Here is a 56,222-nt window from a genome sequence, read left to right on the forward strand (position 1 = left end):
CGGCGCTCGAGTACCTGTTCATGACGGGCGAGGTCGCCGCGAGCCGCGCGGACCACTTCCGGCGCACCTACGACGCCCCCGAGCGCGCCTGGGGGCATGTGGGCGCGCACGACGGCGACGCGTGGGCCATGGACCCGGACGCCGCGCAGCAGGCGCTGTTCGACCGCGCCCTCGCCGCGACCGGCGTCGGCACGGTGCGCGACCTCGCGGACCACTTCCGGCTCACGTCGCCCGCGACGTCCGGCTCCGGACCGCGCGGCGCCGCATGGGCGACGTCTGCGGTCGAGCGCGGGCTGGCCTCCTGGGTCGACGTGGACGGCTGGCGCGAGCCGGCGCTGCTGGCGACAGGAGCGGAGGATCCCGGCCGCGCGACCGCGAGCGCGCTGCTGAGCCCGTTCGACCCGGTGTGCTGGTTCCGGCCGCGGCTGCTGCGGATGTTCGGCGTCGACTACCGCATCGAGATCTACACCCCGGCGGACAAGCGGGAGTTCGGCTACTACTGCCTCCTGTTCCTCCTGGGCGACCGCTTCGAGGCCCGCGTCGACCTCAAGGCGCGACGCAGGGACGGCGTGCTCGGCGTCGAGGCCGCGTGGCGCGAGCCGGGCCGCGCGCCGGGAGCGCGCAGGCGGGACGATGCGGAGGTCGCCGCGGCGTTGGCGTCCGAGCTCCGGCTGATGTCCGGGTGGCTCGGCCTGCCCGACATCGAGGTGGCGCCGCGCGGCACGCTCGCGTCAGCGCTCGACCGCGCCGTCGAGGCAGGCTGACCCGATCCGGACAGACCGTGCCACGCGGCCCGAATCCCCGTCAGGCCGTCGCTTGCCCCCGGACACGCGGCCGCGCGAGCATGGAGCGCATGGATCACGCACGTCTTCAGCAGTCCGCCAAGGACCACCTCTGGATGCACTTCACGCAGCATGCGCGCTACGCGGACGCCGAGGTGCCGATCGTGGTCAGGGGCGAGGGCGCGTACCTCTACGACCAGCACGGCAAGCGCTACCTCGACGGGCTCGCCGGCCTGTTCGTGAACCAGCTCGGCCACGGTCGCACCGAGCTCGCCGACGCGGCGGCCGCGCAGGCCCGCGAGCTCGCGTTCCACCCGCTGTGGTCGTACGCCAACGTCCCGGCGATCGAGCTCGCGGAGAAGCTGGCCGGGTACGCGCCGGGGGATCTCGACCGCGTGTTCTTCACGTCGGGCGGAGGCGAGGCCGTCGAGTCGGCGTGGAAGCTCGCGAAGAACTACTTCAAGCTCACGGGCCGACCGATGAAGCACAAGGTCATCAGCCGCGCCGTCGCCTACCACGGCACCACCCAGGGCGCCCTGTCCATCACCGGCCTGCCCGGCCTCAAGCAGCAGTTCGAGCCGCTCGTGCCGTCCACCTTCCGGGTGCCGAACACGAACCTCTACCGCGCATCGGAGATCACCAGCGGCTACCTCGACGGCTCCGACCCGGAGGCCTTCGGCATCTGGGCGGCCGACCAGATCGCGATCGCGATCGAGAACGAGGGTCCGGACACCGTCGCCGCGGTCTTCCTCGAGCCCGTCCAGAACGCGGGCGGGTGCTTCCCGCCACCGCCCGGCTACTGGCAGCGGGTCCGGGAGATCTGCGACCGGTACGACGTGCTGCTGGTGTCGGACGAGGTGATCTGCGCCTACGGCCGCCTGGGTGAGATGTACGGCTCGACGCGCTTCGGCTACCAGCCCGACATCATCACGTCGGCGAAGGGGCTCACGTCGGGCTACGCCCCCATGGGCGCGATGATCGCGTCCGCACGGCTGATGGAGCCGTTCCAGGAGCCGGGCGCGATGTTCGCGCACGGGTACACCTGGGGCGGCCACCCGATGGGCGCCGCCGTCGCGCTCAAGAACCTCGAGCTGTTCGAGACCGAGGGGGTGCTGGAGCACGTGCGCGACAACCGGGACGCGTTCCGCGCGACGCTCGAGCGCCTGCTCGACATCCCGATCGTGGGCGATGTGCGCGGCGACGGCTACTTCTACGGGATCGAGCTGGTGACGGACCAGGCGACGCGGGCCACCCTCACCGACGAGCAGTGCGAGCGCATCCTCTACGGCTTCCTCTCCCCCGCGCTGTGGGAGGCCGGCCTCTACTGCCGCGCCGACGACCGTGGGGACCCGGTCATCCAGCTCTCCCCGCCGCTGATCATCGGCCAGGCGGAGTTCGACGAGATGGAGTCGATCCTGCGCGACGTCCTGACGCGCGCATCCGCGATGCTCTGACCTCCCACGGCACGGGGGAGACGCGGACGAGGGACGATGCGGTGGTCACCGCATCGTCCCCCGTCGTCGTGCGCCTCGCTCAGGACGCGGCGCGCACCCGGCCCCGTGCCCGGCGGCGCGACATGACCTCGCCGCCGATGACGGCGCCGAGCGCCACCAGGAACATGAGCGTGCCGATCACGTTGACCTGCATCGGGACGCCGCGCTGCGCGGCTCCCCACACGAACATCGGGAACGTCACCGTCTGGCCCGACGTGAAGTTCGTGATGATGAAGTCGTCGAAGGACAGCGAGAACGCCAGCAGCGCCGCCGCCAGGATTCCCGGGAAGACCAGCGGGAACGTGATGCGCCAGAAGGTCTGCCACTCGTCCGCGTAGAGGTCCATGGCGGCCTTCTCGAGGTTCGAGTCCAGACCGCCGAGGCGCGACCGGACGGTCACCACCACGAACGAGATGCAGAACATGATGTGCGCGATGAGGATGGTCCAGAAGCCCAGCTGGCCGCCGAAGCCCGCCGCGACGAACAGCGCGAGCAGCGACGAGCCCATCACGATCTCAGGGGTCGCCATCGGCAGGAACAGCACCAGGTTCATGGTCGACCGGCCCTCGAAGCGATGCCGGACGAGGGCGAACGCCGCGAGCGTGCCGATGATGGTGGAGACCAGCGTGGCCGCGAGGCCGATGCTGATCGACACGCGCAGCGACTCGCACATGCCGAGCGGGTCGCACGGGTTCAGCCAGTTGTCCCAGGTGAACCCCTGGAACTGGTACAGGTTCCGCGACTGCGACGCGTCGTTGAACGACATGAGCGCGACGATGAAGTTGGGGATGTACATGTACAGCAGGACCAGCAGGCCCAGCGTGATCATCAGGTGCTTGCCGACCCAGCGGCCGAGGCGCGTCATCACAGCAGGTCCTCCGTTCCGGCCTTCCGCACGTAGTACAGGACCATCGCCACGATCATCACCATGAGGATCACCGACAGCGCCGAGGCGTGCGGGTAGTCGCTCGCCGTGGTGAACAGCGCCTGGATCTTGTTGCCGACCATCTGCGTGTTCGGGCTGCCCAGCAGCTCCGCGTTGATGTAGTCGCCGGTCGCCGGGATGAACGTGAGCAGCGTGCCGCCGACGACTCCCGGCAGCGACAGCGGCCAGATCACCTTGGCGAAGCGCTGGAACGGGCTGGCGTACAGGTCCGCCGCCGCCTCGTTGAGCTTCGGGTCGATCTTCTCGAGGCTCGTGTACAGCGGCAGGATCATGAACGGCAGGAAGTTGTACGTCAGACCCGCGACCACCGCGATCGGCGTCGCGAGCAGGCGACCGTCCTCGGGCAGGATCCACAGCGCCTTGAGCGTCTCCACCAGCCAGCCGTTGTCCGCGAGGATCAGCTTCCACGACAGGGTCCGGACCAGGAACGAGGTGAAGAACGGCGCGATCACCAGCACCAGCATGACGGTCTTCCACCTCCCCGCCTTGAACGCGATCGCGTAGGCCAGGACGTAGCCGAGCACCAGGCACAGCACGGTGGCGATGCCCGCGTAGAGCAGCGACCGCAGCAGGTAGGGCCAGTAGTCGCCCAGCGCCTCGAGGTAGTTCTGGATCCGCCAGGTCAGGTCGTAGCCGGTGATCGGGTTGCCCGCGGGGTCCGACAGCGACGTGGTGAGCAGCGACAGCATCGGGAACAGGAAGAACAGCGCGAGCCAGATGGCCGCGGGCCCGATGAGCAGGTAGGCGGCGTTCTTGCCGAACACCCGTTGCAGCGAGGCCACGTCAGTCCTCCTCGAGCCCGGCCTCGGCATCCTGCGAGGAGTCCAGGAGGAACGCGAACTCGGGCCGCCAGGAGACGTCGACCTGCGTGCCGACCGGCACCAGGCCGCCGCGGCGGCCGGTGTTCTGCTCGAAGCAGATCAGCTCCTGGCCCCAGGGCATCCGCAGCCGGTACTCGGTCGAGGTGCCCATGTAGCTCGCCTCGGTGACCACCGCGCCGGCGAAGTACCCGCCCGGCGCGTCGACGGGCGTGCCCGCCGGCTGGATCAGGACCTTCTCGGGACGGATGCCGATCCACCCCTCGGACGAGTCCGTGTGGACCCGGCCGGCCTTGATCGACACCACCGTGCCGTGCATGTCGACCTTCACCACCTCGTCGTCCCCCGAGCCCTCACGGCCCAGGACGGTGCCCTTGACCAGGTTCGAGCGCCCGAGGAAGTTCGCGACGAACGTCGTGCGCGGGTTCGTGTACAGGTCGTAGGGGGTGCCGAGCTGCTCGATCCGACCCTCGTTCATGACCGCGACCGTGTCGGCCATGGTCATGGCCTCCTCCTGGTCGTGGGTGACGTGGACGAACGTGAGCCCGACCTCCTCCTGGATGCGCTTGAGCTCCATCTGCATGGCGCGGCGCAGCTTGAGGTCGAGCGCGCCGAGCGGCTCGTCGAGCAGGAGCACCTCGGGCCGGTTGATCAGCGCACGAGCGAGGGCGACACGCTGCTGCTGGCCGCCCGAGAGCTGCGCCGGCTTCTTGGCCGCCTGCTCGGTGAGCTCGGTGAGCTCGAGGATCTCCTTGACCTGAGACCGCGTGTCCTTGACGCCCCGACGCTTGGGCCCGAACTCGACGTTCTCCGCGATCGTGAGGTGCGGGAACAGCGCGTAGTTCTGGAACACCGTGTTCACGGGACGCTTGTACGGCTTCTCGTGGGTGATGTCGTTGGCGCCGATCTCGATGGTGCCCGCGGTGGGCGTCTCGAGGCCGGCGACCATGCGCAGGGTGGTGGTCTTGCCGCACCCCGAGGGACCGAGCAAGGCGAAGAAGGAGCCCTGGGGGATGACCAGGTCGAGCGACTTCACCGCGGTGAAGCCGTTCGGGTACCGCTTGTGCAGACCCGACAGCTTCAGATCGCCGTGAGCCTGCTCAGCCGGTGACATCCGCGAAGTCCTTCTCGTACTGCGAGGCCTTCGCCTCGTCCAGCGCCATGAAGCCGTGCGTCTGGGCGAGGTAGTCCGCAGTCGGGAAGATGAGCGGGTTGTCGACGAGCGACGGATCGATCTTCTCCATCTCCTCGCGGGCGCCCTCGACGGGGCAGACGTACCACACGTAGGCGGCGAGCTTCGCGGCGACCGCGGGGTCGTAGTAGTAGTCGATCCACTTCTCCGCGTTGGCCTTGTGGGTGCCCTGGACCGGCACGAGCATGTTGTCGGACCAGATCATCAGGCCCTCCTCCGGCGGCAGGAAGACGAGGTTCTCGTCCTCCGCGGCGGCGACGTCGCCCGACCACGCGACGCACGCGGCGATGTTGCCCGCCGCGAGGTCGTTGATGTACTCGTTGCCGGTGAAGGCACGGATCTGACCGTCGGTGCGCGCCTTCGCGAGCTTGTCGAGGGCGTTCCCCCACTGGTCGTCGGTGAAGTTCGACGGGTCGGCGCCCTCGGCCAGCAGGAGCAGGCCCATGGTGTCGCGCATCTCGGTGAGCATGGTCACCTTGCCCTTGAGGTCCGACCGCGTGAGCAGCTCGCTGACCGAGCCGACCTCGCCGACGAGCGACTTGTTGTAGGCGATGCCGGTGAAGCCGGACTGCCACGGCGCCGAGTAGTCGCGGTTGGGGTCCCAGCCGGGACCCTGCAGGGAGGAGATGAGGTTCTTGTCGAGGTTCGGCACGTTGGCCTTGTCCAGCTGCTGGATCCAGTCGGCGTCGATCATGCGCGCGGCCATCCAGTCGGTGAGCACGAACAGGTCGCGCCCGGTCGGCTGGCACGCGCCCAGCTGGTTGCGCACCTTGGCGAAGAACTCGACGTTGTCGTTCACGTCGGGCGTGTACGCCACCTCGATGCCCGAGGTCTGCTGGAACTCGGTGAGAGTCGAGAGGTAGTCGCCGTCGTCCTCGTCGATGTACTCCGGCCAGTTCGAGACGTTCAGCTTCGCCTCGGTGTCGGAGAGGTCGGTCGTGATGCAGTCCGTGGCGCTGCTGCCACCGCCGCCTCCACGACCCATGAAGTAGACCGCCGCGATGCCCGCTGCGCCGGCGGCGCCGCCGATCATCAGACCTCGGCGGGAGATGCCCTTCTTGTTGCCTTCCTCCGGCGGCGTGACCTCAGACACGTCGACCTCCTTCACTCCGGGCGCACCCGGTCGACCAACAGGGAGTGAGCAGATGGTTGCATCACGCCACGTGCCCGCACAACGAAACTCGTATGCCCCCGGGCGTTCTGCCCGGCTGTGCGCGGCGCACGAAACGAGATGTCCGGACAATATCCCCGCAATATTGCCGCCCGATTTCGAGGAACCGAGACTGTTTCGGTGACGCCCTCGAACGCCGCGGGTACGCTCGCGCCCTCGCACCCTCGCCGCTCGCTCTGGCTGGCCACGCTCGACGAGCCCCTCGCTCCCTCGGATCCGCTGACGGGGGACACCGAGGCCGACGTCGCGATCGTCGGGGCGGGCTTCACCGGGCTGTGGACCGCCTTGTACCTGGCCCGCGCACGACCCGACCTGCGCATCGTCGTGCTCGAGCGCTACCACGCCGGATTCGGAGCCTCGGGACGCAACGGCGGCTGGGCGTCCGCCCTGTTCCCGAGCTCCTTCTCGACGCTGGCGCGGGAGCACGGGCCCGAGGCCGCGATGCGCCAGCACGCCGCCATGCGCGCCTCCGTCGACGAGCTCCTCCGCGTCGCCGCCGAGGAGGGCATCGACGCGGGCGCCGCCAAGGGCGGCACCATCGTCCTGGCGCGTACGCCCGTGCAGCTCGCGCGGGCACGCGCGGAGGTCGAGGAGGCGCGGCGGTGGGGCCGAGCCGAGGACGACCTCGTCCTGCTGGGCGAGGACGATGCGCGGGCCCGGCTGGACGGCGCCGGCACGCTCGGCGCGACGTACACGCCGGACTGCGCCGCCATCCACCCCGGCCGCCTGGTGCGCGGCCTCCTCGCCGCGGTGCGTCGCCGCGGGGTCCGGGTTCACGAGGCGACCGCGGTCACCGCGATCGCCCCGCGCCGCGTGACGACCCCGCGTGGGACGGTCCGCGCGCGGCACATCGTCCGCGCGACCGAGGGCTACACGCCGGGCCTGCCGGGCTCGCGTCGCGCGGTGATCCCCGTGCAGTCGCTGGTGCTCGCCACCGAGCCGCTCCCCGCGGAGGTGTGGGAGCGCATCGGCCTCGCCGGACGCGAGACCTTCTCCGACCATCGCCACCTCATCGTCTACGGGCAGCGCACCGCCGACGACCGCCTGGTCTTCGGCGGCCGGGGCGCCCCGTACCGCTGGGGCTCGTCGACGGCGCTCCGGCAGCGCGCGGCCGACCGCGTGCACGCGGCGCTGCGCGCGACGGTCGCCGAGATGCTGCCGGCCCTCGAGGGGGTGCCGTTCCCGTACGCGTGGGGCGGCGCGCTGGGGATCGCCCGCGACTGGCATGCGTCGGTCGGGTTCGACGCTCGGACCGGGATCGGCTGGGCCGGCGGGTACGTCGGCGACGGCGTCACCACCACGAACCTGGCCGGACGCACCCTCAGGGACCTCATCCTGGGCGAGGACACCGCGCTCACGACGCTGCCGTGGGTGGGGCACCGGTCGCGTCGCTGGGAGCCGGAGCCGCTGCGCTGGGCGGGGGCCAACGCGGGGCTCCGGGCCATGGCGATCGCCGACCGTGAGGAGCGGATCACGGGCCGCGAGAGCCTTGTCGCACGAGCGATGTCACCGCTGATGGGCGGGCACTGAGCGCCGCCGGGCGGATCGGCCCCTCAGGGGCTAGCGTCGGACCCAGGGGCACCATCGGGGTGCGAACGGAGGCGACGCCGTGACGGACCAGCACAAGCCGCGACTGCACGGGCGCGTCGTGGCGATCAGCATCGGAGCCGCGCTCGGCGGCTTCCTGTTCGGCTTCGACTCGTCGGTCATCAACGGCGCCGTGGACTCCATCCAGGGGCAGTTCGAGCTCACCGAGACCTTCACCGGCTTCGCCGTCGCCTCGGCGCTGCTGGGCTGCGCGGTGGGAGCGTGGTTCGCGGGCTCGCTCGGCAACCGCTACGGGCGGATCCGCGTGATGGTCATCTCGGCGATCGTGTTCCTCGCCTCCGCGATCGGCTCGGGCTTCGCCTTCGGCATCTGGGACCTCATCGGCTGGCGGGTCGCGGGCGGCCTCGCGATCGGCGCGGCCTCCGTGATCGCGCCCGCGTACATCGCCGAGGTCGCGCCCGCGACGTTCCGAGGACGGCTCGGTTCGCTCCAGCAGATGGCGATCGTGCTCGGAATCTTCGCGGCGCTGCTCAGCGATCAGGTGCTCGCCACGTCCGCCGGCGGCGCGGATCAGGAGCTGTGGTTCGGCCTCGAGGCCTGGCGCTGGATGTTCCTGATGGCGATCATCCCGGCGCTCGTCTACGGCATCGCCGCGCTGCGGCTGCCGGAGTCGCCGCGGTTCCTGGTGGCGCAGCACCGTGACGACGAGGCCTCACGGGTCCTGGTCGACTTCACCGGCGAGGAGGAGCCCGCGCACAAGGTCGCCCAGATCCGGTTCTCGCTCGGCAAGGACGACAAGAGGTCGCTGCGCGACCTCAAGGGGCGGGCGTTCGGTCTCCATCCGATCGTGTGGACCGGCATCCTGCTCTCGGTGTTCCAGCAGTTCGTCGGCATCAACGTGATCTTCTACTACTCGACCACCTTGTGGAAGTCCGTCGGGTTCACCGAGGACGACGCCTTCCTCACCTCGACCATCACCTCCGTCACCAACATCGTCGTCACCATCATCGCGATCGCGCTCGTGGACAAGATCGGGCGCCGGCTGCTGCTGCTCATCGGCTCCGCGGGCATGACCGTGTCGCTCGGGATCATGGCGGTCGCGTTCTCCACCGCGACGGTCGACGCGGGCGGGGACGCGTCCCTGACGGGCGGCTGGGCGATGGCGGCGCTGATCGCGGCGAACGCGTTCGTGGTCTTCTTCGGCGCCTCGTGGGGACCCGTGGTCTGGGTCCTCCTGGGAGAGATGTTCCCCAACCGCTTCCGCGCGACCGCGCTCGCGGTCGCCGCCGCTGCGCAGTGGATCGCGAACTTCCTCATCACCGTGACGTTCCCGTCGCTCGCGAACATGTCGCTCGCCGTCGCGTACGGCTTCTACGCGACCATGGCGCTGCTGTCCTTCTTCTTCGTCATGACCCGCGTGCCGGAGACGCGCGGCGTCGAGCTGGAGGACATGCGCGACGACGCGGACGCCCACACGAAGGAGGACGCCGCCGCGGGGATCTAAACCCGCGCATCGTCCCTCCCGCGAACGGGGAAGCGCCCCGCCTGAGATCAGGCGGGGCGCTTCCCGTGGGTGGCAGGTGAGGGATTCGAACCCCCGAAGCTTGCGCGGCTGATTTACAGTCAGCTCCCTTTGGCCGCTCGGGCAACCTGCCGGTGCGCCGTCAACCGGCGCGCATGGAAGGATAGCAAGGAATCCGCCGGGCTTGTTACTCGCATGGTCCCGGTCGGCAGGGAACGATGCGCGGGAGGCCGCGCGAGGAGGTGCCGGATGGCCGGGGACAACAGCTTCGACGTGGTGAGCAAGGTCGACCGCCAGGAGGTGGACAATGCTCTCAACCAGGCCGCGAAGGAGATCGCGCAGCGCTACGACTTCAAGGGCGTGGGCGCCTCGATCGAGTTCGCCGGCGAGGACGTCCTCATGAAGGCCAACAGCCCCGAGCGCGTCAAGGCGATCCTGGACGTGTTCATCTCGAAGCTCGCCAAGCGCCAGATCGAGATGAAGGCGCTCGAGTGGGGCGAGCCGGTGCCGTCGGGCAAGGAGTTCCGCCTGGTCGCGAAGGTCAAGGAGGGCATCGCCCAGGACGTCGCCAAGAAGTTGACGAAGCTGGTGCGCGACGAGGGTCCGAAGTCCGTCAAGGCGCTCATCCAGGGCGACGAGCTCCGCGTCACCTCGAAGTCCCGCGACGACCTGCAGGCGACCATCGCCCTGCTGAAGGGCGCGGACGTCGACGCCGCGCTGCAGTTCGTCAACTTCCGGTAGTCACCCGGTCTCACGCAGCTCCTCCGGATCCATCGTGGTCCGCTCGAGGTGACCGGGGATCGGCTCCTGTCGCGGGTCCACCGATGCGGGCGGGATGAACTGCCAGCCCGTGCCCCGGCGCCGGATCCGCCAGCGTTCGCGGTGGATCATGTGGTGATGGCGGACGCACAGCATGATGCCGTCATCGACATCGGTCCTGCCCCCGTGCTGCCATTCGCGCACGTGGTGGGTGTCGCAGTACGCGGGCGGGAGCCCGCACTTCGCGCAGCCTCGGTCGCGCTCCGCGATCGCGCGGCGCTGTCCCGGGGTGAAGAACCGCTTCGCGGCACCCTGGTCGAGCACCTCGGAGCGGGTGCCCAGCACGGTCGGGATGATCTCCGCGTCGGCGGCCTGCCTCCGGAGCACGCCGATCGGGATCGGACGGTCGATCCCGTCGATCGCGCCGTGGCCCTGGCCCGACTCGAGGTCCGTGAGGCTCAACCGGACCACGACGGTGGTCTTCACCGCATCGTGCGGACGCTCGCAGCCGTTGGCATGCCGGCCGAGCCAGCCCAGCGCGTCGGCGCGCAGCTGCCCGGGGGTGCGCCCGTCCACCGCGTCATGCTCGACCGCGGCGCGGTAGGCGTGCTTCATGTACCCGTCGACCGCTGCCATCAGGGGTGCGGCGGTCAGCGGGTCGAGCAGAGCGCTGAGGCGGATCATGCCGTTCGACTCCTCGCGGATCGACGCCTGCCGCAGCGCGTGCAGCTCGTCGTACCGGTCCTCCGCCACCCGCGGCGGCGTGAGCCCCGCCTCGATCCGCCTGACCAGCGAGCGTACCGACCGCAGCGGGATGGTCACGGCCTTGTCCACGACCATCCGCTCGACCCGCTCCAGCGGCAGCGACCCCAGCGGGGTCTCCCGCACGGCCGCGTCCACCGGGAGCCCGTCCGCGTCGCGGGCGTCGGGGTGCTGCATCAGCACCCCGTGGATCAGCACGAAGGCATCGGGACTGATCCGGCCCTCGCGCGCCGTCACCGCCAGGTACGGCAGGACCGAGGCGCCCGACGGCGAGTCGTCCGCGCGTCCATCGAGGGAGGAACCGAGGATGCGCAGACGCTCAGCCTCGGCGACCGTGCCACCGGTGATCCCGGCGACGAGCTGATCGACGCCGCTGAACCCTCGCCGCCGCGCGAGCCCACCCGCTCCCGGGCCCGACCTCCGGCCGGCCTCGGCGACCGCTGCTGCCAGGATCAGGTCGGATTCGCGGCGCCTTGCCACGCTGTCCGAGATGAGCGCCACCAGATCCCAGTCCGTGAGGGCGCCGGCGGTCTCGACGCGGGCGCGCAGCGCGTCCAGCGGGTCGGGCCCTGCGGATGCGGCGGTCGAGGTCATGCCTCAAGTCAACAGGAGGGGTCCGACATCGAAACGGACAAATAGGACGCTCAGGGATCCCCGCCTCCCGTGGGCGTGTGCGGCACCGGGCACCCGCCGGGGAACGTCCCGAGCTCCTCGACGCGGAACCCGTCCGGGTAGCTCCGGATCCACGGCAGATCCTCGACCCGGGTCGGCTTGGCACGCGCAGGCAGCAGCCCCGCGATCACCCCTCGCAACCGCACCGCGACTCGCGACCCGATCACCACCACGCGCGGCGGGTGCGCGTAGCCGAGCGCGTCCAGCAGCGCATCGTCCATCAGGGCCCGGCTGACCGCCTCCATGGCGCGCTTGGGCACGTACGGGCGGAACGTCAGCAGCAGCGCGAGGGTCGCGTCCGCGACGCGACGGGCGCCCTCGTCGAACGCGAAATGCTCGGCCTCGTAGCCGTCCATGAGCTCGGCGAAGCCCTCGTAGGTCTCGGGCAGGTCCGTGATGTTCATGTGCCGCCCGAGCTCCCGGTAGTACCGCACGGAGGCGTCGAGCTCGGCGTCCGTGAGGGCACGCTTGCCGTACGCGTCGAGCCACCGCTTGGGCACGACGACGAAGGTCGACAGCACGTAGCGGAACTCGTGGTCGGGGATGTCGTAGGCACGATGCATCTGGTTGATGCGGCGGATCGCGCTGCGTGCCTCCGGCGCCGCGAAGCCGGCACGGGTGGGGACCTCGAGCAGCAGCGCCGTGTCGTCGTAGCGCTTCTGGGGGCGCGCCGTGAACTCGCCCGTGCGGTCGAGCAGCCCGCCGATCCCGGGCACCGCGTAGGTGCGGAACAGCGCGAAGCTCAGCGACTGGTTCATGTCCCACGGGAACTCGTGCATGACGACGTTGCGGTAGATCTCGACGAAGTCGCGCTCGGGGTCGAGCGCCGCGTTGACCCGCCGCCAGTGGTCGCGTCTCATGCCACGCAAACTACGCCATCCGGGCGCGGAAGTGAATGGTGGATCACTTTTCGGACGCCGTGCGGGCGAGTCTCCATGGTGCGAGACTGCACCCATGTCCCTGGTGCGCGTCCACAACCTCGCCGTCTCCCTCGACGGCTTCGCGACCGGCGTCGACCAGAGCCTCGAGTCGCCGTTCGGCCACGCCGGCATGCGCCTCATGCAGTGGTTCCACGACACCGCGACCTTCCGCCGCAACATGGGTGAGGATCCCGGCGAGCCGACCCCCGACGACGCGTTCGCCGCGCGCTGGGACCAGGGCGTCGGAGCCGAGATCATGGGGGCGGGCAAGTTCGGCCCCCCGGGCTGGGAGGACGATGCGTCGTGGCAGGGGTGGTGGGGCGAGGAGCCCCCGTTCCACTCGCCTGTGGTGGTGCTCACGCATCGCCCGCGGCCGGCGCTGACGCTCGGCGGGACCACCTTCCACTTCCTCGACACGCTCCCCCGGGACGCGCTCGAGGCCGCCCGCACGATGGCGGACGGCCTCGATGTGCGCGTCGGCGGCGGGCCGACCACGGTGCGCGCGTTCCTCGCCGCCGACCTGGTCGACCTGCTCCACGTCGCGGTGGTGCCGGTGGTGCTGGGCCGAGGGACCAGCCCGTGGACCGGACTGGACGGCATCGAGGACCGCTTCGTGAGCGAGTCCGTCACCACCCCGAGCGGTGTCACGCACGTGACGTTCACGCGGCGGCCGCGCGACTGAGGGCGGCGCCGGTTCCACGGACCTACGAGGCGAACACCGCGGCGGCCGGCACGACCGCCGCGGTGCGGCCGGGTGCCCGCTGCGACTCCCAGTAGAGGTTGGTGTGCGCGATCACGTCCGCCATGGGCGGGGCGCCGAGCTCCGTCAGGTCCTCGGTCGTGTGCGAGTCCCCGACCAGCGTGACGTCGTATCCCCGCGTGAACGCGCCGTGGATGGTCGACCGGATGCACATGTCGGTCTGCGCGCCGCAGACCACGAGGTGCCCGACCGCGGCGTTCGCCAGCTCGGCCTCCAGCCCGGTGCCCTCGAAGGCGTCCCCGTACCGCTTGTGGATCACGGGCTCGCCCGCTTTCATGGTGAGCTCGGGCACGTAGCGCCACCCCTCGGAGCCCTCCGGCATGCCCGCGTCCGAGTGCTGCACCCAGATCACGGGTGCACCCGCCTTGCGCGCGCGCTTCACCATGGCGGCGATGCGTGCGATCACACCGTCGCGGTCGTGGGCCGCGACCACGACGTCGTGCTGCATGTCGATCACCAGCAGCGCCGTAGCCGGCCGTCCCTCGAGAGTCGTCATGGGACCTCCTCCGTGTCTCCGGCCACGCTACGCGCCGGGTCCGACACTTGCGAGCCCCGAGGCTCAGCGCAGGAAGCCGCGGCCCTGCGCCATCTGCTCGAGACGCGCGATGCGCTGGTCCATCGGCGGGTGCGTCGCGAACAGGTTCGACAGGCCGGCCCCGCGGAAGGGGTTGGCGATCATCATGTGCGACACGTTCTCGAGCTTCGGGTCGTCGCGCAGGGGCCGTGCCTTCACCCCGGCCTCGAGCTTGCGCAGCGCGGACGCCAGCGCGAGCGGATCGCCCGTGAGGGCCGCACCGTCCTCGTCGGCGTCGTACTCGCGGGTGCGGGAGATCGACATGCGGATCAGGGTCGCGGCGAGCGGCGCGAGCAGCAGCATGGCAAGCATCCCGATCGCGCCGAACGGGTTGTCGCGGTTGTTGCCGCCGCCGCCGAAGAAGAACATCATCTGCGCGACCGCGGTGATCATGCCGGCGAACGCCGCCGCCACCGAGCCGATGAGGATGTCGCGGTTGTAGACGTGCATGAGCTCGTGACCGAGCACTCCGCGCAGCTCGCGCTCGTCGAGCAGCTCGAGGATCCCCTCGGTGCAGCAGACGGCCGCGTTCTGCGGGTTCCGCCCGGTGGCGAAGGCGTTGGGCGCCGCCGTGGGTGAGATGTACAGGCGCGGCATGGGCTGGGCGGCCTCGCGGCTCAGCTCGCGGACGATCCGGTACATGGCAGGCTGCTCGACCTCGGTGACGGGCCGCGCATGCATCGCGCGGATCGCCAGGGTGTCCGAGTTCCAGTAGCCGACGAACGTGCCGATCACCGAGAGCAGCGCGAACAGCCACAGGTAGCTGCCGTTGCCGACGAACACGCCGAGCGTGAGCATGACGGCCCACAGGGCCACGAACAGGCCCGTCGTCTTGAGCCCGTTGAAGTGCTTCTTTCCCACCGGTCCTCCGTAGTTCCCTCGCCAGGAAGAACGGATGTCACCCTATGCCGGTTCCCCGCGCATCGTCGCACGCCCGCGAGCACGCCCGCGACCGCGGACGCGACGGAGGCGCGAGGTCAGATCGAGTAGGCGTGCCCGTCCTCGTCGGCCGCGGAGGCGACCCGACCGAGCGCGATGTCCGTCATCTCGTCGCGGGGGACCACCTTGATGCGCTCGCGCCCCTGCGCCTCGCCGAGCGCACGCTCGTGGGCGTCGAGCACCTCCCAGTCCTTCCAGAGCACCACGGGGACCTCGCGCTCCCTGAGGAGCCGGAGGACGTTGTCGGGGCTGAGCTGCTGCGGCGTCGCCTGGGTGCCGGCGTACAGCCCATCCGCGTCCTCGACCAGGTTCGCTATGGTCTCCGAGGCGTCGGACTTGGTGTGGCCGATCAGGCCGACCGGCCCCCGCTTGATCCAACCGGTGGTGTACAGCCCGGGGACGGGCTCGCCCGACTCGTCGACCACGCGGCCGGCGACGTTGCGGATGACGCCCTTGCGGTCGTCGAACGGGACGCCCTCGATCTCGGTGCCCCAGTAGCCGACCGCGCGGTACACGGCCTGAACCGGGTAGTCGATGAACTCTCCGGTGCCCTTGACCGACCCGTCGCCCTGGAGGGCGGTGCGCTCCATCCGGATGCCGACCACCTTGCCGTCCTCGCCCAGGACCTCGTGCGGCGACTGGAGGAAGTGCAGGTGGATGCGTCGGGACGCGTTGCCGGGCTCCTTGAGCGCGTAGTCGGTGAGGGTCTTGACCACCTGCTTCTGCTGCTTGTTGTTCTCGGCCACCTCCATCGAGGCCTCGTCGAACTCGTAGTCGGTCTCCGGGTAGACGACGATGTCGACGTCGGGGACATGACCGAGCTCGCGGAGCTCGAGCGGCGAGAACTTGACCTGCGCGGGGCCGCGCCGGCCGAACACGTGCACGTCGGTGACGGGCGAGTCCTGGAGCGCCTCGACCACGTTCGCGGGCACCTCGGTCGGCATGAGGTCGGGCACGTGCTTGCTCAGCACGCGGGCGACGTCGAGCGCGACGTTGCCGACCCCCAGCACCGCGACCTCCTTGGCGTCGAGCGGCCACGTGCGGGGCACGTCCGGATGACCGTCGTACCAGGACACGAAGTCGGCCGCGCCGAAGGAGCCGTCGAGGTCGATGCCAGGGATGTCGAGGTCCGCGTCCTTGAAGGATCCGGTCGCGAAGATCACGGCGTCGTAGTGCTCGCGCAGCTCCTGCAGCGTGAGGTCGGTGCCCACGTTCACGTTCGCGAGCAGGCGGATGTCGCCGCGGCCGAGAACGTTCGCCAGCGCGACGATGATCTGCTTGATGCGCGGGTGATCGGGCGCGACGCCGTAACGGACCAGGCCGAAGGGCGCGGGCAGGCGCTCGATGATGTCGATCGACACGGACAGGTCGGACTTGGACAGGATGTCGGCGGCGTACGTGCCGGCGGGTCCGGCGCCGATGATGGCGACCCGGAGCGGGCGTTCGGTGGTCACGGTGAGTCCTCGGGGTGGGGGCTGGGCGGCGTCCGGCCCGATGCTGCGGCTGCGGACGCGCCGCACCGGGCGAATGGCACCAGAGTATAGACACGGCGAACGGGCCACCCGCCAACTCGGGGCCGTCGACACCCCGGGGGGCATCCGCCCTGGTAGATGCCCGGCGGGGTATCCGGCCGGCGGGCGGTGCGACGATGCGCGGCGCGCGTCAGCCGACCGCGTGCGCCTCCTCGGCGGCGTCCAGGTCCTCGTATCCGGCGAGGATCACCGTGTACGCGACGGTGCGCCAGGTGAGGTTCTCGCCCGCCGCGATCAGGTCGTCGACCAGGGCGCGGTACAGCGCCAGCGTGCGGTCGGAGTAGGTGCCGAGCTCGCCGCGCAGATAGGTCTCGAAGGACGTCGCCTCGAGCGTGTCCTCGGCGGTGGTGAGCACCCGCATGCCGGCGCCGAGCGCCGGGTACCCGGCGTGGAACTCGCGCGCCCAGACCACCTGGATCGCGATGATCTGCTCCTGCTCCTCGACCCGGTCGGGCGAGAGCGCGGGCAGGTGCGGCGCGAGCTCGCGGGCGTACCTCTCCGGCTCGGTGGACTCCATCATGCGCGCGTACTTCTCGGTCAGGAGGTTGCGTCCGGCCGCGTCGGCGGCGTCGAGGTCGGATGCGTAGGAGTCGAGCAGGTCCATGGGCCACGTGAGGAACTGACCCAGCCGCTGGACCTCGAACTCCTCGGGGTTGTCCTGGCAGGACGCCCGCCCGCCCTCGCCGCGCACCTGCTGGAACTGCTCCCACTCATGCGCGACGATCTCCCGCGCGCGCTCCATGCGCGCCAGCCGCTGCTCCATGGTCTCCCGCATGCCGGACCCCTCTCACAGACCCTTGAGCCAGTCGTCGCCGATGCGCGCGGCGAGCTCGCCGCGGTGATGCTCGAGGAAGCCCGCGTCAGAGCCCGAGAGCCCCTGCGCGCGCAGCTCGGCCGCCACCTGCGCGCACACGTCCTCGATCGCGGCCTCGAGGCCGGCGCGCGCGGGGCCCGCACCCTTGCCCCCCTCGCCGAAGCCCGCTCCCCCGAAGCAGGCCGCCGAGGCCAGCCTCAGCGCGTCGGACAGCCGCGGATGGACGCCCGGCAGCCGCGAGCCCATCCGATCCGCGAGCGCGCGCAGCGCTGCGAAGCGCCACTTGTAGTACGGCAGGTAGCCGGCCGAGGCGGGGCCGTTGAGCAGGAACACCGCGGAGGCCGCCGCGTTCACGAACTCGCCGACAGCCAGCCACGCCGCCTCACCGTCTCCGCGGTCGAGCATCCTCGGCACGTTGTACTGGCCCGCCTGCGCCATCATCCCGAGCCGCCGCGAGACCAGCGCCAGCCGGACGTCCTCCGGCATGCGGCGGAACCCGTTCCGCGCCGCCGAGAACGCGCCGTGCGGATCCTGGAACACCTGCCCGCCGGTCGCCGCCGCCAGCGTCGCCTCATCGAGCCCGAGCCACTCGTGGGGGCGGTCCGCTGCGGGCGCGGCGGCATACCCGGTCAGGCCCTCGAAGAAGTCGCCGATCTCGAACACGCCGACGCGCCGCGCGCCGCCGGTCGCGCGCGGGGTGGCCACGCGCGGACCGTGACCGCGATGGGTCGGCGGGAGCGCCTCGTAGTCGGCCTGGAGCGCGGCGCCGTGCGCCGCGAAATCCTCGGCGGACAGCCAGACGCAGAATCCGGGGCCGAAGTCGTGGTCGCGCGACAGCGCGTCGTCGAACCCGAGGGCGTCCGAGCCGTGCCCCACGAGGCCGACGGCCGCCCGCCGCAGCAGGTCCGCGTGACGCTCGCGCATCATCGGCCGGCCCACCTCCTCCCAGTAGGAGCGCGCCAGCGCGAGGCCGGTCAGCGGGTCCGGCGATGGCGCGGGGTCGGGGTCGGGGGACGATGCGGCGCTCTCCGCGGGCGGCGGGTCCACGGCCGGCGACCGGTCGGGAGCGGCCGCGAGCGCGGCCCGGGCGGCGCGGAGGTTCTCGGAGGTCACGGCGTGGGCGTCGGAGCCCTCGCCGTACGCCCGCGCGATGATCGCGAGCGCCCTCTCGTACCCGTCGACGGCATCCGCGAGCCGACCGAGCCGGAAGCTCGCCTCCGCATGCCCGGCGAGCGCCGCGGCGTAGTGCGCGTCCCCTTCGCTCCCCCCGCGGCGGAAGATCTCCATCGCGGCAGCAGCATGGTCCTGCGCCTGGTCCTCGCGCCCGAGCGCGAAGGACACGAGCGCGAGGTTCGTGCGGGTCGCGGCGACGTCGATGTCGGTCGCGGGGTCGGCCGAAGAGGACGCCAGGATCGCCAGCGCCTGCTCGAGGTGGGCGTGGGCGGAGGCGTGGTCGCCGCTGTCGCTGTCGAGGATCGAGAGGTTGTTGTGGAGCGCCGCGAGCCGGCGGTCGCGCGACCCGAACAGCGGCGCGGCGACGGCGAGCGCCTCCGCGTAGGCGGACCGCGCATCGTCCCTCCGCCCGGCCGCGCGCATCGCGGTCGCGGCGTTGATGAGCGTGGTCGCGTGCGCCTCGGTCCCCTCGAGCCCGAGCCGGCCGACGAGGGCGAGCGCCTCGCGCGCCTCGGACACCGCCTCCCGGTGCCTGCCGATCGACCGGTGGAGGCCCATCGCCTCGTTGAGCACCGTGAGCTCCGCCGCCAGGTCCCCCGCGGCGCGGGAGCCCTCCACGGCGTCGGCGACCAGCCGCTCCGCCGCGTCCGGACCCGCCTGCGCCGCGAAGGCGGCGTCGAGCTCGCGGAGGAAGCCCGCGACGTCGTACCGGGCGGACCCATCTGCGCCAGAGGTCATCGCGTCGCTCTCGACCCTTCGTCGGGCGGCGCGAGGACGGGGACCACGCCGCGCCTCGAGTCTAGGGCGAACGACCCGGGACCCCGCGGGAGAGACGTGGCCGTTGCTCGGAGTTTGCTGCGGATCGCGGCGACCCCCTTCCCAACCTGACATAACTCTGGAACCCTAGGGGGTATGCACCCCGTCGGTTCGTCCGCCCCCGTGCGCGCCCTGGAGCCCGCGCCGGTCGACGTCGCGCTCGCGACTCCTACGCTGCTGCCCGCGCTGGACTACCTCGCCGACCTCGTCGGCCGCGTGCACCGCGCGCGCCGTCGCGTCCGCCTCACGACCCTGACGCTCTCGGACGGCTTCCTCACGGGCGCGCTCGTCGACGCGCTCGTCGACGCCGCGCGGCGCGGTGTCGAGGTGTGCGTGCAGGCGGACACCTTCACCTTCCGCGACACCGCGGCCTCGCTGCTGCCGGGACGGGTCCCGACGCGCGCACGGAGCGACGCCCGCACCCTCGCCTGGCGCATCCGCTCCGCGGGCGGCACGTTCACCTGGCTCGGCCACGAGCGCGGCCCCCTGTTCAAGGGGCGCACGCACACCAAGCTCACCGTGGTCGACGACTCCGTCTACGCGTTCGGCGGGGTCAACCTCGACGACCGGGGCGTGACCAACGTGGACTTCATGCTGCGGTTCGACGACCCTGCCCTGGCCGACGCGCTCGCCGACGTGCACGCGGAGATCCGCACGGTGAACCGGTCGACCCGGCCCGCATCCGTCGCGCTGCCGCACGAGCACGGCGAGGTGCTGATCGACGGGGGCGGCGCCGGCGACTCGATCATCTACCGCCGGGCGCTCGAGGTGGTCGAGGACGCGGTCGAGGTGACCCTGGTCTCGCAGTACTGCCCGACGGGCGAGCTGGGGCGCGCGATCAAGGAGCGTCCCCACCGGATCTTCTTCAACCGCCCCGGTCAGGCCTCCCTGCTCAACCGGGCGCTCATCGCCTCGTCCATGCTCGCGACGCGCACCTCGACGTCGTACGCCCACCCGGACTACCTGCACGCGAAGGTGATCCTCGCGCACATGCCGGACGGGTCGCGGACCGCGATCACGGGATCGCACAACTTCGTGTGGCGCGGCGTCGAGTACGGCACGCGGGAGATCGCGCTGCTGACGCGGCACCAGGACAGCGTGGACGCGATCGCCGGCTTCATCGACACCGAGGTGCACCGGCGCGGCGACACCGCGTGACACTCTGATCGCACACCCCCGGGGGCATATGCCCTGGTAGTCGTCCTCCCAGGAACGCCCCGCATCGTCGCCCCGGGGGTTCCCAAGGGTCACGTGGATGTGTCATCATTCCCGCCATGGCCATCCCCGCGAACCTGCGTGCACACATGTGCTGCGTTCGCTGCGCCATGTGTCTGTCGGCCTGATCGCCCACGGAACCTGTCCCCCTTCCTGGGCGCTCGGCCTGACGAGCGCGATCTCGCCACGCCGCAGCTCCCCCGACACACTGGAGAACCGGTGAGCACCACCGACGACACGACCCGCACCCCGCAGGCGCTGACCGAGGCCGAGGAGCGCCGACGCCACCGCGAGGAGGCACGCCTCATCCGCACCCGCGAGGCCGCCGCCCGCAAGAACACCGCGTCCAAGGACGGCCAGTGGGCCGCCGGCGACCGCACGCCGCTCAACCCGAACGAGGAGTTCAAGGCGACCGCGGACCCGCTCGAAGTGCGCCACCGCATCGAGACCCTCTACTCGAAGTGGGGCTTCTGGTCGATCCCCCCGAGCGACCTGCGTGGGCGGTTCCGGTGGTGGGGCCTGTACACGCAGCGCCGCCCGGGGATCGACGGCGGTCGCACCGCGGTGCTCGAGCCCCATCAGCTCGACGACGAGTACTTCATGCTCCGCATCCGCTCCGACGGCGGCCAGCTGAGCGTCGCGCAGGCCCGCGAGATCGCGGCGATCTCGACGGAGATGGGCCGCGACACCGCCGACGTCTCCGATCGCCAGAACATCCAGCTCCACTGGATCCGCATCGAGGACGCACCCGAGATCTTCCGCCGCGTCGAGTCGGTCGGCCTGTTCACCACCGAGGCCTGCGGCGACTCCCCGCGCGTCATCCTCGGCTCGCCGCTCGCGGGCGTCGCCCAGGACGAGCTGATCGATCCGACGCCGCAGATCCAGGCGATCATCGAGCGCGGCATCGGCAACCCCGAGTTCTCCAACCTGCCGCGCAAGTTCAAGTCCGCGATCTCCGGCATGCGGATCCCGGACATCGTCCACGAGATCAACGACATCGCGTTCGTCGCCGTCGAGCACCCCGAGCTCGGCGTCGGCTACGACCTCTGGGTGGGCGGCGGGCTGTCCATCAACCCGCACCTGGGCGTGCGCCTGGGCGCCTTCGTGGAGCCGGACAAGGTCGCCGACGTCTGGGCCGGGGTGATCGGGATCTTCCGGGACCATGGCTACCGCCGGCTCAGGACCCGCGCCCGCCTGAAGTTCGTGGTGAAGGCGTGGGGCGCCGAGAAGTTCCGCGAGGTGCTCGAGAACGACTACCTCGGTTGGAGGCTCCCCGACGGCCCCGCGCCGCAGGAGGCGGGTCCCGGCGATCGAGGCGACCACGTCGGCATCCACCGTCAGCGGGACGGCCGCTGGTACGTCGGCGTCGCCCCGGTCGCGGGTCGCATCTCGGGCACCAAGCTGGCAGCGATCGCGGACATCGCCGAGGCGGCGGGCTCGGACCGCATCCGGCTCACGCCGCTGCAGAAGATCGTGCTGCTCGACATCCCGGAGGACCGCGTCAACGACGTGGTCAACGGCCTCCGCGCGCTCGAGCTCGAGGCCGAGCCCGGCGAGTTCCACCGCAACGTGATGGCCTGCACCGGCATCGAGTACTGCAAGCTCGCGATCGTCGAGACCAAGGCCACCGCTCGCGAGGTGGTGCTGCGGCTCGATGAGACGTTCCCGACGCTCGACACCCCGATCTCCGTGCACGTCAACGGCTGCCCGAACTCCTGCGCTCGCATCCAGGTCGCCGACATCGGCTTCAAGGGCCAGCTGGTGCTGGACGACGAGACCGGCGAGCAGGTGCCCGGCTTCCAGGTCCACCTGGGTGGCCGCCTCGGCCGGGGCGAGGACAACGACTTCGGCCGCAAGATCCGTGCCCACAAGGTGAAGGCGGACGGCATGCCCGACTACGTCGAGCGCGTGACCCGCAACTACCTGGAGACCCGCGCCGACGGCGAGCCCTTCGCGGACTGGGCCTTCCGGGTCGACGAGGAGCTGATCCGATGAACGCGCCGCCGCTCGGCGCATCGTCGCTCACGTTGCTCAACCCGAGCGAGTGGAACGCCGAGACCTGCGCGCAGGTCAACGAGCGCCTGCTGAGCGCCTCGGCCGCGCACATCGCCGACTGGGCCGCCGCCACCTTCGGGCGGCGCCTGGCCGTCGCGGCGTCCATGCAGGACACGATCCTCCCCCACCTGTTCGGGACCCGGATCCCCGGGGTGGACGTCCTCTTCCTCGAGACCGGCTACCACTTCCCCGAGACGCTGGCGACCCGGGACGCGGCCGCGGCCGCCCTCGACATCACCGTCGTCGACGTCACCCCGAAGCAGACCGTCGCCGAGCAGGACGCCGCCTACGGCAAGGACCTCTTCGCCCGCGACCCCGGGCTGTGCTGCCAGCTGCGCAAGATGGACCCGCTGCGCGACGCGCTCGCCGGATACGACGCGTGGGTGACGGGCGCCCGCCGCGTCGACGCCGTCACACGCTCGGAGCTGCCGGTGGTCAGCTGGGACGCCAAGCACGGCCTGGTGAAGATCAACCCGCTCGCGCTCTGGGACGATGCGGCGGTCGAGTCGTACCAGGACACGCACGGGCTGCCGCGCAACCCGTTGGTCGCGCAGGGCTACCCCAGCATCGGCTGCCTCCCCTGCACCCAGCGGGTGGCTCCCGGCGCCGACCCGCGCTCGGGGCGCTGGGCCGGCCTCGACAAGACGGAGTGCGGCATCCACGTCGGGTGAGCGTGCGCCGTCCAGGCCTCTGATCCCAGGGGCCAGTCGCGCGCGACTGGCCCTCACGGGCGAGGTCCGCGCGGTGCGAGAATCGAGCGGTGACCCCCTCGCTCGACCGCCGCGGACTGACGTACGGCTTCGCCGCCTACTTCATCTGGGGGCTGTTCCCCATCCTCATGGCGTGGCTCGAGCCGGCAGGAGCCCTCGAGATCGTCGCCTGGAGGTCGGTCTCGTCGCTCGCGGTGTGCCTGATGATCGTGCCGTTCATGGCGGGCGCCTGGCCGCGCATCGTCGCCGTGGCCCGGGACGGGCGGACGATGCTGCGGCTCACCGCGGCGTCGCTGCTCATCGCCGTCAACTGGGGGGTGATGGTCTACGCGGTGGTGACCGATCGGGTCGCCTCGACGTCGCTCGGCTACTACATCAACCCGCTCCTGACGGTCGCGCTCGGCGTGTTCTTCCTGCGCGAGCGCCTGCGGCCGATGCAGCTGGTCGCGATCGGGGTCGCCGCCGTGGCCGTGACGGTGGTGGCGGTCGACATGGGCGGGCTGCCGTGGATCTCTCTGGTGCTCGCCACGAGCTTCGGGCTGTACTCCTTCATCAAGAAGGACGTGGGCGCCAAGGTCGACGCGCTCACCGGGCTCACGGTGGAGACCGCGATCCAGCTGCCGCTCGCGATCGGGGTGCTGATCTGGGTGCACGCGTCCGGGACGCAGACGCTGCTGGTCCGCGGCGCGGAGGGGCTGGGCTGGGTCCATGACACGCTCCTGCTCACCACCGGCACCTGGACCGCGGGCGCGCTGCTGATCTTCGCGGCCGCCGCCCGCCGCCTGCCGCTCAACATCTCGGGCCTGCTGCAGTACATCGCCCCCACCATGACGTTCGCGCTGGCGGTCTGGTACTTCCACGAGCCGATGCCGTCCGCACGGTGGGCCGGCTTCGCCCTCGTCTGGGTGGCGCTGGTGCTCATCACCGTCGACTCGTGGCGTGCCCGCGCATCCGCGGCGGTCACCCCGCCGGGGCGGGTCACCGAGCCGGTGTAACCGTCGAAGGGCCTTGAGCTCCCCGCGGGAGACGACGATCGCGCGGTAGGGGCGGTGAGTTCCCCGCAGCGGGAGGGAGCGGGGGTGTGGTCAGGCCGCGCGGGCGACCAGGGCCTCGGCGAAGGCGCCGAGCGCGTCCTTCACGTCGCCCTCGGGGAGGCTCGCGATGGCGCCGACCGCCTGATAGGCCCAGCGGCGCGCCAGCTCCGCGGTCTCGTCGAGCACCGGGTGCACGGCGAGGCGTGCGACCACGTCGGCGAGCGCCGCGTCGTCGCTCAGGTCCCCGTCGATCGCCGCGAGCAGGGCGCGGTCCTCGTCGGTCGCCTCCGGCGACGCGACCCGCCGGCGCAGCAGGAGCACCGGCATGGTGGGCACGCCCTCGCGGAGGTCCGTGCCGGGGGTCTTGCCGGTCGTGGCGGCGTCCGAGCGGATGTCGATCACGTCGTCGGCCAGCTGGAACGCCACCCCGGCGAACTCGCCGTAGCGCGTGACCTGCTCGACCATGGAGCGCGGCGCGCCTCCGAACATCGCTCCGAACCGCGCCGACGTCGCGATCAGCGACGCCGTCTTGTCCGCGAGGACCTGGAGGTAGAAGGCCACCGGGTCGTCCGCATCGTCCGGCCCCACGGTCTCGTGGAGCTGGCCGATGCACAGCCGCTCGAAGGTCTCCGCCTGGATGCGGACGGCCGCGGGGCCCAGTCCCGCGACCACCGTCGAGGCGCGCGCGAACAGCAGATCGCCGGTGAGGATCGCGACGGAGTTGCCCCACACCTCGTGCGCCGAGGGGGCGCCGCGCCGGGTGGGCGCGGAGTCCATGACGTCGTCGTGGTACAGCGTCGCGAGGTGGGTGAGCTCCACCACCACCGCGGCGTCGAGCACCTCAGGACGCGAGCCGTCGCCGAGCTGGGCGCACAGCAGGACCAGCATGGGGCGCAGACGCTTGCCTCCCGCGTCGACCAGGTGACGGGACGATGCGTCGGCGAGCTTGTCGGACTGGGCGACCGCGTCGCGCAGCCGCTCCTCGACCAGGTCCAGCCGGGGCTGGAGCTCCGAGTCGAGGGCGGCGTTGCCGATCGTCAGCGTGGCCATGCGTCAGCCGGCGGAGCCGATGAGCAGCACGGCGGCGTTCTCGAAGGCCGAGAGCACCGGGCCCGGCACGACTCCGAGCAGCACCACCGCGGCGGCGGTGATCACGACCACGACGCGAGCGAGCGGCGAGTAGTCGACCTCGATGGCCTCCTCCTGACCGTCGGGCACGTCGGTGAAGAACATCAGCACGATCAGGCGGACGTAGAAGAACGCGGCCGCCGCGGAGGCGATCACGGCGACCAGCACGAGCGGCCAGGCGCCCTCCGAGATCGCCGCGGCGAAGGCGACGAACTTGCCGACGAAGCCCGCGGTCAGCGGGATGCCCGCGAAGGAGAGCAGGAACAGCGCCATCGCTCCTGCCAGCAGCGGCGAGCGCTTGCCGAGGCCCGCCCACTGTCCGAGGCGCGTGGCCTCGCCCAGGACCGTGCCGTCGTCGGACCTCTCGCGCACCTGGGTGATCACCGCGAACGCGCCGAGCGTGGCGAGGCCGTAGGCGAGCAGGTAGAACGGCAGCGCCGCGAGGGTCGCCTCGGGGAAGCCCGCGAAGGCGACCAGGATGAAGCCCGCGTGCGCCACCGACGAGTAGGCCAGCATGCGCTTGAGGTCGGTCTGCACCAGCGCGACCACGGTGCCGAGCAGCATGGAGGCGATCGCGACGGCCCAGAACAGCCAGGACAGCTCCCACGTCAGGCCGTAGAACGCCTCGTAGGACACGCGGATCAGCGCGGCTGTGGCGGCGGCCTTGGTGGCGGCGCCCATGAACGCGGTCACCGGGGTCGGGGCGCCCTGATAGGCGTCCGGCGTCCACGAGTGGAACGGGACGGCGCCGAGCTTGAACAGCAGGCCGACCACGACGAGCACGGCGCCGCCGAGGATCAGCGGGTCCAGGCCCGAGACCGTCGCGATGCCGTCGGCGATGCCCGTGAGGGAGGCCGACCCGGTCGCGCCGTAGAGCAGTGCCGCACCGAACAGGAACAGCGCCGACGAGAAGGCTCCGAGCAGGAAGTACTTCAGCGCGCCCTCGTGCGAGAGCATCCGACGACGGCGCGCGAGCGCCACCAGGATGTACAGCGGCAGCGAGAAGAGCTCGAGCGCGACGAAGAGGAACACCAGGTCCGTCACCGACGTGAACAGCATCATGCCGCCCACCGCGAACAGCGCGAGCGGGAACACCTCCGTCACCTGCATGCCCTTGCGGCGGGCGAGGGTCTCCTCGGTGGACCCCGGGGCGACCGAGCCGAGCGACGTGAACGCCTCCTCGCCGGCGCGGGTGCGCGCGGCGAACAGCAGCGCGCCGAGCGCGCCGAACACGAGGATCACGATCTGCCAGGCGAGCGCCTGGCGGTCGACGGTGAGCATGCCGGCGAGCACCTCGGTGCCGGCGCCCTCGAGCCCGGCCCACTGCACGACGGCCACGCCGGCCGCGCCGATCAGCGCGACGAGCGAGAGCCCCAGCTGCGCCGCGCGACGGGTCGCGGGCGTGCGGACGAAGGACTCGACGAGGATCCCGATGGCGGCCGCGCCGAGCACCACGATGATGGGCGCGAGCGGCGCCCAGGCGATCTCAGGGGTCACGAAGCTCACTCGCCTGCCTCCTCAGCGACGACGGCGGACACATAGTCGGCGGACGGCTCCCGCACCGTGTCGAGCGCGATCCCGGGCAGGAAGCCGAGGATCAGCATCAGGATCACGAGGGGCCACAGCACCACGCGCTCCCGGACGGACAGCTCGCGGGTGGCCTCGAGCCCCTCGCGCGTGGGTCCGGTGAACACCTTCTGATAGGTCAGCAGGATGTAGAGCGCGGCGAGCACGACACCGATCGACGAGACGATGACCGCCGTCTTCGCGACGGAGAACGCGCCGATCAGCACCATGATCTCGGACACGAACGGCGACAGGCCGGGCAGCGCGAGGGCGCTCAGACCGATGATCAGGAACGTGCCGGCGAACACCGGGACCACCTTCTGGAGGCCGCCGTAGTCGGACACGTTCGCGCTGCCGTAGCGCTCGATGAGGAACCCGACCGCGAAGAACAGCGCGCCCGTCGAGAGGCCGTGGTTGAACATGTACAGCGCGGCGCCCTCGATGGACGTCTGGGTGAAGGCGAAGATGCCGAGCACCATGATGCCGAAGTGGCTGACGGACGTGAACGAGACGAGCCGCAGCATGTTGGTCTGGCCGATCGCGAGGAGGGCGCCGTAGATGACGGAGATCACCGCGAAGATGATGATCGCCGGGGCCGCCCAGCGGGCGGCGTCGGGGAACAGCGCGATACCGAGCGTCAGCATGCCGAAGGTGCCGATCTTGTCGAGCACCGCGACCAGCAGGGCGGTGGTGCCCGGGCGCGCGTTCTCGGCGACCGTCGGCAGCCACGTGTGGACCGGGACCATGGGCGCCTTGATCGCGAACGCCAGGAAGAACGCGAGGAAGATCAGGCGCTCCGCCGTGGTCGACATGGTCAGCCCAGTGAGGTTGTCCGTGAGGAACGCCTGGTCGCCGCCGGGCCCCTGGAAGTACAGCGCCACGACCCCGACCAGCATGATCAGGCCGCCGGCCAGCGAGTACAGCAGGAACTTCACCGCGGCGTAGCGGCGCTGGACGCCGCCGAACGAGCCGATGAGGAAGTACAGCGGGATCAGCATCGCCTCGAACAGCACGTAGAAGAGGAAGACGTCGCGGGCGGCGAAGATGCCGACCATGAACGCCTGGCTCAGCAGGATCAGCGCGAGGTAGTGCGTGCGCCGGTCCTCCGCCTCGTCCTCCTTCCAGGCCGCGAGGATCGCGAGCGGGGTGAGGATCGCGGCGAGCACGATCATCAGCAGGCCGATGCCGTTGACGCCGAGCGCCCAGCTCGCGCCGATCTGCGGGATCCACGCGTACGTCTCGGAGAACTGGAAGGTGGCGGCGGCCGCCGTGTCGAACTGCGCGAACAGCACGATGGCGAGCACGAGCTCCACGGCCGTGACGGCGAGCGCGATCTCGCGGACGCGCGCGCGGGCGCCGGCGGGCAGGGCCCACAGCAGCGCCGCGCCCACCGCGGGGACGGCCACCATGACGGTCAGGATCGGGAACATGGCTTAGAGACCCCCCTGGACCACGACGAGGATGACGATGACAAGGCCGACCAGCATGGTCGCGGCGTACGAGCGGACCTGGCCGGTCTGGAGGCGACGCGCCACCTCACCGGTCTTGGACCACGCCTCGCCGCCGCCGTTGACGGCGCCGTCCACCACGGCGGCATCCGCGTAGACGAGCGTCCGCGTGAGGTGCGTGCCCGGCCGCTCGAAGACCGCGCGGTTGACGCTGTCCTGGAACATGTCGTTGCGGGCGGCGATGGTGGCCAGCGAGGCGGCGGGGGCCTCCTCGGGCACGTCCGCCGCTCCGTACTTGCGCCACGCGACCCACACGCCCAGCGCGACCAGGATGAGGGTCGCCGCCATCAGCACGGGCACGGGCAGCACCGGCTCGTGGTGCTCGGCGTGCCCTGTGACGGGCTCGAGCCAGTGCGAGAAGCGGTCGCCGACCGCGAGGAACAGGCCCAGGAACGCCGAGCCCACCGCGAGGATGATCATCGGCACGGTCATGAGCGCGGGCGACTCGTGGGGGTGCTGGCCGTCGGTCCAGCGCGCCTTGCCATGGAAGGTCATGAAGAACAGGCGCGACATGTAGAACGCGGTGAGGCCTGCGCCGATCAGCGCGGCGCCGCCGAGGATCCACGGCTGGGCGCCCTCGCCGACGAACGCGGCCTCGATGATCTTGTCCTTCGACCAGAAGCCCGAGAACGGCGGGATGCCCAGGATCGCGAGCCAGCCCAGACCGAAGGTGACCCAGGTGGTGACCATCGCGGTGCGGAGCGCGCCGAAGCGGCGCATGTCGACCTGGTCGCCCATCCCGTGCATCACGGAGCCGGCGCCGAGGAACATGCCGGCCTTGAAGAAGCCGTGCGTGACCAGGTGGAAGATCGCGAAGGCGTAGCCGATGGGTCCGAGGCCCGCGGCGAGCATCATGTAGCCGATCTGCGACATGGTCGAGGCGGCGAGCGCCTTCTTGATGTCGTCCTTCGCCATACCGATGAGCGCGCCCAGGATGAGGGTGAACGCACCCACCGCGGCGATCGCGGTCTGGGCGCTCGGGGCGCCCTCGAGGATCGGCGCGGAGCGCACCAGCAGGTAGACGCCGGCGGTCACCATGGTCGCCGCATGGATGAGCGCGGAGACCGGCGTGGGGCCCGCCATGGCGTCGCCCAGCCAGGACTGCAGCGGGAACTGCGCCGACTTTCCGCAGGCCGCGAGCAGCAGCGTGAGGCCGATCGCGGTGAGCGTCGCGGTGGAGACGCCGTCGACGTTCGCGAAGACGGTCTCGAAGTCGACGCCGCCGAGGTAGGCGAACATGAGGCCCATCGCGAGGATGAGCCCGATGTCGCCGATGCGGTTCACCACGAAGGCCTTCTTGGCGGCCGTCGCGTACTCCGGCTTGAAGTTCCAGAAGCCGATGAGCAGGTACGACGCGAGACCCACGCCCTCCCAGCCGACGAACAGCAGCAGATAGCTGTCGGCGAGCACCAGCAGGAGCATCGCGGCCACGAAGAGGTTGAGGTACGCGAAGAAGATGCGCCGGTTCGGGTCGTGCTCCATGTACGCCACGGAGTAGACGTGGATGAGCGTGCCCACGAAGGTCACGAGCATCACGAAGGTCAGCGACAGCGGGTCCACCAGCAGGCCGGCGTCGAGGTTGAGCTCGGCGCCCGGGATCCAGCTGAACAGGTGGACCGCGTGCGAGCGCTCCTCCGCGTCGAGGCCGAGCATCTGGATGAGCGCGAGCAGGCCGACCACGAAGGCGGAGCCGGACGCGGCGACGCCGAGCCAGTGGCCCCACGAGTCGGCGCGCCTGCCCGCGAGCAGCAGCACGGCGCTGCTGGCCAGGGGCACCGCGATGAGAAGCCAGGTGAGATCAAGCATGGGGTCAGCCCTTCAGCTCGGCGGGCTCGTCGAGCGAGATGGTCTGGCGTGCACGGAAGACCGCGATGATGATCGCGAGACCGACCACGACCTCGGCGGCCGCGACCACCATGACGAAGAACGCCATGACCTGGCCGTCGATCTCCCCGTGGATGCGGGCGAAGGCGACGAGCGCGAGGTTGGCGGCGTTCAGCATGAGCTCGACTCCCATGAACGCGACGATCGCGTTGCGGCGCAGCAGCACCGCGGCGGAGCCGATCGCGAACAGGATGCTCGCGAGGATCACGAAGTTGACGGGGTCCATCAGCGGTCGTCCTCCTTCCGGCTCGGGTCCTCCAGCTGGGCGCGGAACTCGGCGCCGTCCTGCACCTGGTTGCGGATCTTGAGCACGCGCGACACCGACGCCTCGATGGGCTTGCCCTCCGGGTCGAGGGCAGGGATGTCGAGCGCGTTGTGGCGGGCGTACACGCCGGGGAAGACCTTGTTGACCGGGTCGGAGCCGGTGCGGACGCGGTCACGCTGCACCTCGACCTGGGTCCGGCGCGGCTTGAGCCGCGGCACGTGGGTGAGCACGAGCGCCCCGACCGCGGCGGTGATCAGCACGAAGCCCAGCACCTCGATCACGAGCACGTACTTCTCGAACAGGAGGATCGCGATCGGCTCCGGATCGCCCACGGCGCCCTCCTCGGCCACGGGGATGCTCACCCGGGTGATCAGCGACACCAGGAACGCGCCCAGGCCGCCGGCGGCGAAGAACGCGATCCAGCGCTGCGCGGTGATGGTCTCCTTGAGGTCCTCGCGCTGATCGACTCCGACCAGCATGAGCACGAAGAGGAACAGCATCATGACCGCGCCCGTGTAGACCACGATCTGCACGACGCCCAGGAACGGCGCGTCGAGGGCGACGTACGCGGCCGCGAGACCCACCATCACCAGCACGATCGACATCGCGATGTGCACGGCCTTGCGGGCGAACAGCAGCGACAGCGCGGGGATCACGGTGATCGCCGCGATGATCCAGAACAGGATCGGGCTAACCACGGCTGGCCTCCTTGGCGTCCCGGTTCTCCGGCAGCGTCGGCTCCTCGGGACGGTTCTCGCGCACCCACTCGATCTGGGCGTCGACCACCTGGGTCACGTCGCCGCGGTAGTAGTCGCCGTCGGTGGTGCCGGGCACCATCGGGTGCGGCGCCGCGAGCATGTCCTCGCCCATCGGGGCCAGCAGGTCCTGCTTCTCGTAGATCAGGCCCTCGCGGGTGGGCCCGGCGAGCTCGTAGTCGTTGGTCATCGTGAGCGCGCGCGTCGGGCACGCCTCGATGCACAGACCGCAGAAGATGCAACGCAGGTAGTTGATCTGGTAGACCCGGCCGTAGCGCTCGCCGGGGCTCACCTGGTGGTCGGGCGTGTTCGAGTCCGCCTCGACATAGATCGCGTCCGCGGGGCACGCCCAGGCGCACAGCTCGCAGCCGATGCACTTCTCGAGCCCGTCCGCGTAGCGGTTGAGCTGGTGGCGGCCGTGGTAGCGCGGCGCCGTCGGGTTCTTGACCTTCGGGTACTGCTCGGTCACGGTGGGCCGGAAGAAGTTGCGCAGCGAGACGCCGAAGCCGGCGACCGGGGCGAAGGCCTCGCCGATCGGGCCCTTCTTCTTGAAGTTCGACTCGAAGGTCTCGCGCTTGCCGTCGCGCTCGCGGTTGACCTTCCAGACCTCGTCGGACTCGCTCACTCGGAGTCCTCCTCTCGCTTGCCGGCATGCGCCTCGACCGTGCGGCCCGACCGCGGGGACGGCGGGAGCACCTGGTGAGGCATCGGGGGTACGGGGTAGCCGCCCGCGAACGCGTCGAGAACCTCGGGCTCGCGGTCCTCGGCGGGGGCCTCCTCCTCGGACTTCTTCGAGTCGGTGACGAAGCTCCACACCGCGATCAGCAGCAGGATGCCGATGACGGCCGCGACCGCGTCGTAGACGTTGAGGTCGCGGTCGAAGTGGTCGAACAGCTCGCGGCCGACGGCGAAGAACACCAGCCAGCCGAGGCCGACGGGGATGAGCACCTTCCAGCCGAACTTCATGAACTGGTCGTAGCGGAAACGCAGGACCGACCCGCGGATCCACACGAACACGAACATCAGCAGCCAGATCTTCACGATCAGCCAGATGGGCGGGAAGAACCCGGTGTTGAGGAACTCGGCTCCCGGCCAGGACGCGGGCCACGGAGCGCGCCAGCCGCCGAGGAACAGCGTGGTCGCGACGGCCGAGACGTTGATCATGTTCATGTACTCGGCGAGGAAGAACCACGCGAACTTCATCGAGGAGTACTCGGTCATGAAGCCGGCGACCAGCTCGCCCTCGGCCTCGGGGAGGTCGAAGGGCAGACGGTTGGTCTCGCCGACCATGGAGATGACGTAGAGCACGAAGGCGGGCAGCAGCGGCCAGATCCACCAGCGGTCGGTCTGCGCGTCGACGATCCCCTGCGTGCTCATCGTGCCCGACAGCATGAACACCGTCACGAGCGACAGGCCCATGGCCAGCTCGTAGGAGATGACCTGCGCGGTCGAGCGGATCGAGCCCATGAGCGGATACGTCGAGCCCGAGGCCCATCCGCCGAGGACGATGCCGTACACGCCCAGGGCGGCGCACGCGAGGATGAAGAGCACCGCCACCGGGAAGTCGGTCAGCTGCAGCGGTGTGACCTCCTCGGTGCCGATGATCCGGGTCGCGGGACCGAACGGGATCACGGAGAAGATCAGGATCGCGCAGAACACCGAGATCATCGGCGCGACGATGTACAGCGCCTTCTCGGACTTGCGGACGGTGATGTCCTCCTTGAACAGGAGCTTCATCGCGTCGGCCACGGACTGCAGCAGTCCGAACGGTCCCAGGCGGTTCGGTCCGGGGCGCTCCTGGAGGCGGCCGATCACGCGGCGCTCGAACCACACCGCGAAGAGCACGCTGGTGAGGAGGAACGCGACGATCAGCACCGCCTTGATGATGACGATCCAGATCGAGTCGCCGGCGAGCGTGCTCGACACGTCGGCGTCCTCGGACACCGGCTGGACGGCGGTCGCGAGACCCGCGGCGAATGCGGAGAGCGCCATCACTCTGCCCCCTTCACGGACACGGTGGCCCCGGCGGACGCGCCCAGGTCGCGGGCGACCCAGGAGCCGGGAGACTTCAGCGGCAGCCAGATCACGCCGTCGACCATGTCGGTGACCACGGCGGGCAGCTCGATCGCGCCGCGCTCGCTCGCCACCGTCACGGTGCGGGCGACGCCGAGCGCGTCGGCGGTCGCCTGCGACAGGCGGGCCACGGCGACGCGGCCGGTGCCGGCCAGGTAGGGCTCGCCCGCCTGGAGCGCACCCTCGTCGACCAGCTGGTGCCAGGTCGCCAGCGCGGCCTGGCCCTTCGCCGGCTTCGCGGGCTTGGCCGCCTTCGCCTTCGGCGCGGCCGCACGCTCCCCGGTTCCGGCGGCGCCCAGCGCGGCCAACTCCGAGTTGACGGCCTCGACGGTGCCGGTGCCGAGGGCGGCACCGAGCTCCCTGGCCAGCAGGTCGAGCACCCGGTGATCGGACATGGCGTCCGTGCGGATGGCGGTCGCGAACGAGCGCAGGCGACCCTCCCAGTTCACGAAGGTGCCGGACTTCTCCGACGGCGGCGCGACCGGCAGCACCACGTCCGCGCGGGACGCGATGTCGCTGCGGCGCACCTCGAGGGAGACGACGAAGTCCACCGCGTCGAGCGCGGCGGGGACGTCCGCGGCGAGGTCGGAGGCGCTGACGCCACCGACCACCAGGGCACCGATCTCGCCTGCCGCCGCGGCGGCCAGGATGCCGGCCGTGTCACGGCCCGGCTTCTCCGGGAGCGAGTCGACGCCCCACGCCTCGGCGACGGCCGCGCGGGCGGCCTTCGACGATGCGGCGCGGCCGCCGGGGAGCAGGCCGGGAAGCGCGCCCGCCTCGACGGCGCCGCGCTCACCCGCACGGCGCGGGATCCACGCGAGCCGTGCTCCGGTCGCCGCGGCAAGCTCCTGTGCGGCGGTGAAGCCGCCGGCGGACTCGGCCACGCGCTCGCCCAGCACGATCACGGCGCCCGGCTGCGACAGGGCCTCGCGCGCATCGTCCGCCAGTCCGCTCAGCGCGGCGGCCTCCTGGCCGGGCGCCGTCGGGACGAGCGTGGCGGCGAGCTTCTCGGCGCCACGGGACAGGAACGGGGCGACGGTCAGGACCTGCTGACGACCCAGCGACTTGCGCAGGCGCAGGAACACCACGCCGCCCTCGTCCTCGGGCTCGAACCCGACCATCAGGACGGTCGGCGCCTTCTCGAGGTCTCCGAAGGTCACGCCCATGCCGGTGCCGGCGACGGCGGAGCCGAGGAACGCCTGCTCCTCGTCGCTCGCCGCGCGGGCGCGGGAGTCCACGTCGTTGGTGCCGAGCACCGTGCGCGCGAGCTTGGCGTAGGCGTAGGCGTCCTCGAGGGTGACGCGGCCGCCGACCAGCACGCCCGCGGTCCGCGCGTCGCCCTCCTCGGGCTCGGCGGTCGCGGCGCGGATGCCCGCCGCCGCGGCGGCGAGAGCCTCGGGCCACGAGACCTCGACCAGCTCGCCGTCCTTGCGGACCAGCGGGCGGGCGAGGCGGTCGTCGAGGTTCTGCCACGCGAAGGCGAAGCGGTCCTTGTCGGTGATCCAGTCCTCGTTCACCACCGGGTCGTTGTCCGCGAGGCGGCGCAGGATCTTGCCGCGCCGGTGGTCGATGCGGATCGCGGAGCCCGACGAGTCGTGCTCGGAGATCGCCGGCGAGGACACGAGGTCGAACGGGCGGGAGCGGAACCGGTACGCGGCCGAGGTGAGCGCGCCCACCGGGCAGATCTGCACCGTGTTGCCGGAGTAGTAGGAGGAGAACGCCTTGCCGGCCTCGTCCTCGGCGGCGGCACCGACGGGACGGTAGCCGTCGAAGTCGAGCACGTCCTCGTCGAACGTGCCGATCTGCTGCTGCGCGCCGCGGTTCTGGAGGTCGATGAACGCGTCGCCCGCGATCTCCTTCGAGAACCGGGTGCAGCGCTGGCACAGCACGCAGCGCTCGCGGTCGAGCAGGATCTCCGAGCTCAGCGCCAGCGGCTTCTCGAAGACGCGCTTGACGTCGACGAAGCGGCTCTCGGGGCGGCCGTGGCTCATCGCCTGGTTCTGCAGGGGGCACTCGCCGCCCTTGTCGCAGACGGGGCAGTCCAGCGGGTGGTTGATGAGCAGCAGCTCCATCACGCCCTTCTGGGCGCGGTCGGCCTCCTCGGAGGTGTGCTGCGTGTTCACCACCATGCCGTTCGTCACCGTCATGGTGCACGATGCCTGGGGCTTGGGGAACGCGCGCAGGTTGCCGTCGGGGCCCGGGCTGGCGACGTCGACCAGGCACTGGCGGCAGGCGCCGGCGGGCTTGAGCGCGGGGTGGTCGCAGAAGCGCGGGATCTCGATGCCGATCTGCTCCGCGGCGCGGATGATGAGCGTGCCCTTGGGCACGGTCACCTCGGTGCCGTCGATGGTGAGCGTGACGGTCTCGACGGCCTCGGCTGCGGGCTTGTCCGCGGTCGCGGTCATGCGTGCGCCTCCTCAGGTGCATCGGCGTACTCGAAGAGCGCCGAGGCGGCGTGGTCGAACGGGCAGCCGCCCTGCTCGACGTGGGCCTCGTACTCCTCGCGGAAGAGCTTCACGGAGCTGATGATCGACGAGGTCGCGCCGTCGCCCAGCGCGCAGAACGAGCGGCCCGCGATCGAGTCGCAGGTGTCGAGCAGCTGCTGGATGTCGGCCTGCGTGCCCTGGCCCTTCTCGATCCGCTTGAGGATCTGGGTGAGCCAGTAGGTGCCCTCGCGGCAGGGGGTGCACTTGCCGCAGGACTCGTGCTTGTAGAACTCGGTCCAGCGGGTCACGGCCCGCACCACGCAGGTCGTGTCGTCGAAGAGCTGGAGCGCGCGCGTGCCGAGCATCGAGCCCGCCGCGCCCACCGACTCGTAGTCGAGCGGCGTGTCCAGGTGGTCCTGGGTGAAGATCGGGGTGGAGGAGCCGCCCGGCGTCCAGAACTTCAGCTCGTGGCCCTCGCGGATGCCGCCGGCGAGCTCGAGGAGCTCGCGCAGCGTGATGCCGAGCGGCGCCTCGTACTGACCCGGACGGGTGACGTGCCCGGAGAGCGAGAACAGGCCCATGCCCTTCGAGCGCTCGGTGCCCATCGCCGTGAACCACTCGACGCCCTTGTCGACGATCGACGGCACGGAGGCCACCGACTCGACGTTGTTGACCACGGTCGGGCGCGCGTAGAGGCCCGCGACCGCCGGGAACGGGGGCTTGAGCCGCGGCTGGCCGCGGCGCCCCTCGAGCGAGTCGAGCAGCGCGGTCTCCTCGCCGCAGATGTAGGCGCCGGCGCCGGCGTGGACGGTCACGTCGAGGTCGAAGCCGCTGCCGTGGATGTTCTTGCCCAGGTGCCCGGCCTCGTAGGCCTCGCGCACGGCCTGCAGCAGGCGGCGGTACACGTGCACCACCTCGCCGCGCAGGTAGATGAAGGCGTGGTTGCAGCCGATGGCGAAGGACGTGATGATCACGCCCTCGACCAGCGCGTGCGGCGCGGACATCATGGTCGGGATGTCCTTGCACGTGCCCGGCTCGGACTCGTCGGCGTTGACCACCAGGTAGCGGGGGCCGCCGTCGTCCGGGGGCAGGAAGCCCCACTTCATGCCGGTGGGGAAGCCCGCGCCGCCACGGCCGCGCAGACCCGAGTCCTTGACGGCCTGGATGAGGTCGCCGGGCGCCATGCCCAGGGCCTTCTTCAGCGGCGCGTAGCCGCCGGCGGCGGTGTAGGTGTCCAGGCTCCAGGACTTCTCGTCGGCCCAGGTCGCGCTCAGGACGGGAACCAGCTCGGTCACTTGGACGCCCCCTTCCAGCCCTGCTCCTTGGCGGCCTTGAGGCCCGCGAGGGTGGGAGCACCCGCGCCCTGGTCCTCGTCGGCACGCCCGTCCTCGAATCCGGCGAGCACACGCGAGACGTCCTTGAAGCACGCCACCTTGCCCGGTCCGCGCGTCGGCGCGACGTCCTTGCCAGCACGGAGGTCGTCGACGATCTGCTTGGCGGACTCGGGCGTCTGGTTGTCGAAGAACTCCCAGTTGACCATCATGACGGGCGCATAGTCGCAGGCCGCGTTGCACTCGAGCCGCTCGAGGGTGATCTGGCCGTCCTCGGTGGTCTCGTCGTGCCCGACGCCCACGTGCTCGGACAGCTCGTCCCAGATGCGGTCGCCCCCCATGACGGCGCACAGCGTGTTGGTGCAGACGCCCACCTGGTACTCGCCGTTGGGACGACGCTTGTACTGGGTGTAGAACGTCGCGACCGCGGAGACCTCGGCGGCCGTCAGGTCGAGCTGGTCCGCGCAGAACTGGATGCCGTCGGGGCTGACGTACCCGTCGACCGACTGCACCAGGTGCAGCATCGGCAGCAGCGCGGAGCGCTTGACCGGGTAGCGGCCGACGATCGCGGCGGCGTCCTCGGCCAGCTGCGTCAGGGTGGACTCGTCGTAGGTCATCGGTCGACGCCTCCCAGGACCATGTCGATGGTGGCGATGGCGACCACGACGTCGGCGACCTGGCCGCCCTCCGTCAGGATCGACAGCGCCTGCAGGTTGTTGAAGCCGGGGTCACGGAAGTGCGCGCGCCACGGCTTGGTGCCGCCGTCGGAGACCAGGTGGACGCCCAGCAGGCCCTTGGGGCCCTCCGTCGCGACGTAGACCTGGCCGGCGGGGACCTTGAATCCCTCGGTGACCAGCTTGAAGTGGTGGATGAGCGACTCCATCGACTCGCCCATGATGTGCCGGATGTGCTCCAGCGAGTTGCCCTGGCCGTCGGAGCCGACGGAGAGCTGGGCGGGCCACGCCACCTTCTTGTCCGCGACCATCACGGGCTGGCCCTCGCTCGCCTCGAGGCGCTCGACGCACTGCTCGACGATCTTGAGGGACTCGTAGCACTCCTCCAGGCGCAGCACCACGCGGGAGTACGCGTCCGCATCCGTGCTCGTCGGCACCTGGAAGTCGTAGGTCTCGTACCCGCAGTACGGCTCGGCCTTGCGCACGTCGTACGGCAGACCCGCGGACCGCAGGATCGGTCCGGTGATGCCCAGCGCCATGCAGCCGGCGAGGTCGAGCACGGCGACGTCCTGCAGCCGGCCCTTGAAGATCGGGTTCGCGAGCTGCAGGTCCACGAGCTCGTCGAGCTTCTGCTTGACCTTGGGGATCATCGCGCGGATCGCGTCGGTCGCCCCCTCGGGCGCGTCCTGCGCGACGCCGCCGGGACGGATGTAGGCGTTGTTGGTGCGGAGCCCCGAGATGAGCTCGATGACCTTGAAGGTCTCCTCACGCGCGACGAACGCGGTGGTCATCACCGTGGTCGCGCCCATCTCGTTGCCGCCGGTGCCGACCGCGACCAGGTGCGAGCCGATGCGGGTGAGCTCGGCCATCAGGACGCGCAGGACGCTCGCGCGCTCGGGCACGTCGTCGGTGATGCCGAGCAGCTTCTCCACGCCGAGGCAGTAGGCGAGCTCCTGGGCCATGGACGCGACGTAGTCCATGCGGGTGCAGAAGGTCACGCCCTGGGTCCAGGTGCGGAACTCCATGTTCTTCTCGATGCCCGTGTGGAGGTAGCCGATGCCGGCGCGGGTCTCCGTGATGGTCTCGCCCTCGATCTCGAGCATCACGCGGAGCACGCCGTGGGTCGACGGGTGCTGAGGACCCATGTTGACGACGATGCGCTGCTGGCCCAGGCGGGCGGCCTCGTCGGCGATCTCGCTCCAGTCGCCACCGTAGGCGCTGTACTCGGGGGCCTCCGGGTCCTCGGTGAAGGGCCCGGTGGCGTGCGGTGCGGTCGTCGATTCGCTCATCGGTACTGCCTCCGGGTGTCGGGCGAGGGGATCTCGGCGCCCTTGAACTCGACGTCGATGCCGCCCAGCGGGTAGTCCTTCCGCTGCGGGTGTCCCACCCAGTCGTCCGGCATCTCGATGCGCGCGAGCGAGGGGTGGCCGTCGAAGACGATCCCGAAGAAGTCCCAGGTCTCCCGCTCGTGCCAGTTGTTCATCGGGTAGACGGAGGTCACCGACGGGATGTGGGGGTCGGCGTCCGGGACGGAGACCTCGAGGCGCAGGCGGCGGTTGTGGGTGATCGACTGGATCGGGTACACCGCGTGGAGCTCGCGGCCCGCGTCCGCCGGATAGTGGACGCCGGAGACGCCGAGGCACAGCTCGAAGCGGAGGTCCTGGTCGTCGCGCAGGTGCTGGCACACCTCGACCAGGTGCTCGCGCGCGATGTGCAGCGTCAGCTCGCCGCGATCGACCACGACGCCCTCGATGGCGGCCCCCGCATCGTCCCCGAGCAGCTCCTCGAGCACGTCGACGACGCCGTCGAACCACTCCCCGTAGGGGCGCTCGGACACGCCGGGCATCTGGATCGGCTTGACCAGCAGGTCGTAGCCGGTCGTGTCACCCTGGGCGCCGAACATACCCTCGCGGACGTTGATCAGGGTCATCGGCTTCCGGTCGCCGGGCTGGGGGCCGCCCTGCGGCGCGCCCGTGCCCGTGAGGTCCTGGGAGTCGCTCAACGCAGCAGCCCCTTCATGTCGGAGGTCGGCGTCGCGGCGAGCGCGGCGGCCTCGGCGGCGGCGGCGATCTCACGACGGTTGCGGCCCATCGGCGTGTTGCGGACCTGCTCCTGCAGCTCGAGCAGCGCATAGAGCAGCATCTCGGGACGGGGCGGGCAGCCGGGGAGGTAGATGTCCACCGGCACCAAGTGGTCCACGCCGGGCACGATCGCGTAGTTGTTGAACATGCCGCCCGAGGAGGCGCACACGCCCATCGAGATCACCCACTTGGGCTCGGCCATCTGGTCGTAGACCTGGCGGACGATCGGCGCCATCTTGTTGGACACGCGGCCCGCGACGATCATCATGTCGGCCTGGCGCGGCGAGCCGCGGAAGACCTCGGAGCCCATGCGCGAGATGTCGAAGCGGGGCGTGCCCGTCGCCATCATCTCGATCGCGCAGCACGCGAGGCCGAACGTCGCCGGCCACAGCGAGCCGGCACGCATGAAGCCGACGAAGTCCTCGACGGTGCCGAGGAGGAACGGAGGTGCGCTCTCTTCAATACCCATAAGTCAGTCCCACTCGAATCCGCCGCGGCGCCACTCGTACACGAACGGGATCGTGATGAGGGCGAGGAAGGTCATGATGGCGATCAGCCCGAACCACCCGAGCGCGCCGTGCGCGACCGCCCAGGGGTACAGGAAGACCACCTCGATGTCGAACACGATGAACGTCATCGCGACCAGGTAGTACTTGATCGGGATGCGACCGCCCCCGGCGGCGCCCGCGGTCGGCTGGAGGCCCGACTCGTACTTGTCGAGCTTCGCCGCGTTGGCGCGCTTGGGGCCGAGGATGGAGCTCACCACGAGGCCGGCCACGGCCAGCAGGCCGGCGATCACCATCATCACGATGATCGGCACGTACGGATTCACTGGGGGAGGTCCTTCCGTCGTCGTCGTCGATCTGCCGGCGTCGTCATGCGGCCGGAGCCGCCTTCACGATCGCCGCCAGCAGCTTGTCCGCCCAGTTCCCACCGCGCGGCTCGTAGACATCTGCGAGCAGTCTAGACGTGAACTCCATGACCAACGGACTAGGAAGTCCGTACCGCGTGCATACCTTCATCACCTCGGGGCGCTCGACCAGCGCGGCGAAGATGCGACCCAGGTTGTAGTAGCCGCCCAGGTCGTCCTTCATCATGCGCGCGTAGCTCGCGAGCGCCTTCTCCTCCTCGCGGGCGCCCGGGGCGTCCCGCCAGGCCACGGCGGCCTCGGTCGCGCGCCGCGCGGCCTGCATCGCGTAGGCGATGCCCTCGCCGTTGAACGGGTTGACCATGCCGCCGGAGTCGCCCACGAGCATCATGCCGGGCACGTAGTGCGGCTGGCGGTTGAAGGCCATCGGGATCGCGGCGCCCTTGATCTGCCCGACCTGCTCGCCGAGCTCCCAGTCCTGCGCCGCGTGGTCGAGCCAGTCGCGCAGCAGCGCGCGGTGGTCGAGCTTGGAGGGCGTGCCCTTCGCGCTGAGGGTGCCGAGGCCCACGTTGGCGGTGCCGTCGCCGAGGGGGAAGATCCACCCGTAGCCGGGCAGGAGGTTCGACCGCCCGCGCTCGCCGTCCCAGATCTCGAGGTGGCCCTCCATCCACTCCTCGTCGTGACGCGGCGTGGTGAAGTAGGTGCGCACGGCGACACCCATCGGGCGGTTCTCCTTGCGCTCGAGCCCCATGCCGAGCGCGATGCGGGCGCTCACGCCGTCCGCGGCGATCACCAGCGGGGCCCGGAACTCGACCGGATCGCCGATCTTGCGGCCGCGCGCATCGGTCTGCCGCGCGACCACCCCCACCACACGACCGCCGCCGGCGTGACCCGCCTGACGCTCGTCGCGCAGCGCGGACTCCACGTACCAGCCCTCGCGCACGTCCGCGCCCGCGGCACGCGCGTGCTCCGCGAGGCGCTGGTCGAACTGCGCGCGCGGGAGGGACAGCCCGTAGTTCGGGAACTCCTCCAGGTCGTGCCACGGGAACTCCAGCCGGTGGCCGCCGCCCACCATGCGCAGGCCGTGGTTGGGGATCCACCCCTCCTCGCGCGGGGTCGGCAGCCCGATCAGCTGCAGCTCGCGGACCGCGCGGGGCGTGAGCCCGTCGCCGCAGACCTTCTCGCGGGGGTAGTGGGACTTCTCCAGCGCGATGACGTCGAAGCCCTCGGCCGCGAGGTAGCGCGCCGCCGCGGCCCCACCCGGACCCGCTCCGATCACGATGACGTCTGCCTCAGTACGCACCCGACAACTGTAGTCAGCCTTCGAGGGTGCCCGTGGCATGGACGATGCGGGACTCGCGGGCGTCCTCTTCCTGGCGGCGGGCGTCGGTTGCTACGTTGCAATCATGAGGGACGCTGGGACGACGTGGGCAGGCACGCACCGGTTCGGCGCGCTCGGCGTCGTGGAGGCGTCCACGGTCGCCCAGGTGCAGGAGGCGGTGCGCGCGGCACCGGGGCGTGTCAAGGCGCTCGGCACCCGCCACAGCTTCAACGACATCGCGGACACCGACGGCACGCTCGTCACGGTGACCGGGATCGGCGGCACCCCCTTCATCGACGTCACCGACCCGTCGCACCCGACGGTCACGACGCCCGCGGGGATCCGGTACGGGGTCCTGGGCAGATGGCTCCAGGAGCGCGGCTGGGCGTTGCACAACACGGGCTCGCTCCCCCACATCTCCCTCGCCGGCGCCACCGCGACCGGCACCCACGGCTCGGGCGTGCTCAACGGCTGCCAGTCGACGGCGCTGAGCCGGATCGAGTTCGTCGACGCCGCGGGCGACCTGTGCACGATCCGGCACATGCATCCCGAGTTTCCCGCGGTGGCGGTCGGGGTCGGTGCCTTCGGGATCATCACCGAGCTGTCGCTGACCGTCCAGCCCACCTACGACGTGCGTCAGGACGTCTACGTCGGCCTGCCGTGGGAGGTGCTGCTCGAGCATGCGCGCGACGTGCTCGCCGACGCGTACTCCGTGTCGATCTTCACCACCTGGACCGAGGACACGGTGCAGCAGATCTGGCGCAAGAGCGGCGTGCGCGCCGGAGCCGAGCCGCCCGACGAGTGGTGGGGCGCGACGCGGCAGGCGGTGGGCGACACCCGCCTGGTCGACGGCGATCCCGGCGCGCTGACGCCCCACGGGATCCCCGGACCGTGGATCGACCGGCTCCCCCACTTCCGGCTCACGCACACGCCGTCCAACGGCGAGGAGATCCAGACCGAGTACTTCGTGCCCATGGAGGCCGCGGGAGACGCGCTCGCCGCAGTGCGCGCGCTGGGCGACCGCATCGTCCCGCACCTGCTCGTGTCCGAGCTGCGCGCGGTCGCCGCGGACGACCTATGGCTGTCCGGCGCCTACGGACGCGAGACCCTCGCGATCCACTTCACATGGGCGCCGCACCCCGAGCCCGTGCGTGCGCTGCTCCCTGAGATCGAGCGGGCGCTGGCCCCGTTCGACGCCCGCCCGCACTGGGGCAAGTGGCACGCGTTCGACGGCGCGGCGATCGCCCGGGTGACGCCACGGCTCGCCGACGCGAAGGCGGTGTTCGAGACGCTCGACCCCGCCGGACGGTTCGTCAACGACTACCTCACACGACTGGGGATCCGCGAGCCCCGTGCCCCTAGGCTGGACGGGTGAGCATCGCCGCAGCCGCCCCCGGCCCCCTGACCGTCCGCACCGTCGAGATCGAGGACCCGGGCGATCTGATCGCGGCGCTGCCCGAGGCCGGCCTGTCGTGGGTGCGTCGCGGCGAGGGCATGGTCGCCTGGGGCGAGGCCGCGCGGTTCGAGGCCGGCGGCGCGGACCGCATGAACGCCGCCCAGGCATGGTGGCGCCTGCTCACCCGGCACGCGACCGTCCAGGACGACGTCCGGACGCGCGGCACCGGCCTGGTCGCCTTCGGCTCCTTCTCCTTCGCCGACGACTCCGGGGCGGGCGGCACGCTGATCGTCCCCCGCTACCTCATGGGTCGGCGCGACGGTCGCGCCTGGTTCACCGTCATCGCCCACGACCCGGAGGCGGCCGTCCTGCTCGAGGCGGCGACCGCGGGAAGGACGGCACCGAGCGAGCACGGCGCCGTGGCCGCGCAGCCCGCCGACCGTCAGGGCTGGGACGATGCGGTCGAGGCCGCCGTCGCCCGCATCCGCGAGGGCGCGCTCGAGAAGGTGGTGCTCGCCCGTGCCGTCGACGCTCGCGCCGAGCGCCCGATCGACGTCCGCACCGTGCTGAGCAGGCTCGCGGACGAGTATCCGATGTGCTGGGCCTTCCACGTCGACGGGCTCATCGGGGCGACGCCCGAGCTGCTCGCGCGGGTCGACCACGGCCTGGTGACGTCGCGCGTGCTCGCCGGCACCATCCGGATGACCGGGGACGACGCGGCCGACCTGGCCCGCGCCGGTGCGCTCGCCCGCTCCTCGAAGGACCGTGAGGAGCACGAGTACGCCGCGCGGTCCGTCACCCAGGTGCTCGGCGCCCACTGCGCGTCGGTGAACGTGCCCGACGAGCCGTTCGTGCTGCACCTGCCCAACGTCATGCACCTCGCGACCGATGTCACCGGCGTGCTGTCGCACAACGTGGCGGCGCTCGAGCTGGTGGCGGAGCTGCACCCCAGCGCCGCCGTGTGCGGCACGCCGACCGTCGCGGCCGCCACGGTGATCGACGAGCTGGAGCCGCTCGACCGCGGCAGGTACGCGGGCCCGGTCGGATGGATCGACGCCGCCGGCGACGGCGAGTGGTGCATCGGCCTGAGGTCGGCGCAGCTGTCCGCGGAGGACCCTCGCGACGTGCGCCTCTACGCGGGCTGCGGGATCGTCGCGGCCAGCGAGCCCGAGTCGGAGTGGGCCGAGTCCGAGGCGAAGCTCGAGCCGATGCGCAAGGCGCTGGGAATCGAGCCGGAGCCGGAGCCCGACCCGGAGCCCGAGCCCGAGCCCGAGCCCGAGCCCGAGCCTGAGCCGGAGCCGGAGCCGGAGCCGGAGCCCGAGCCGACCCCGAAGCCCAAGCGCCGGTCGCGTGCGAAGGCCAAGGCAACGGAGCCCGAGCCCGAGCCCGAGCCCGAGGCGGAGCCCGAGCCGACCCCCGAGCCGGAGCCGGAGCCGGAGCGCGCCCCTGAGCCCCAGTCTGAGCCTGAGCCGACCCCCGAAGCCGAGCCGGCTCCCGCATCGTCCGCCGCCCCCGTCGCACGCTTCGACTACACGGGCGAGGTCGACTTCCCGGAGCTGCAGGTCGACCCGGCCGAGGTGGGGGAGATCCCCACCTTCGCCTCGACCCGCGCGGCCGAGACTCCGGTCAAGGCGGCGAGCGCGAGCTGGGACGCGGCCGACTGGGAGGAGCGCTACGCGTCCCGTTCGGCGGTCTGGAGCGCGCAGCCCAACGTCCAGCTCATGACGGAGGCCGCCGTGCTCGAGCCGGGACGCGCGCTCGACGCCGGCTGCGGCGAGGGCGCGGACGCCGTGTGGCTCGCCTCGCAGGGGTGGACCGTGACCGCGGTCGACATCTCCGAGACCGCGATCAGCCGGGGCCGCCAGCACGCCATCAGCGAGGCGATCGCCGGCAAGGTCGACTGGCGCGTCGGAGACGCGACCGGGCCCTCGATGGAGGCGCGCGCCTACGACCTGGTGACGGCGCACTTCGCGCACCCGCAGGCGGGCATCGCCTCGCTGGTCCGCACCCTGGGTCGGCTGGTCGCGCCGGGCGGCGTGCTGCTGGTCGTGGGCCACGACCCGCGCGACGCCCACGTCCAGGAGCACCCCCGCCTCAGCCACACCGCCTTCCGGGCGGAGGACGCGGCGCTCGGCCTCGACCCCGCGATGTGGGACATCGAGGTCGCCGAGGTGCGCGAGCGCGCGGCCACGCTCGACGGCCAGGACACGACCCGCCTCGACGCGGTGCTGCGGGCGCGCCGGCTCGACTGACCCGGCGGCGCCTACAGGCGGGCCTCGATCACCTCCAGGCCGGTCAGGGGCGCCGCGAGCGCGGCCGCGAGCTCGTCGCGCGCACCGACCTCGCGGTGTGGAACCCGGTAGCCCGCGCACAGCGCCCCGAGATCGGCACCGTGGGGCGTGAGGAAGACGCGCTCGACCGCATCCGGATCGCCGCCGGCGTGCTCGAGGGTCGAGAACAGCGTGCCGCCGCCGTCGTTCACCACGACGATCCTGAGCGCCGGACGTTGCTCGAGGGGCCCGACGAGCAGCCCGCCGGCATCGTGAAGGAAGGTCACGTCGCCCATGAGCGCGAGCACCGGCCGCCCCGACCCGAGCGCGACGCCCGCGGCGGTGGACACGGTCCCGTCGATGCCCGCCAGGCCACGGTTCGCGAGCACCGTGGGCGCTCCGCCCGCGCGCGCCGCCGGCATCACGCGGTCCAGCGCGCGCACCGGTCCCGAGGAGCCGACCACGCCGAGCATCCCGCCCCGCCACGCGGCGGCGACCTCGGCGGCGACCACCCGGGGACCCCACCCCTCGGGCGACGGCGTGTCGCCGGCGGCCGCACGCCACGAGGCGAGCCAGTCCGGATCGGCGGCGTCGGACCTGCCCCACCACGCGGCGGGCACCCGCGCGAGCACGCGGTCAGCGTGATGCGGGGCCTCGCGCCAGCGCGCCCCGAAGCCCGCGACGTGCAGGGAGGGTGCCCTCGCGATCAGCGCCTGCACGGGGCGCGAGAGCGTCGGCCGCCCGACGACCACCACCAGGTGCGTCCGACGCACGAGCTCCTCGCCCCGCGGGGAGGTCAGCAGCCGCACGTAGTCGGGGATGGCGGCGCGGCCGGCGCGGGCGCCCGACGTCGGCTCGGCGAGCAGGGGCCAGCCGTGCGCCTCGGCGACACGGCGCGCGACATCGCCCGCGCCGTCCCCCGCCACCACGACGCCGCGCGCGACGGCGGGCAGCGGCTCTCCCCCGTCGGGACGGGGCTCGGGGCGGGCGGGTGCGGCGGGCACCCCGGGCCACACGCCCCCATCGGGGCCGAGCGGGTCGCGGAAGGAGAGGTTGAGGTGGACGGGGCCGGGCGCTCCCGACATGTCGTCCCGTGAGGGATCGCCGAGGGCGCGGGCGACCGCCGTCGCGGCGAGACGCGCCGCGCGGGGGACCTGGTCGCCGTCGGCCGGGGCGGGCTCGTCCGTCGACCACTGCACGAAGCCGCCGAAGATGCCCGGCTGCGTCGTCGTCTGGTTGGCTCCCACCCCGCGCAGCTCCTCGGGCCGGTCCGCCGTGAGCAGGAGCAGCGGCACCCCGGCGTGATGCGCCTCCATGACCGCCGGGAGCAGGTTCCCGACCGCGGTGCCGGAGGTGGTCACCAGGGCGACCGGGCGCGCCGTCCCGGTTCTCGCCCGTCCGCGTGCGACGCCGAGCGCCAGGAAGCCCGCGGTGCGCTCGTCGATGCGGACGTGCAGCCGCACCCGCGGCGCGCCGAGCGGGGGGTTGCCCGAACCGGCCTCCGCGAGCGCGTGCGCGAGGGGACCCGAGCGCGACCCCGGGCTCAGGACGTAGTCCTCGACGCCGTGCTCCGCGAGCGCGGCGACGAGCGCGCGGGCGAACGCCGCCGACGGGTGCTCGGTCACACGATCACGTCCAGCGTGACCGGGCCGATCACACCGTCGTGGGGCACGATCGGCTCCCGGACGGTGTCGGTCGCGAGCAGCTCCGACGTGCCCAGCCCGCAGGCGTAGGGGAGCTCGGGCAGCGCGCGGGCGAGCGCGACGCCCGCGAGCAGACCCACCGAGGACTCCATCGCCGACGAGACCACCACGGGGACGTCGTACCGGTCGACCACGTCGAGGCAGGCCTGGACGCCGCCCATCGGGGCGACCTTGAGCACCAGGATGTCGGCCGCGCCCAGCCGCATCACCGCATCGGCGTCGCCCGGGATCCGCACGGACTCGTCTGCAGCGACCGGCACATGCGTGCGCCGGCGCACCTCCGCGAGATCCTCGACGCGCATGCAGGGCTGCTCGACGTACTCGAGGCCGGGGCCGCCGCCCGCCCGGGCCGCGGCGTCGAGCTCCCGGAGCGCCTTCACCGCCGTGTCGACGTCCCACGCACCGTTGGCGTCCACCCGCACCCGGCCCTCGGGGCCCAGGGCGATCGCGACGGCCTCGACGCGTCGCGCGTCGTCGATGATCCGCATCGTGCCGGCGACCTTGACCTTCGCGGTGGTGCAGCCGCCGGCCTTCGCCAGCTGGGCGGCCCGACCGGACGGGAGCTCCGGGACGATGCTGTTGACCGGCACCGTGTCGCGCACCGGCTCCGGCCACTCGCCGCGTGCCGCCTCCATGGCGGCGGCCCACCAGCGGGACGCGCGCTCCGGGGTGTAGTCGGGGAACGGGGAGTACTCGCCCCAGGCGTCCCGGCCATCGGGCCCGCGGCCCCTGATCAGGACGCCATGGCGCTCGGTGACGCCGCGGAAGCGCGTCGCGAGCTGGACGCGGAAGGGCCGGAACTCCATGGGGCCAGCCTAGGGCGGCCCGGTCCCCCCGGTCCCCGCGGCTACGCTCGAGCACATGAGCGACATCCCGGCGCAGGTCTCCGACCTGATGGACCCCGCGCAGTGGCGCGCGATCGACGGCTTCCCCGACGCGGACATCACGTATCACCGGTGGGTCGCGCGCGGCCCCGAGGGCGAGCGTGACCTGCCGGCCGTGCGCATCGGCTTCAACCGCCCCGAGGTGCGCAACGCGTTCCGCCCGCAGACCGTCGACGAGCTCTATCGAGCCGTCGACCACGCCCGCCAGACGGTGGACGTGGCGGCGATCATCCTCACGGGCAACGGTCCCGCGGCGGACGGGGTGCACGCGTTCTGCTCGGGCGGAGACCAGCGCATCCGCGGCAAGGACGGCTACCTCTACGAGGGCAGCGCCCAGGACGCCCCGGCCTACGGCGGCCGGCTCCACATCCTCGAGGTGCAGCGCCTGATGCGCACGTCGCCGAAGGTGACCATCGCCGCGGTGAACGGCTGGGCCGCGGGAGGGGGGCACTCGCTCCACGTGGTGAGCGACCTGTCGATCGCGTCGCGCGAGCACGCACGGTTCAAGCAGACCGACGCCAACGTCGGGAGTTTCGACGCGGGCTACGGCTCGGCCCTGCTGGCCCGCCAGGTGGGCGACAAGCGCGCGCGGGAGATCTTCTTCCTCGCCCGCGAGTACTCGGCCGACGACGCGGAGCGCTGGGGCGCCGTGAACGAGTCGGTTCCGCACGGGGAGCTCGAGACGCGCGCGCTCGACTACGCCCGGATCATCGCGACCAAGTCTCCCCAGGCGATCCGGATGCTGAAGTTCGCGTTCAACCTCGCCGACGACGGGCTCGCGGGCCAGCAGGTGTTCGCCGGGGAGGCGACCCGCATGGCCTACATGACCGACGAGGCGCAGGAGGGTCGCGACGCCTTCCTCGAGCGCCGGGACCCGGACTGGACCCGCTTCCCGTACGCGTTCTGAGGTCGGGCGGCGGTCAGCCGCCGAGCTCCTCGACGAGCCCCGGCACCGCCTGATCGATGGGCTCCCGGATCACCCGGGCGGCCTGCGCGTCGTACGCGGTCGGCGAGGCGTTGACGATCACGAGCTCCGCGCCTGCCCGCACCGCCGTGCCGGCCAGCGCCGCCACCGGGTAGACCTGCAGCGTGGTGCCGATCGCCACGAACAGGTCGCAGGTCCGGGCGGCACGGTCCGCCCGCTCGAGGTCGGCCTCGGACAGCGCCTCCCCGAAGTACACGATGTCGGGCTTGAGGATCCCGCCGCAGCCGCCGCACCGGGGGTCGGGCTCCGAGCCGAGGCGCGCGACCACCGTCGCCGTGGCGCACGTCTCCGCGCACGTCAGGCAGGACGTGGTCGCCAGCGTGCCGTGCAGCTCGACGACGTCCGACGCGGCCGTCCCCGCCGCCTGGTGCAGGCCGTCGAAGTTCTGGGTGAGGACGGCGAGCCCCGGCACGGACGCGAGCGCCCGGTGCGCCGCCGACGGTGCGGCGGTCCACACGGGATGCGCGGCCCAGTCCCGCCAGCCCTCGACGCGCGCGTCCCGGTCGGCCACGAACACGTCGATGTCGAGCAGCCGGACCTTCTCCGGCGACCGGGTCCACAGGCCGCCGGGACCTCGGAAGTCCGGGATCCCGGTGGAGGTGGAGATCCCGGCGCCGGTGAGGACGGCGACGGAGGGCGTCACGGCGTCAGGAGATGTCGATCGACGTCGGGTGGCCGACGCCCTTGTTCGGGATCAGCTCGAACCAGGTCTGTCCCGGCATCAGGGCGACCGGGTCGCCGGCCTCCGTGGTCAGCACGAAGGGCTCGTACTGCCCCGCCTTGCTCCACTCGATCGGGATCATGCGGTCGCCCGACACGACGTACCCGGCCCCGCTCCGGCCGGCGACGAGCGTCTCCGGCACCGAGGTCTTCGCGTTCCCCGACGTGTACTCCACGCTCACCCACAGCATGACCACGTTGGTCGCCGAGAGCTGCACCCCCGCCATGGTGACGTGCGGCGACGATCCCTCGGAGCGCATCCACAGCTCCTTCGAGGCGTCCCACCGCCAGGACGGGTTCGAGTAGCTCGACATGTGGATCTGGATGCTGCTCGCGTCGCTGCCCTCGACCTGCGCGGTCGCGGTCTCCTCCGGGTAGGCGATCGCCCACTGCTCGGGCGGCGTCGTCATCTCGTCGTCAGCCTGCTCGAGGATCTTGTCCAGGTAGGCGTGGAGGTTGTGCGGCGCCCGTCGGCCGCTGGTGCGATAGAAGCCGTAGGACCCGATGTCCTGGGTGATGACCTGCTGCCCCGAGTTCACGGTCGCGGTGACGAACCGGTTCTGCGCGCCCGAGAACACGAGCGGCCCCGCGAACGATCCCATGATGTTGCGGTCCATCGGCCGCATCGACCGCACCGGCCCGACGGAGTCCGGCATCTGCGAGTGGTAGACGGCGATGAGCCGCGAGATGCCGGCCTCGACGTACTCCTCGAACACCACGTCGGCCTGGTCGAGGTTCTCCTGCGGGCGCGCGGCGGCGCTGTTCTCGATCTTGATCGACAGCGCGGGCCTCGCCAGCTCCGCGGCGGACGCGTCCGACGCGTCGAGGCCGGTGAGCGGCCAGATCACCTCGGGGCGCGGGTCCTCGGGCGCCGCCGGAAGCGTGGGGGTCGCGGAGGCCGGAGCGACCGAGACGGTCGCCTGGGGCGAGGAGTCCGTGGTGGCGGGGGCGCAGGCGGCGAGGCCCACCAGGGCCAGCGCGGCCGCGACCGCGGAGGTCACGCGGGTGGGTCTCATGCGGTGAAGTGTAGGCGTCGCCGTAGGGTGATCCGGTGATCTTCGCCCACCTGTCGCCCGATCCCCTCGCCGCGGTCGACGCCGCCCTCGCGGGCGCCGCCGACGGGATCGCGGTCCGGACCTCGGGATCGACCGGCGCCCCACGCGTGGTGCAGGTGCCGGCCGCGGCGATGCGCGCGTCGGCGGCGGCGACCGCCGCGCGCCTCGGGGAGGCCGGATGGCTGCTCGCGATCCCCGCGGACCGGATCGGCGGCGCGATGGTCGTGGCCCGCGCCCGGCTCGCGGACGCCCCGCTGTCGACCCTCCCTCCCGGCCGCTTCACGGCGGACGCCTTCGCCGCCGCCGCATTGTCCCTCCCCGACGGGCCCCACCACGTCTCCCTGGTGCCCACCCAGCTGCGCCGGCTGCTCGCCGAACCCGCCGGGCGCGAGGCGCTCGCACGGTTCGAGGCGGTGCTCGTCGGCGGCGCCGCGCTGCCCGACGCGGACCTGCCGCCCGGCGTGGTCTCGACCTACGGGATGTCGGAGACGTCGGGCGGCTGCGTGTACGACGGCCGCCCGCTCGACGGCGTGGAGGTCGCGATCGGGCCGGACGGCCGCATCCGCATCGCCGGCCCCACGCTCGCCGCGGGCTACGCCGACGGGGACGATGCGGCGTTCGAGACGGTCGAGGGGCGGCGATGGTTCGTCACCTCGGACCTGGGCGAGCTGCGGGACGGGGCGCTCACCGTGCTCGGCCGCGCCGACCACGTGATCAACACAGGCGGCGTCAAGGTCCATCCGCTGCCGGTCGAGCGCGCCCTCGAGGCGGTGCCCGGGGTCGAGGCCTGCGCGGTGGTCGGGGTCCCGGACGCCCAGTGGGGCGAGAGGGTGGTCGCGGTGCTCGCCGGCGCGGTGGACGATGCGGCCCTGGCGTCCGCGATCTCGGCGCTGCCCGGGCCGTCACGCCCGCGACGCATCGTCCGCGTCGGGGAGGTGCCGCGCACCGCCGGTGGGAAGATTGACCGGGCGGCCGCGCGTTCCCTCGCCGCCCCACAGGAGGAGATTCGATGACCACCACCGCCGACTGGATCGCCGGCGCACGCCCCCGCACCCTGTGGACCGGAGCCGTGCCCGTGCTGGTCGGCAGCGCGTCCGCGTCCGCCATCGGCGGTTTCCGACCGCTGCTCGCGCTCATCGCGCTCGGCGTCGCGCTTGCGCTCCAGATCGGGTCGAACTACGCCAACGACTACGCGGACGGCATCCGCGGCACCGACGTGGACCGGATCGGCCCCGAGCGGCTCGTGGCCTCGGGCAAGGCGCTGCCACGCTCGGTGAAGAACGCCGCGTACGCATCGCTCGCGCTCGGGGCCGTGCTCGGACTGCTGCTGGTGTGGCTGTCGGGTCAGTGGTGGCTGCTGGCGGTGGGCGCCGTCGCGGTGATCGCGGCGTGGACCTACACGGGATCGTCCCGCCCCTACGGCTACGCCGGGTGGGGAGAGGTGAGCGTGTTCATCTTCTTCGGGCCGGTCGCCGTGCTGGGCACGATGTACACGCAGGCCGGCACCGTCACGTGGTGGGCCGTCGCGGCCTCCGCCGGCGTCGGCATGTTCTCCGTCGCCCTGCTGCTCGTGAACAACATCCGTGACCTCGCCACCGACGCCCTCGCGGGCAAGCGCACGCTGGCGGTCAAGCTGGGCGAGTTCCGGGCACGCCGCCTGTTCGCGGCCGTGGTGACGCTCCCGATCGTGTGCGCCGTGCTCGTCGCCTTCGTGCACCCGTTCGCGCTCGGCGCGACCTTCATCGCCCTGCCCGCGCTGTTCATCGCGCTCGGGATGCGGATGGGCGCCGAGGGCGCGAACTTCAGGGTGATGTTCGCGGGGATCTCCGGCGTCGGCCTCGCCTACGGCCTGCTGCTCGCCGTGGGCATCGCGATCTGAGCCCCGGTCAGGGGCGCGTCGGTCCGTTCTCGATCTCCGCGTCCTCCTCCGCGGCGGCGGCCCTGATGCCGCGCTCGGAGCGGGTGATCCAGCCGTCCATCTGGGCGGCGGCTCCGGCCTTGAGCCCGGGCAGCGCGAGGTAGGAGACCAGCCACGCGACCACGAAGGCGGCCACGAAGACGAGAAGGTCGCGCCAGCCGACCAGCCACAGGATCCCCAGCACCGCGAGGAAGATGCCGGTGCGCGCGGCCCAGTAGGCGAGAACTCTCATGCCCACCACGGTACCCGGCGTAGGCTTGGGGGATGTTCGTGCGCGTGGTCCTCCCCCTGCTGTACCTCGGCCTCGTGGTCTACGCGCTGTCGGACATGCTCCAGCGCCAGGAGAAGCGGCCGTACGGCTTCGCCAAGTGGGCGTGGACGCTCGCGATCGTGCTCCTCCCCTACCTGGGCGCGATCCTCTGGATCCTCGCGGCGCGCACGGGCCCCTCCACCCCTCCGGCGACCCGGCGCGAGCCCGTGGCGCCCGACGACGACCCGGAGTACCTGGCCTGGCTCCGCGAGCAGTCCAAGCGCAAGCGCGGCAGCAGCGGCGCCTGACCGCCCCCGGGACGTGCGATCGGCGCTGATAGTCTCGCCGCACCAGCGCACCTGAGGGGACCGATCATGACCTACGGCCAGACGCCGCCCGACCCGTTCGCCGCCGAGCCCCAGGGGCAGCCGACGCCCCCTCCGTACGTCCCGCCGGCCCACCAGGACACCCGCGGCTACGCGCAGCCGTCTCCCGCGCCCGCGTACGGCCAGCCCTCCTACCCGGCACCGCAGTACGGCGCCCCCGCATTCCCCACGTTCGGCCCGCGCGGGGACGAGAAGAACTGGATGGGGATCGTCTCCCTGGTCGCGAGCATCGCGGCGTTCTTCGTCGCCCCGTTCGTCGGCTCCGTCGCGGCGGTCGTGTTCGGCCATCTGGGGCTCGGCGCGGTCCGGCGGGGCGAGGCGCGCAATCGCGGCCTGGCCCTGTGGGGGACCATCCTCGGCTACGTCGGGATCGGCATCACGGTGATCGTCGTCATCGCGTACATCGCGCTGTTCGCCTTCGCGGTGCAGGAGGGCGGCTTCTCGGGCTCGATCGACGCCTGACGCGCCGCGGCACCCGGGCCCTGCGGCCCGCATCGTCCCTGCTGAGCGGACGTATCCTGCGGTGATGGACACGTCACCCAGGGTCACGCTCGCCGACGTCGCGCACCGTGCGGGCGTCTCGGTCGCCACCGTGTCGAAGGTGGTGAACGGGCGCTACGGGGTCTCGCGGGCGACCGTCGCGCGCGTGCACGGGGCCATCGAGGAGCTGGGCTACGACGCCGGGCTCGCGACGGTGCGTGCACGAGGGCCACGCACCCGCGCGGTCGCCGTGCTCGCGCCGCAGTTCGACGCGTACGTCGCGGAGCTGCTCAAGGGGGTCGCCGCCGCCCTCGCGGATGCCGGCTACGGCCTGCACCTCCACGTCGGGGGCCCCGACCACGGCTGGGAGCGCAAGTCGTTGTCGACCCTCGCAGGGGTGCTCGCCGACGGCGCCGTGATCATCGGCCCGACCGTGGTCAACGCGAGCACGCGCATCCCGACCGTCGCGCTCGACCCGCACTACCGCTTCACGCCGCGTCCGACCGTGGCCGCGGACGCGGACGCCGGGATCCGGCTCGCGACGCGCCACCTCATCGACCTGGGTCACCGGCGCATCGGCTTCCTCGCGGGACGCCATGATCTCGACTCGTCGCGGCGGGCGGAGGAGGCGTTCCGCGAGACCCTCGAGGCCGCCGGGATCTCCTGCGATCAGGACCTCATCGCGGAGGCGGAGGGTCTGCCCGAGCGTGCCGCCCACGCGGCCGAGGCGATGCTCGCGTTCGAGCAGCCGCCGACCGCGGTGGTGTCGGCCTCCGACGGGATGGCGGTCGCGTTCATGGAGACCGCGCTCGACGCGGGGCTGGCCGTTCCGGACGACCTGTCGATCATCGGCTACGGCGGCGTGCCCGAGGCCTGCACGGCCCCGGTCCCCCTCACCACCGTGCGCCAGCCGCTGCACGAGATGGGTGTCGAGGTGGTGCGGATGCTGCTCGAGCGGCTCGCGGGACGGGAGCCGGCCGAGCCGCACGTGATCATGCCCGTCGAGCTCGAGGAGCGCGCCTCGACCGCTCCGCCTCGCTGAGGCGTGAGCCGGCGCGCCGCTCAGACCGCGTACAGCTCCAGCACCTGCGCGCCGACGCGCTCGACATCGAACTGGCGCACGTGCGCCGCCTGCTCCGCGTGGATCTCGCTTCGCAGCGACGCGTCGGCGATGAGCCGTCGCAGCGCATCGGCGAACGCCGGGGTGTCGCGCGCGTCCACGCTCACCTCGGGGCGGTCGCCGATCACGGAGAGGTAGCCGGGGTTCGCCCCAGCGAGGACCACGCCGGCCCCGGCCGCCATGGCCTCGACCAGCACGATCCCGAAGCTCTCGCCTCCCGTCGCCGGGAACACCGCGATGTCCGCGTCGGCGTAGAACGCCGCCTTGTCCTCCTCGGCGACGAAGCCGAGCATCGCGACCCGGTCGATCCCGGCGGCATGGATCGCGGCCTCGAGATCCCCGAACAGCGGGCCCTTGCCGCCGATCCGCACCTCGATCCCCTGTCGCTCCTCCTCGGTGAGGGCGTCGAGCGCGTGGATCAGCTCGAGCACGCCCTTGCGCTCGACCAGCCGCCCCAGGAACGCGATCACCAGACGCCCATCGGCGCCGGGACGCCGGGACGATGCCGCGGCCGCGGCCGCGAACCCCGTCACGTCCACCGGGCACGGGATCACCCGTGCGTCGATGCCGAAGGTCCGGCGCGCGAAGTCCGCCGCCGGCGCCGACACCGCGCAGAACGCGTCGAACTTGCGCAGGTTGGCCCGCAGCGCGCGCCCGAGGGCATGGGTGCCCCACTCGGAGATCTTCGAGTCCGGGAGGATGTGGAAGGTGCCGACGATCCGCACCGAGCGGGCCTGGAGCCGTCGCGCCTCGTCGACCACGCGGGCGGCGAACAGGGGCGAGTGCGGGGTCTGCACGTGGATGACGTCGTAGCGCTCGGCGTCGAGCAGCGCGCGGATCCGCGCGCGGGACGTCGGGAGCGGGATGCGCAGGCCGTTGCCGTTGAAGGTCACCCCGACGTTGCGCGCGAGCGAGTGCACGGTGACATCCGTCCGCGACGACGACGAGCTCAGGTAGTGCACGGTGTG

The 56,222-nt window shown here is 71.8% G+C and carries 51 protein-coding genes and 1 tRNA gene (2 of these 52 cut by a window edge); 18 read left to right on the forward strand and 34 right to left on the reverse strand.

From position 1 onward, the window contains the following. Window positions 1-764: the 3' portion of a winged helix-turn-helix domain-containing protein gene (locus QQX10_RS09910; RefSeq protein ID WP_301119516.1), read on the forward strand. The gene continues 496 nt to the left of window position 1, outside the view; only the last 764 of its 1,260 coding nucleotides appear in the window; its start codon lies off the left edge, out of view; it ends in the stop codon at window positions 762-764. A gap of 80 nt (window positions 765-844) precedes the next feature. Then, window positions 845-2,236 carry an aspartate aminotransferase family protein gene (locus QQX10_RS09915; protein WP_301119514.1) on the forward strand — a complete coding sequence of 464 codons (1,392 nt, stop codon included), beginning with the start codon at window positions 845-847 and terminating at the stop codon, window positions 2,234-2,236. Between the two features lie 79 nt (window positions 2,237-2,315). Here the strand turns inward: QQX10_RS09915 and QQX10_RS09920 are convergent, their stop codons facing one another. Genes QQX10_RS09920 through QQX10_RS09935 form a run of 4 tightly spaced genes read right to left on the reverse strand, consistent with a single transcriptional unit; the run spans window position 2,316 to window position 6,324 of the window. After that, entirely contained in the window at window positions 2,316-3,140 is an 825-nt protein-coding gene (locus QQX10_RS09920; RefSeq protein WP_301119513.1) for an ABC transporter permease, read from the reverse strand. After that, the gene (locus tag QQX10_RS09925) at window positions 3,140-4,003 is read right to left on the reverse strand and encodes an ABC transporter permease (RefSeq protein WP_301119512.1); all 864 of its coding nucleotides are present in this window, start codon (window positions 4,001-4,003) and stop codon (window positions 3,140-3,142) included. Before QQX10_RS09925 ends, QQX10_RS09920 begins: the two co-directional genes overlap by 1 nt. A 1-nt stretch (window position 4,004) precedes the next feature. Next, the gene (locus QQX10_RS09930) at window positions 4,005-5,153 is read right to left on the reverse strand and encodes an ABC transporter ATP-binding protein (protein WP_301119511.1); all 1,149 of its coding nucleotides are present in this window, start codon (window positions 5,151-5,153) and stop codon (window positions 4,005-4,007) included. Then, a complete protein-coding gene (locus QQX10_RS09935; protein ID WP_301119510.1) occupies window positions 5,140-6,324 on the reverse strand; it encodes a polyamine ABC transporter substrate-binding protein in 1,185 nt (394 codons plus the stop codon). The genes QQX10_RS09930 and QQX10_RS09935 overlap by 14 nt, the downstream gene beginning before the upstream one ends. 198 nt (window positions 6,325-6,522) lie before the next feature. Here QQX10_RS09935 and QQX10_RS09940 point away from each other — a divergent pair, with 198 nt between their 5' ends. Together QQX10_RS09940 and QQX10_RS09945 are read left to right on the forward strand one after the other, a co-directional pair. Beyond that, window positions 6,523-7,932, forward strand: a complete 1,410-nt coding sequence (locus tag QQX10_RS09940; RefSeq protein ID WP_301119509.1) for an NAD(P)/FAD-dependent oxidoreductase — start codon at window positions 6,523-6,525, stop codon at window positions 7,930-7,932. Between the two features lie 79 nt (window positions 7,933-8,011). Then, window positions 8,012-9,454, forward strand: a complete 1,443-nt coding sequence (locus QQX10_RS09945; protein WP_301119508.1) for a sugar porter family MFS transporter — start codon at window positions 8,012-8,014, stop codon at window positions 9,452-9,454. 70 nt (window positions 9,455-9,524) lie between these two features. Here QQX10_RS09945 and QQX10_RS09950 read toward each other — a convergent pair. Continuing rightward, window positions 9,525-9,605, reverse strand: a tRNA-Tyr gene (locus tag QQX10_RS09950). Between the two features lie 116 nt (window positions 9,606-9,721). Here QQX10_RS09950 and QQX10_RS09955 point away from each other — a divergent pair. After that, entirely contained in the window at window positions 9,722-10,213 is a 492-nt protein-coding gene (locus QQX10_RS09955) for a YajQ family cyclic di-GMP-binding protein (RefSeq protein ID WP_301119506.1), read from the forward strand. On the opposite strand, the gene QQX10_RS09960 is transcribed toward QQX10_RS09955, so the two are convergent. Together QQX10_RS09960 and QQX10_RS09965 are read right to left on the reverse strand one after the other, a co-directional pair. Then, window positions 10,214-11,587 (reverse strand): HNH endonuclease signature motif containing protein, encoded by a 1,374-nt coding sequence (locus QQX10_RS09960; RefSeq protein ID WP_301119504.1) that lies wholly within the window; start codon window positions 11,585-11,587, stop codon window positions 10,214-10,216. A 50-nt stretch (window positions 11,588-11,637) separates the two neighbouring features. Then, complete coding sequence (locus QQX10_RS09965) at window positions 11,638-12,525, reverse strand: oxygenase MpaB family protein (RefSeq protein WP_301119502.1); 888 nt, start codon at window positions 12,523-12,525, stop codon at window positions 11,638-11,640. A 94-nt stretch (window positions 12,526-12,619) separates the two neighbouring features. Between QQX10_RS09965 and QQX10_RS09970 the strand changes: the two genes are divergently transcribed. Beyond that, entirely contained in the window at window positions 12,620-13,267 is a 648-nt protein-coding gene (locus QQX10_RS09970; RefSeq protein ID WP_301119500.1) for a dihydrofolate reductase family protein, read from the forward strand. Between the two features lie 22 nt (window positions 13,268-13,289). Here the strand turns inward: QQX10_RS09970 and QQX10_RS09975 are convergent, their stop codons facing one another. The 5 genes from QQX10_RS09975 to QQX10_RS09995 form a co-directional block, all read right to left on the reverse strand. Then, window positions 13,290-13,841 carry a cysteine hydrolase family protein gene (locus tag QQX10_RS09975; protein WP_301119498.1) on the reverse strand — a complete coding sequence of 184 codons (552 nt, stop codon included), beginning with the start codon at window positions 13,839-13,841 and terminating at the stop codon, window positions 13,290-13,292. 63 nt (window positions 13,842-13,904) lie between these two features. Further along, entirely contained in the window at window positions 13,905-14,780 is an 876-nt protein-coding gene (htpX, locus tag QQX10_RS09980; protein WP_301119496.1) for a zinc metalloprotease HtpX, read from the reverse strand. A gap of 116 nt (window positions 14,781-14,896) precedes the next feature. Further along, entirely contained in the window at window positions 14,897-16,312 is a 1,416-nt protein-coding gene (locus tag QQX10_RS09985) for an FAD-dependent oxidoreductase (protein ID WP_301119494.1), read from the reverse strand. Window positions 16,313-16,520: 208 nt separating this feature from the next. Next, window positions 16,521-17,165: a DUF4125 family protein gene (locus tag QQX10_RS09990; RefSeq protein WP_301119492.1), complete on the reverse strand. Its 645-nt coding sequence runs from the start codon at window positions 17,163-17,165 to the stop codon at window positions 16,521-16,523. A 12-nt stretch (window positions 17,166-17,177) separates the two neighbouring features. Continuing rightward, complete coding sequence (locus tag QQX10_RS09995) at window positions 17,178-19,115, reverse strand: DUF4037 domain-containing protein (protein WP_301119490.1); 1,938 nt, start codon at window positions 19,113-19,115, stop codon at window positions 17,178-17,180. A gap of 174 nt (window positions 19,116-19,289) precedes the next feature. On the opposite strand from QQX10_RS09995, the gene QQX10_RS10000 reads away from it, so the two are divergent. The 4 genes from QQX10_RS10000 to rarD all read left to right on the forward strand — a co-directional run bounded on the left by QQX10_RS10000 (window position 19,290) and on the right by rarD (window position 24,168). Continuing rightward, a complete protein-coding gene (locus tag QQX10_RS10000; RefSeq protein ID WP_301119488.1) occupies window positions 19,290-20,351 on the forward strand; it encodes a phospholipase D-like domain-containing protein in 1,062 nt (353 codons plus the stop codon). Between the two features lie 276 nt (window positions 20,352-20,627). Next, window positions 20,628-22,403 carry a nitrite/sulfite reductase gene (locus QQX10_RS10005; RefSeq protein WP_301119486.1) on the forward strand — a complete coding sequence of 592 codons (1,776 nt, stop codon included), beginning with the start codon at window positions 20,628-20,630 and terminating at the stop codon, window positions 22,401-22,403. Continuing rightward, window positions 22,400-23,134, forward strand: coding sequence for a phosphoadenylyl-sulfate reductase (locus tag QQX10_RS10010; RefSeq protein WP_301119484.1), 735 nt, complete (start codon window positions 22,400-22,402; stop codon window positions 23,132-23,134). Before QQX10_RS10005 ends, QQX10_RS10010 begins: the two co-directional genes overlap by 4 nt. Before the next feature lie 89 nt (window positions 23,135-23,223). Further along, entirely contained in the window at window positions 23,224-24,168 is a 945-nt protein-coding gene (rarD, locus tag QQX10_RS10015) for an EamA family transporter RarD (protein WP_301119482.1), read from the forward strand. A gap of 90 nt (window positions 24,169-24,258) precedes the next feature. Here the strand turns inward: rarD and QQX10_RS10020 are convergent, their stop codons facing one another. The 16 genes from QQX10_RS10020 to QQX10_RS10095 form a co-directional block, all read right to left on the reverse strand. Further along, window positions 24,259-25,257 (reverse strand): polyprenyl synthetase family protein, encoded by a 999-nt coding sequence (locus tag QQX10_RS10020; protein WP_301119480.1) that lies wholly within the window; start codon window positions 25,255-25,257, stop codon window positions 24,259-24,261. 3 nt (window positions 25,258-25,260) lie between these two features. Then, window positions 25,261-26,841 carry an NADH-quinone oxidoreductase subunit NuoN gene (nuoN, locus tag QQX10_RS10025; RefSeq protein WP_301119478.1) on the reverse strand — a complete coding sequence of 527 codons (1,581 nt, stop codon included), beginning with the start codon at window positions 26,839-26,841 and terminating at the stop codon, window positions 25,261-25,263. Next, entirely contained in the window at window positions 26,838-28,331 is a 1,494-nt protein-coding gene (locus QQX10_RS10030; protein ID WP_301119476.1) for an NADH-quinone oxidoreductase subunit M, read from the reverse strand. Before QQX10_RS10030 ends, nuoN begins: the two co-directional genes overlap by 4 nt. Before the next feature lie 3 nt (window positions 28,332-28,334). Next, a complete protein-coding gene (gene nuoL, locus QQX10_RS10035; protein ID WP_301119475.1) occupies window positions 28,335-30,215 on the reverse strand; it encodes an NADH-quinone oxidoreductase subunit L in 1,881 nt (626 codons plus the stop codon). A 4-nt stretch (window positions 30,216-30,219) separates the two neighbouring features. Continuing rightward, a complete protein-coding gene (gene nuoK, locus QQX10_RS10040) occupies window positions 30,220-30,519 on the reverse strand; it encodes an NADH-quinone oxidoreductase subunit NuoK (RefSeq protein WP_301119474.1) in 300 nt (99 codons plus the stop codon). Beyond that, on the reverse strand, window positions 30,519-31,256 hold the full coding sequence (locus QQX10_RS10045) for an NADH-quinone oxidoreductase subunit J (protein WP_301119473.1): 738 nt from the start codon (window positions 31,254-31,256) through the stop codon (window positions 30,519-30,521). Before QQX10_RS10045 ends, nuoK begins: the two co-directional genes overlap by 1 nt. Further along, window positions 31,249-31,848 (reverse strand): NADH-quinone oxidoreductase subunit NuoI, encoded by a 600-nt coding sequence (gene nuoI / locus QQX10_RS10050; RefSeq protein ID WP_301119971.1) that lies wholly within the window; start codon window positions 31,846-31,848, stop codon window positions 31,249-31,251. The genes QQX10_RS10045 and nuoI overlap by 8 nt, the downstream gene beginning before the upstream one ends. Before the next feature lie 86 nt (window positions 31,849-31,934). Beyond that, window positions 31,935-33,305: an NADH-quinone oxidoreductase subunit NuoH gene (gene nuoH / locus QQX10_RS10055; protein WP_301119472.1), complete on the reverse strand. Its 1,371-nt coding sequence runs from the start codon at window positions 33,303-33,305 to the stop codon at window positions 31,935-31,937. Then, window positions 33,305-35,791 carry an NADH-quinone oxidoreductase subunit G gene (locus QQX10_RS10060; protein WP_301119471.1) on the reverse strand — a complete coding sequence of 829 codons (2,487 nt, stop codon included), beginning with the start codon at window positions 35,789-35,791 and terminating at the stop codon, window positions 33,305-33,307. Before QQX10_RS10060 ends, nuoH begins: the two co-directional genes overlap by 1 nt. Continuing rightward, window positions 35,788-37,107 (reverse strand): NADH-quinone oxidoreductase subunit NuoF, encoded by a 1,320-nt coding sequence (gene nuoF, locus QQX10_RS10065; protein ID WP_301119469.1) that lies wholly within the window; start codon window positions 37,105-37,107, stop codon window positions 35,788-35,790. The genes QQX10_RS10060 and nuoF overlap by 4 nt, the downstream gene beginning before the upstream one ends. After that, complete coding sequence (gene nuoE, locus QQX10_RS10070) at window positions 37,104-37,760, reverse strand: NADH-quinone oxidoreductase subunit NuoE (protein ID WP_301119467.1); 657 nt, start codon at window positions 37,758-37,760, stop codon at window positions 37,104-37,106. Before nuoE ends, nuoF begins: the two co-directional genes overlap by 4 nt. Continuing rightward, entirely contained in the window at window positions 37,757-39,106 is a 1,350-nt protein-coding gene (locus QQX10_RS10075; RefSeq protein ID WP_301119465.1) for an NADH-quinone oxidoreductase subunit D, read from the reverse strand. The genes nuoE and QQX10_RS10075 overlap by 4 nt, the downstream gene beginning before the upstream one ends. Beyond that, entirely contained in the window at window positions 39,103-39,747 is a 645-nt protein-coding gene (locus tag QQX10_RS10080; RefSeq protein ID WP_436968560.1) for an NADH-quinone oxidoreductase subunit C, read from the reverse strand. The genes QQX10_RS10075 and QQX10_RS10080 overlap by 4 nt, the downstream gene beginning before the upstream one ends. Before the next feature lie 68 nt (window positions 39,748-39,815). Then, on the reverse strand, window positions 39,816-40,367 hold the full coding sequence (locus QQX10_RS10085; RefSeq protein ID WP_301119461.1) for an NADH-quinone oxidoreductase subunit B: 552 nt from the start codon (window positions 40,365-40,367) through the stop codon (window positions 39,816-39,818). 3 nt (window positions 40,368-40,370) lie between these two features. Then, window positions 40,371-40,730 carry an NADH-quinone oxidoreductase subunit A gene (locus tag QQX10_RS10090; RefSeq protein ID WP_301119459.1) on the reverse strand — a complete coding sequence of 120 codons (360 nt, stop codon included), beginning with the start codon at window positions 40,728-40,730 and terminating at the stop codon, window positions 40,371-40,373. Window positions 40,731-40,773: 43 nt separating this feature from the next. Then, a complete protein-coding gene (locus tag QQX10_RS10095) occupies window positions 40,774-42,069 on the reverse strand; it encodes a geranylgeranyl reductase family protein (RefSeq protein WP_301119458.1) in 1,296 nt (431 codons plus the stop codon). Between the two features lie 103 nt (window positions 42,070-42,172). Between QQX10_RS10095 and QQX10_RS10100 the strand changes: the two genes are divergently transcribed. Both QQX10_RS10100 and QQX10_RS13645 read left to right on the forward strand, forming a co-directional pair. After that, a complete protein-coding gene (locus QQX10_RS10100; protein WP_301119456.1) occupies window positions 42,173-43,462 on the forward strand; it encodes a D-arabinono-1,4-lactone oxidase in 1,290 nt (429 codons plus the stop codon). Then, window positions 43,459-45,735: an isochorismate synthase gene (locus QQX10_RS13645; RefSeq protein ID WP_367281272.1), complete on the forward strand. Its 2,277-nt coding sequence runs from the start codon at window positions 43,459-43,461 to the stop codon at window positions 45,733-45,735. Before QQX10_RS10100 ends, QQX10_RS13645 begins: the two co-directional genes overlap by 4 nt. An 11-nt stretch (window positions 45,736-45,746) precedes the next feature. On the opposite strand, the gene menD is transcribed toward QQX10_RS13645, so the two are convergent. Both menD and QQX10_RS10120 read right to left on the reverse strand, forming a co-directional pair. Further along, on the reverse strand, window positions 45,747-47,378 hold the full coding sequence (menD, locus tag QQX10_RS10115; RefSeq protein WP_301119454.1) for a 2-succinyl-5-enolpyruvyl-6-hydroxy-3-cyclohexene-1-carboxylic-acid synthase: 1,632 nt from the start codon (window positions 47,376-47,378) through the stop codon (window positions 45,747-45,749). Then, on the reverse strand, window positions 47,375-48,262 hold the full coding sequence (locus tag QQX10_RS10120) for an o-succinylbenzoate synthase (protein ID WP_301119452.1): 888 nt from the start codon (window positions 48,260-48,262) through the stop codon (window positions 47,375-47,377). Before QQX10_RS10120 ends, menD begins: the two co-directional genes overlap by 4 nt. 55 nt (window positions 48,263-48,317) lie before the next feature. Between QQX10_RS10120 and QQX10_RS10125 the strand changes: the two genes are divergently transcribed. Next, a complete protein-coding gene (locus tag QQX10_RS10125) occupies window positions 48,318-49,247 on the forward strand; it encodes a 1,4-dihydroxy-2-naphthoyl-CoA synthase (RefSeq protein ID WP_301119450.1) in 930 nt (309 codons plus the stop codon). Window positions 49,248-49,260: 13 nt separating this feature from the next. On the opposite strand, the gene QQX10_RS10130 is transcribed toward QQX10_RS10125, so the two are convergent. Both QQX10_RS10130 and QQX10_RS10135 read right to left on the reverse strand, forming a co-directional pair. Continuing rightward, window positions 49,261-49,968 (reverse strand): SIR2 family NAD-dependent protein deacylase, encoded by a 708-nt coding sequence (locus QQX10_RS10130; protein ID WP_301119448.1) that lies wholly within the window; start codon window positions 49,966-49,968, stop codon window positions 49,261-49,263. 4 nt (window positions 49,969-49,972) lie between these two features. Then, window positions 49,973-51,061, reverse strand: a complete 1,089-nt coding sequence (locus QQX10_RS10135; RefSeq protein WP_301119441.1) for a DUF3048 domain-containing protein — start codon at window positions 51,059-51,061, stop codon at window positions 49,973-49,975. Window positions 51,062-51,096: 35 nt separating this feature from the next. Between QQX10_RS10135 and QQX10_RS10140 the strand changes: the two genes are divergently transcribed. Both QQX10_RS10140 and QQX10_RS10145 read left to right on the forward strand, forming a co-directional pair. After that, window positions 51,097-52,113 (forward strand): AMP-binding protein, encoded by a 1,017-nt coding sequence (locus tag QQX10_RS10140; protein ID WP_301119439.1) that lies wholly within the window; start codon window positions 51,097-51,099, stop codon window positions 52,111-52,113. Continuing rightward, entirely contained in the window at window positions 52,110-52,979 is an 870-nt protein-coding gene (locus QQX10_RS10145) for a 1,4-dihydroxy-2-naphthoate polyprenyltransferase (RefSeq protein WP_301119437.1), read from the forward strand. Before QQX10_RS10140 ends, QQX10_RS10145 begins: the two co-directional genes overlap by 4 nt. A 7-nt stretch (window positions 52,980-52,986) precedes the next feature. Here QQX10_RS10145 and QQX10_RS10150 read toward each other — a convergent pair whose 3' ends face one another. Continuing rightward, window positions 52,987-53,250 carry a DUF4229 domain-containing protein gene (locus tag QQX10_RS10150; RefSeq protein ID WP_301119435.1) on the reverse strand — a complete coding sequence of 88 codons (264 nt, stop codon included), beginning with the start codon at window positions 53,248-53,250 and terminating at the stop codon, window positions 52,987-52,989. Window positions 53,251-53,282: 32 nt separating this feature from the next. Here QQX10_RS10150 and QQX10_RS10155 point away from each other — a divergent pair, with 32 nt between their 5' ends. From QQX10_RS10155 to QQX10_RS10165, 3 genes are all read left to right on the forward strand, one after another. Further along, a complete protein-coding gene (locus tag QQX10_RS10155) occupies window positions 53,283-53,576 on the forward strand; it encodes a PLD nuclease N-terminal domain-containing protein (RefSeq protein ID WP_301119433.1) in 294 nt (97 codons plus the stop codon). A 66-nt stretch (window positions 53,577-53,642) separates the two neighbouring features. Beyond that, window positions 53,643-54,116 (forward strand): DUF4190 domain-containing protein, encoded by a 474-nt coding sequence (locus QQX10_RS10160; RefSeq protein ID WP_301119431.1) that lies wholly within the window; start codon window positions 53,643-53,645, stop codon window positions 54,114-54,116. Window positions 54,117-54,180: 64 nt separating this feature from the next. After that, window positions 54,181-55,176, forward strand: coding sequence for a LacI family DNA-binding transcriptional regulator (locus QQX10_RS10165; RefSeq protein ID WP_301119429.1), 996 nt, complete (start codon window positions 54,181-54,183; stop codon window positions 55,174-55,176). A 20-nt stretch (window positions 55,177-55,196) separates the two neighbouring features. Here QQX10_RS10165 and QQX10_RS10170 read toward each other — a convergent pair whose 3' ends face one another. Continuing rightward, a protein-coding gene (locus QQX10_RS10170; RefSeq protein ID WP_301119427.1) for a glycosyltransferase family 4 protein crosses the window boundary here: on the reverse strand, window positions 55,197-56,222 show its 3' portion. Its footprint extends 96 nt past the window's final position; only the last 1,026 of its 1,122 coding nucleotides appear in the window; the start codon falls outside the window, past its right edge — the gene reads right to left on this strand; its stop codon occupies window positions 55,197-55,199.

Source organism: Demequina lignilytica (genome assembly GCF_030418305.1).
Lineage (GTDB): Bacteria > Actinomycetota > Actinomycetes > Actinomycetales > Demequinaceae > Demequina > Demequina lignilytica.

What these genes read in the sequence shown, in the direction of transcription:
- QQX10_RS09955 (WP_301119506.1), top strand. Translation starts at nt 9,722, where the DNA reads ATGGCCGGGGACAACAGCTTCGACGTGGTGAGCAAGGTCGACCGCCAG.
- QQX10_RS10010 (WP_301119484.1), top strand. Translation starts at nt 22,400, where the DNA reads ATGAACGCGCCGCCGCTCGGCGCATCGTCGCTCACGTTGCTCAACCCG.
- QQX10_RS09975 (WP_301119498.1), bottom strand. Translation starts at nt 13,841, where the DNA reads ATGACGACTCTCGAGGGACGGCCGGCTACGGCGCTGCTGGTGATCGAC.
- QQX10_RS10080 (WP_436968560.1), bottom strand. Translation starts at nt 39,747, where the DNA reads ATGACCCTGATCAACGTCCGCGAGGGTATGTTCGGCGCCCAGGGTGAC.
- QQX10_RS10120 (WP_301119452.1), bottom strand. Translation starts at nt 48,262, where the DNA reads ATGGAGTTCCGGCCCTTCCGCGTCCAGCTCGCGACGCGCTTCCGCGGC.
- QQX10_RS10085 (WP_301119461.1), bottom strand. Translation starts at nt 40,367, where the DNA reads ATGGGTATTGAAGAGAGCGCACCTCCGTTCCTCCTCGGCACCGTCGAG.
- nuoE (WP_301119467.1), bottom strand. Translation starts at nt 37,760, where the DNA reads ATGACCTACGACGAGTCCACCCTGACGCAGCTGGCCGAGGACGCCGCC.
- QQX10_RS10155 (WP_301119433.1), top strand. Translation starts at nt 53,283, where the DNA reads ATGTTCGTGCGCGTGGTCCTCCCCCTGCTGTACCTCGGCCTCGTGGTC.
- QQX10_RS09970 (WP_301119500.1), top strand. Translation starts at nt 12,620, where the DNA reads ATGTCCCTGGTGCGCGTCCACAACCTCGCCGTCTCCCTCGACGGCTTC.
- QQX10_RS09915 (WP_301119514.1), top strand. Translation starts at nt 845, where the DNA reads ATGGAGCGCATGGATCACGCACGTCTTCAGCAGTCCGCCAAGGACCAC.
- QQX10_RS10075 (WP_301119465.1), bottom strand. Translation starts at nt 39,106, where the DNA reads ATGAGCGAATCGACGACCGCACCGCACGCCACCGGGCCCTTCACCGAG.
- QQX10_RS10165 (WP_301119429.1), top strand. Translation starts at nt 54,181, where the DNA reads ATGGACACGTCACCCAGGGTCACGCTCGCCGACGTCGCGCACCGTGCG.
- QQX10_RS09960 (WP_301119504.1), bottom strand. Translation starts at nt 11,587, where the DNA reads ATGACCTCGACCGCCGCATCCGCAGGGCCCGACCCGCTGGACGCGCTG.
- nuoL (WP_301119475.1), bottom strand. Translation starts at nt 30,215, where the DNA reads ATGCTTGATCTCACCTGGCTTCTCATCGCGGTGCCCCTGGCCAGCAGC.
- nuoK (WP_301119474.1), bottom strand. Translation starts at nt 30,519, where the DNA reads ATGGACCCCGTCAACTTCGTGATCCTCGCGAGCATCCTGTTCGCGATC.
- QQX10_RS09990 (WP_301119492.1), bottom strand. Translation starts at nt 17,165, where the DNA reads ATGCGGGAGACCATGGAGCAGCGGCTGGCGCGCATGGAGCGCGCGCGG.
- QQX10_RS10100 (WP_301119456.1), top strand. Translation starts at nt 42,173, where the DNA reads ATGAGGGACGCTGGGACGACGTGGGCAGGCACGCACCGGTTCGGCGCG.
- QQX10_RS09965 (WP_301119502.1), bottom strand. Translation starts at nt 12,525, where the DNA reads ATGAGACGCGACCACTGGCGGCGGGTCAACGCGGCGCTCGACCCCGAG.
- QQX10_RS10160 (WP_301119431.1), top strand. Translation starts at nt 53,643, where the DNA reads ATGACCTACGGCCAGACGCCGCCCGACCCGTTCGCCGCCGAGCCCCAG.
- QQX10_RS10020 (WP_301119480.1), bottom strand. Translation starts at nt 25,257, where the DNA reads ATGGCCACGCTGACGATCGGCAACGCCGCCCTCGACTCGGAGCTCCAG.
- QQX10_RS10125 (WP_301119450.1), top strand. Translation starts at nt 48,318, where the DNA reads ATGAGCGACATCCCGGCGCAGGTCTCCGACCTGATGGACCCCGCGCAG.
- QQX10_RS10150 (WP_301119435.1), bottom strand. Translation starts at nt 53,250, where the DNA reads ATGAGAGTTCTCGCCTACTGGGCCGCGCGCACCGGCATCTTCCTCGCG.
- QQX10_RS09920 (WP_301119513.1), bottom strand. Translation starts at nt 3,140, where the DNA reads ATGACGCGCCTCGGCCGCTGGGTCGGCAAGCACCTGATGATCACGCTG.
- QQX10_RS10000 (WP_301119488.1), top strand. Translation starts at nt 19,290, where the DNA reads ATGCACCCCGTCGGTTCGTCCGCCCCCGTGCGCGCCCTGGAGCCCGCG.
- nuoH (WP_301119472.1), bottom strand. Translation starts at nt 33,305, where the DNA reads ATGGCGCTCTCCGCATTCGCCGCGGGTCTCGCGACCGCCGTCCAGCCG.
- QQX10_RS10060 (WP_301119471.1), bottom strand. Translation starts at nt 35,791, where the DNA reads ATGACCGCGACCGCGGACAAGCCCGCAGCCGAGGCCGTCGAGACCGTC.
- QQX10_RS10030 (WP_301119476.1), bottom strand. Translation starts at nt 28,331, where the DNA reads ATGTTCCCGATCCTGACCGTCATGGTGGCCGTCCCCGCGGTGGGCGCG.
- QQX10_RS10145 (WP_301119437.1), top strand. Translation starts at nt 52,110, where the DNA reads ATGACCACCACCGCCGACTGGATCGCCGGCGCACGCCCCCGCACCCTG.
- QQX10_RS09930 (WP_301119511.1), bottom strand. Translation starts at nt 5,153, where the DNA reads ATGTCACCGGCTGAGCAGGCTCACGGCGATCTGAAGCTGTCGGGTCTG.
- QQX10_RS10135 (WP_301119441.1), bottom strand. Translation starts at nt 51,061, where the DNA reads ATGAGACCCACCCGCGTGACCTCCGCGGTCGCGGCCGCGCTGGCCCTG.
- QQX10_RS09995 (WP_301119490.1), bottom strand. Translation starts at nt 19,115, where the DNA reads ATGACCTCTGGCGCAGATGGGTCCGCCCGGTACGACGTCGCGGGCTTC.